This window comes from Mesorhizobium sp. CA12 (assembly GCF_020165255.1).
In the GTDB taxonomy this organism is placed as follows: domain Bacteria; phylum Pseudomonadota; class Alphaproteobacteria; order Rhizobiales; family Rhizobiaceae; genus Mesorhizobium.
In genome coordinates this window covers 165877-220475 of record NZ_JAIUHT010000009.1, presented here as the reverse complement: position 1 = coordinate 220475, position 54599 = coordinate 165877, and the positions used below count along the sequence as shown (strand labels likewise).

Sequence of the window (54599 nt, the reverse complement as noted above, 5' to 3'; positions counted from 1 at the left end):
GCAATGGGCACAGCCGAGACCGGCGCCGCCGCCTGGAAGTCCGATCTGGCGCTGGCGCTGCTTGCGGCCCTGCTCGCATTCGCTATCAATGCATGGGCCGGGTTTGGCCAACTGACCGATGCCGGCGGCGACAACGACAATCTGCTGCGCCTCGTCGAGGTCCGCGACCTGCTCGCCGGTCAGGGCTGGTTCGACCTGCACCAATACCGGATGGGGCTGGAAGGCGGCTTCGTCATGCACTGGTCGCGGCTGGTCGACGCGCCGATCGCCGCCATCGCATTTGCCGCCTCGGCGCTCACCGGCAGCAGGCCGCTCGGCGAGGACGTGGCGCAGGTGATGTGGCCGGCGCTGCTCTTCTGGTCGACCTTGTTCTTTACCGCCCGCGCCGCGCGCAGCTTCGGCGGTGGCGGCGCGGTGCTGCCCGCCATCCTGATCGGCGCCGCCGGCTATTATTTCATCGGCATCTACGATCCCGGCGCGCTCGATCACCACAACGCCCAGCTGATGCTGACCATGGGGAGCCTCGCTTTGCTGCTCGATGCGCCCTCCCGACGCTGGGCCGCATTCTTGTCCGGCCTCTGCGCGGCGCTGACGCTCGCCGTCGGCATGGAAACCGTGCCCTACGTCGCCACCATAGGTGTTTGCGTGGCGCTGCTGTTCGTCGCCGATCCAGGCGGCGAACGGGCGATCGCCCGGGATTTCGGCCTCGGCTTCGCCGGTGTCGCGGCGCTTGTCTTCGCCATCACCGTTCCGCCTTCCGCATGGGGCGTGGCGCAGTGCGACGCCTTCTCGGTCGCGCAGTTCGTCGTCGCGGCCATTGCCGGCGTGGGGCTTGCCGCTATCGCCTCCGTCGAGCCCGCCGCCGGCAGCTGGCCGCGCAGGCTGGGGTCGCTTGCCCTTCTGGGGGTCGTGCTCGGCGTGGTCGTAGCGGTGCTGTTCCCGCAATGCCTCTCCGCGCCTTATGCCTCCCTCGATCCACGCCTCAAGGAACTGTGGCTCGACCATATCGACGAGGCCCAGTCGCTGTTCGCGCTGCTTGTCCGCGATCCGGCGCGCGTGGCGGCGCGTTACGCCACGCCGCTGATCGCGATCGTCCTGATGGCACGGCACTTGCGCCGCGGCGGCTGGCGGCGGCAGGACAGCCTCGTTGCGGCACTGCTCGTCGTCGCCTTCGCGGTCGGCGCCTGGCAGGTGCGCGGCACCACCTTCTCGATCGCCTTTGCCGTCGTTCCGCTGTCGGCCTGGATCGCCAAATGGCGGGCGCGGGCCGAAACAAGCTCCTCGCTGGGCGTGGCGCTGCGCCTTGCGGCCGTCTGGCTGATCTCGATGAACCCGGTCTGGACAGGCGTCGCCGCGGCCGCCTCGGTCGCCTTGGAAAAAGACAAGCCCGTCGCCGACGGCGGCACCACGGACATGACTTGCCAGAAGAAGGCCAGTTTTGCGCCACTCGGCGGCATGGCCGATACCACCGTGCTGACGATCTCCAATCTCGGAGCGCCGGTCCTCGCTTATAGCGGCCATCGCGTTTTCGCCGGCCCCTATCACCGCAACGTCGCCGGCAATCTCCTGGCGCTGGACGCCTTTCTCGGCTCAGCCGATGACGCACGGGCAATCGTCGAGGCGCATCGCGTCGGCCTCGTCGCCATCTGCCGCGGCAATGTCGAGACCCTGATCCTGACCCGGAAGGCGCCGCAGGGTTTCCTTGCCGGCCTGCTGCGCGGCTCCGTGCCGGACTGGCTCGAGCCGATCGGCGAGAAAGGCAGCCCGATCGAGCTCTATCGCCTAAAGCAAGCTGGCTAAAGCAATTCCTGAAGGTGCGAAACGGCGTTTGCTGCGCAATTGCATTCCAGAAGAGACCGTTCGATACTTATATTAGCAATTATGCATAAACGAATATTGGAGGTTGGGCTGCCATTTCTTGTCCAAAGCTGAGCCGGCGACGTGCCAAGCAGCTTCTGGACGATGGAAAAATCGATTTTCCGATACTTTTCCTAAACGCTTTGCTGCCACTCTGGCCATAAATACCGACATCAGAACAGAGGCATGATGCAAACGACGTTTGGCACCGGCCAGCCAGGCAAGGAAAATACGGATCTAGCCTTCACGGATTCGTTGACCGGGCTCGGCAACCATCGTCGCTTCTTCGACAAGGTCGATCGCCTGATCAGCGACCGCGCCGACGATCCCGCGCCCTTTACCGTCGGCATCCTCGACCTCGACGGCTTCAAGCCGATCAACGACCTGTTCGGCCACAAGGCCGGCGACGACATCCTGATCCAGGTGGCGATGCGGCTGCGCGCTTCGATGGACGGCTATTCCACGGTCTGCCGCATCGGCGCCGACGAGTTCGCCTACCTCTATCCGATGGTGTTCTCGGAGGAGCAGGCGGCCGAGACGTCGCGCATGCTGATCGAGATATTGTCGGCGCCCTATGATGTCGGCGAGCGCACCGCAAGGCTTTCGGCCTCGGTCGGCTGCTCGCTGTTCTATTCCGGCGACGAGACCACCGAGATCCTTCTCAACAAGGCCGAGACCGCGCTCTATCACGCCAAGCGTTCGGGCCGCGGCCGCGTCGTCGTCTACACCCGCGAGATGGAAGAGGCGGCCAAGCGCGTCACCCGCATCGAGCAGGCGCTGCGCCGCGCCGTCTCGGCCGGCGAGGTCGAACCGCATTTCCAGCCGATCGTCGATTTGAGCAGCCGCCGCACCATCGGCTTCGAGACGCTGGCGCGCTGGACCGACCGCGACCTCGGCGTCGTGCCGCCATCCGTCTTCATCCCGATCGCCGAGGAACGCGGCATCATCGGCCCGCTGTCGCAGCTGGTGCTGCGCAAGGCGGCGGAGGCGGCGCGCAGCTGGCCGAAGGAGCTGTTCTTGTCCTTCAACCTGTCGCCCTCGCAGCTCGTCGACCAGAACACCGGCCTGCATATCCTGGCCATCCTCGACCGCACCGGCTTCGATCCGCGCCGGCTGGAGATCGAGATTACCGAGACTGGCCTGATGAACGATCCGGCCTCGGCCGAGAAGATCGTCGAGGACCTGCGCCGCGTCGGCATCCGCGTCTCGCTCGACGATTTCGGCACCGGCCAGTCGTCGCTCGGCCGCCTGCGCGAGTTCCATTTCGACAAGCTCAAGATCGACCGCGCCTTCGTCTCCTCCATCCTCGACGACCGGCCGTCGGAGCACATCATCCGCGCCATCCTCGCCATGTGCGAAGGGCTCGGCATGGATGTTGTCGCCGAAGGCATCGAGGACGAAGCGCAGGCCGACCGCCTCGTCCAGTTCGGCTGCGCTGGCGGGCAGGGCTATCTGTTCGGCAAGCCGGCCGATGCCGACGCCACGCTCGGCTATCTGCGAGATTCCTATCGCGGCGCGCTGCACGCAAAGGCGATCTGACTAGTTCCCCAGCACAGGGGATTTTGACCGATCGGCTCTGTTTGCGTTGATCGCATGCGCTGGAGATTGGCCGAAACGCCCATCGCGATCGTCATTCCAGGGCGGAGCAGGAGCGAAGCTCCGTCGCGAAGACCCTGGAATCCATGCCGTTACCTTCGCCAAGGATCGCAACGGAGCAGAATTTTTGCACCGTGGCGGCGCTTCCAAGTCACGGAATGGATTCTACGGTCTGCGCGCGTCGCTTCGCTCCTTGCTCCGCCATAGAATGACGAGGTTGGGGCGACTTCAACCAATCCCCGGCGTTGTGCTGATTTCACGGAAATGAACGGAAAATCTTGCACCAAGACAAACGGCAACCTTTCAAAATCCCTATGTCGGGGAACTAGAGCTTTCCGGCTGTTCGGAAGACCGGCCGCCGCCGCCTGCGGCGCGTCGATCATTTGTCGGACATAAGCTATCGAAACCGCCATTTCGTCCTTGCTCCCGGGCCCGGCGTGGCTAGGATGCGCGCCGGCAAAACGGGAGAACGGATCATGATGCCATCGGCGCGTTTCGCCGACCTCGACGGCGCCTCGGTGCTGATCACCGGCGGCGGTTCCGGCATTGGTGCTGCGCTCACCGAAGGCTTTATGCGGCAGGGCGCCAAGGTCGCTTTCATCGACATCGCCGACAAGCCAAGCACCGCCCTTGCCGACCGGCTGGAGAAGGAGCTCGGCCGACGCCCGCTCTACCTCAGCGCCGACCTGCGCGACATCGACGCGCTGCGCGCCGCCGCCGCGAAGGCGGCCGAGACGCATGGCGACGTCACGGTGCTGGTCAACAATGCCGCGCTCGACGAGCGTCACGCAGTGGAAGACGTCACCGTCGAGTTCTGGGACAACAACCTTGCGATCAACCTGCGCCCGCATTTCTTCACCGCCCAGGCCGTGGCGCCCGGCATGAAGCGGGCCGGCGGCGGCTCGATCATCAACTTCACCTCCACCTCCTATCTGATCAACCACCCCGATATGCCGGCCTACACCGCGGCCAAGGCGGGCATCCTCGGCCTGACCAAGGGCCTTGCCGGCAAGCTTGGGCAGGACCGCATTCGCGTCAACGCGGTGGCGCCAGGCTGGGTCATCACCGAACGGCAACGCAAGCTCTGGGTCACCGACGAGGCGCTCGCCGCCCATGTCGCCAAGCAGTGCATCAAGGATGTCATGCAGCCCGACGACATGGTCGGCACGGTGCTGTTCCTGGCGTCGGACGCCTCGCGCATGCTGACAGCCCAGATGCTGATCGTCGATGGAGGTTTCCTGTGAGCCCGGCACCAGCGGTCGCCGCGCTCGACTGGGGCACGACCAGGCTCAGGGCCTGGCTGCTCGACGGCTCGGGCAAGGTGCTTGCCGAGCGGCGCGGCGATGACGGGTTGATCACCGCCCGCGAAAAGGGCTTTTCGAACGTGTTGGAAGGCCATCTTGCCGCGATGGGCGCGCCGGACATGTTGCCGGTCATCATCTGCGGCATGGCCGGTTCTCGGCAGGGCTGGATCGAGGCGCCTTACGTCACCGTGCCGGCGCCGATCGGCGCGATCTTGCGCGGCGCCGCCCGCATCGCGGGCTCGCGCCGCGACATCCGCATCGTGCCCGGCCTCGCGCAGCGCCTGGCCGACGCGCCCGACGTCATGCGCGGCGAGGAAACCCAGCTTGCCGGCGCCGGTTTGCCGGCAAAGGGGCGCCACCTCGTCTGCATGCCCGGCACGCATTCGAAATGGGTCGCGGTCGCGGACGGCGCGGTCACGGGCTTCGGCACCTGGCCCACCGGCGAATTGTTCTCCGTGCTGGCCACGCACTCGATCCTGAAACACTCGCTGGGCGAGCATCCCGCTCCGGTTGCCGCGGGCAGCCCGTTCTTCCGTCAGTGGTGCGAGCGGGCTTTGGGCGAAGGCGGCGACGTCACCTCGAAACTGTTTGCCATCCGCGCCGCCGGGCTTCTGCAGGATCTGCAGCCCAATGATGCGGCGGCCTGCCTGTCCGGGCTTCTGATCGGCGGCGAGATCGCCTCGGCAAGGCGCCGCTATGGCGCCAGCGATGCGCCGGTGGCGCTGATCGCCTCCGGCGCGCTGGCCGAGCTTTATGGCACAGCGCTGAGCCTCGCCGGCCTTGCCTTTCGCAGCGTGGACGCCGATGAAGCGGTGCGCGCCGGCCTCGTCGAGGCCGCGCGCGAGAACGGCATGATTGGAGGCGCTTCATGAGCCAGACCGCACACTTCCCGAAACTGAAGCGCGGCCTTGTCGCCATCCTGCGCGGCCTGAAGCCGTCCGAGGCGGTGGCGATCGGCCGGGCGGTCCACGATGCCGGCATCGAGGCGATCGAAGTGCCGCTCAATTCGCCGGAGCCGTTCCTCTCCATCGCCGATCTGGTCAAGGCGCTGCCGAAAAGCGCGCTGATCGGCGCCGGCACGGTGCTGACGGCGACGGACGTCGATGCCTTGCACAAGGCCGGCGGCAAGTTGCTGGTCAGCCCCAACATCGATGCCGAGGTCATGGGCCGTGCCATGCAATACGGCATGGTGACGATGCCTGGCGTGTTCACGCCGACCGAAGCGTTCCAGGCGATCCGCCTCGGCGCCTCGGCGCTGAAATTCTTCCCGGCAAGCGTGCTTGGATCGAGCGGCATCGCGGCGATCCGCGCCGTGCTGCCGGCAACGACGCTTGTCGGCGCCGTCGGCGGCGTTTCCGACAAGGATTTCGCCGGCTACAAAGCGGTCGGCGTCAGTGTCTTCGGGCTGGGATCGAGCCTCTACAAGCCGGGCGCGAGCGTCGAGGACGTGGCGCAGCGCGCCCGCGCCGCGGTCGCCGCCTGGGATGAAGCTTTCGGAGTGGCGTGATGAATGGCGTTTCGGTTTTTTCCGACCATATCTGCGAGCTCGGCGAGGGCCCGAGCTACGATCCCGCCGCCGACACGCTGTTCTGGTTCGACATTATCAACGGCAAGCTTCTGGAAAAGCCGCTCGCCGGCGCGCTGAAAGTGCATGATCTAGGCGTCATGGCCAGCGCCATTGCGGTCATCGACGCCGACCGCCAGCTGATCGCCACCGAGGTCGGCCTGCAAGTCCGGGACGTCAAGACCGGCAAGCTGACGCTGCACACGCCGATCGAGGCCGACAATCCGCTGACGCGCTCCAACGATTCGCGGGTTCATCCCTGCGGCGCCTTGTGGACCGGCACGATGGGCAAGGACGAGCAGAAGGGCGCCGGGTCGATCTACTGGTTCTTCAAGGGCGAATTGCGCAGGCTGTTTTCGGGCATCACAGTCTCGAATTCCATCTGCTTCTCGGAGGACGGCAAAATCGCCTACTACACCGACACCGCGACCGGGCTTCTGATGCGCGTTGCCTGCGATCCGGCGACCGGCCTGCCGGCCGGCGAAGTGAAAGTGTTCGTCGATCATCGCTCCTCGAAAGGCTATATCGACGGTTCGGTCGTCGACCGCGACGGCGTGCTGTGGAATGCCGTCTGGGGCGGCAAGGCGGTTAAGGCCTATGCGCCAGACGGCACGCTGTTGCGCGAGATCGCCATGCCGGTGACGCAGGCCTCCTGCCCCGCTTTTGTCGGTTCAAAGGCCGACCGGCTGGCGGTGACCTCCGCCTGGAAAGGCAAGGACGAGAAGCAGCGCGCGCTCGACCCGCAGGCCGGCATGACCTTCCTGCTCGACATTCCAGTCAAGGGGCGCTTCGAGCCGCGCGTGCTGATCGCATAATTCCTCGACACAGGGGTTTTGAAAGCGTCCTGGTTGTCGGCAGGCAAGGTTTTCACCGTTCATTCCATGAAATCAGCGCAAACGCCGGAGATTGGCCGAGCCTCTCAACTCGTCATTCCAGGGCGAAGCAGCCGCGAAGCGGCGTCGCGGAGACCCTGGAATCCATTCCGTGACCTCGGCCGAAGGGCGCAGCGGAACAGAATTCTGCACCGCGAGCGGCGCCTCGATGTAACGGAATGGATCCTCGGGTCTGCGCGCGTCGCTTCGCTCCTTGCTCCGCCCGTGGATGACGATTGTGATGGGGTTTCGGCTAATCTCCGAGGCATGCCGCCCCAAGGCAAACATAGCCGGCGGTCAAATCCCCGTGCTGAGGAATTGGAGCAATCTTCGCCGTAGTGTTTCATCCGGAATTGCATCAAACAAGAGATGAGGTGGCCGGCTTACTGTCGCGCAATCGCCTCGGTTCGGTCGGTTTCCCGCAAGCCGGCCACTTCGGGCATGCGATGGTACGCGCCTGATTTCCCGGAGCTTTCGATGCCGCAGCCGACCTTGATCCTTGTCTACGAACCGGAAAAACCCTGTTTCGACCGGCTGGTCGCCCAGGGCTATCCAGCGGAGCGCGCCATCGAGATCTCGTCCTATCTGGCGCAGTCGACCGATCTTGCGCCGGAATTCAACCAGCTTGCCGAGGCTTGCGAAAGGCGCGGCCTCGCCTTCAGGCCTGTCGAGCTCGACAACGCGGCGCCGGTTCTGGCGGGGGCCGATCCGGCAACGACGCTGGTCTGGACGCTTACCGACGGTATCGCCTACTTCCGTGGCGGCGCAGCACCGGCGCTGGCGCGGCTAAAGGGGCTGCGCACCGTCGGCGCCGACGATTCGCTGTTCGCGCTCTGCCAGGACAAGCTGCGTTCCGGCGCCGTGCTCGGCGCGCTCGGCCTGCCGGCGCCGCAGGCCGGCCTTGCGCGCAACGGCACATGGCTGGTCGAGCCACCGGCCTCGCCCAAGGGCTGGTTCGTGAAACCCAACCGGCTCGGCGCCAAGATCGGCATTTGGCCGGATTCGCGCACCGCCGATCTCGGCCATGCGCTGGAGCTTAGCCGGCGTATTTTTTCGCATTACCGCGACGATGTCGTCGTCCAGCCCTATGTCGCCGGCCGCAACGTGCGGGCGAGCTTCCTCGGGCTCAAACAGGAAACCGGCACGGACGCGCTCGGCATCGTTTTTGTCGATTCCGGCGGCGATTTCCAGACCATGGCCGATTCGATGGCGCTCTATGGCGGGACCGGCCAGGCGGCGAAGGATGCCGGCACCTATGCCGAGCCGGAGCTCGAGGCCGTCGGCGCGAGTCAGCCGGAGGCGGACCGAAAAATCCGCGCCATCGCGCAGAAACTGATAAGCGGTCTCGGGCTGCGGGATGTCTTTTCCGTCGATTTCAGGGTCGAGGCCGACGACACCGTGCACCTCATCGAGTTCGAAGTCTGCCCCGGCCTGCCTTGCTTCGATTTCCGCGACTATTGCCGCAAGCAGTGGGGGATGAGCCTTGCGGACGCGATGGCGGAGACGGCCGCCATTAGGTTGATGTCGTGACCTCCAGAGTGGCCGAGATCTAACAACCTCGTCATTCCAGGGCGGAGAAAGGAGCGTAGCGACGCGCGCAGACCCTGGAATCCATGCCGTTGCCGCGGCCGAAGGGCGCAGCGGAGCAGAATTCTGGACCGCACCGGCGCCTCGAAGTCACGGAATGGATCCTCGGGTCTGCGCGCGTCGCTTCGCTCCTCGCTCCGCCCGTGGATGACGACAGCTGGGCGTTTTCGGCAATCTCCAATGTAAGCCGCGCAGCAACAGCCGATCTGCCTGCTCGCCGAACCTAGACGCCCTCGACCAGCACGATCTCGCCATCGGCGACTTTCTGGCGGATGGCGGCGGCGCGCTGGTATTCCGGCGAGTGGTAGCAGTCATGCGCGGTCGCCAGCGATTCGAACTCGATGATGACGTTGCGGGCGCGCCCCGGCCCTTCGGCCTTTTCGTGCTCGCCGCCGCGCGCCAGGAACTTCGCGCCGAAGCGGTCGAAGGCGAGCTTCGCGGCGGCAACATAGTCCTTGTAGCCCTCGGCGTCGCGCACATCGACACGGGCGATCCAATATCCCTTCGGCATTCTTTTTCTCCTGTTGTTTTTCGCGAAAGAGGGCCGGTCCTCAGGCGGATTGCATTTCGGCGAGTATCGCCTCGGCCGCAGCGCGCCGGTCCGGCGCGGCGACGATCGGCCGGCCGACGACAAGGTGGCTGGAGCCGTTGCGGATCGCCTGCGCCGGCGTCACCACGCGTTTCTGGTCGCCATGGGCGCTGCCGGCCGGCCGGATGCCCGGCGTCACCACCGCCAGATCGGGTCCGACGATGCGGCGCACCGCCTCGGCCTCCTCAGCCGAGCAGACGATGCCGCCCATGCCGGCATGCAGCGCCTGTTCGGAGCGCCTGAGCACCAGCGTGTGCGGGTCGTATTCATAGCCGGCGTCGATCACGTCCTGCTCGTCCATCGACGTCAGCACCGTCACGCCAAGCAGGCAGAGCTCGCTGCCCCTGGCCGCCTCGACAGCCGCTCTCATGGTTTTTGGATAGGCATGCAGCGTCAGCATCGTCATGCCCATCTTGACGATGTTCTCGACGCCCTTGGCGACCGTGTTGTCGATATCGAGCAGCTTCATGTCGAGGAACACTTTCGTGCCGCCACTGGCGAGCTCCCGCGCGAAGTCCAATCCGCCGGCGAAGGCGAGCTGGTAGCCGATCTTGTAGAAGGAAACAGCGCCTTCGAGCTCGCGCACCGCTCTCTCAGCCTCCTTCAGCGTCGGCAGGTCCAGCCCAACGATCAGCCTGTCCCGCATAGTGTCGGCCTCCGCGAAATTGATCACGCCTCGATCCGGGTGGACAGCATGCGCGAGGTTTCGATCAGTGTACGGCATAGGCGCTCCATCGATTGCTGTAGTCTGGCGTCCCTGAATTGTCCGTCCTCGGCGAATGCTTCGCCGGCCTCGGAGACCGAGCATTCGGGCGTGATCACCTCCATCTGGCAGCGCACCAGCACCGCGCGCAAATGGTTGATGCAACGTATGCCGGCGAACTTGCCCCCTGAGGACGAACAGAGCCCGACCGGCTTGCCGGCAAGCGGCCTGAACGTATGGCTGCCCTCGCGCCGTACCCGGCTCACCCAATCGATCGAGTTCTTGAGCAATGGCGGGATCGAGCCGTTATATTCGGGCGTCGCGATCAGCAGCCCGTCATGCGCGGCAATCTGCCGGCCGAGCTTGATGGCGTTTTCGGGGATGCCTTTTTCCTTTTCCAGGTCCTCGTCCATGATCGGCAGCGGATAGTCGCCGAGCGAGATGCGCGTCACCTCCGCGCCCTGCATGGCCAGTTCCTTCTGCGCCACATCGGCGGTCCGGCCGCTGAAGGCGCCGCTCCGGGCCGAGCCGGCGAAGACGAGAATTCGTGGGATCACTGCCATTGGCCACCCTTGTTCGGGGACAGGTACAGCCAAGGAGCATTCAAATCAACGAGGGGTGGCAGAAAACGTTCGAGGATTGGTCGCCACCTACCAACTTCGTCATCCACGGGCGAAGCAGCCGCGAAGCGGCGTCGCGAAGACCCGAGGATTCATTCCGTTACCCCAATCGCAGAGCGCAGCGGGGCAGAATTCTGGATCGTCGCAACGCTTCGAAGTCACGGAATGATCCTCGGGTCTGCGCCGCGTCGTTTCGCTCCTTGCTCCGCCCCTGGATGACGAAGTGACGGGCGTTTCGGCCAGTCGCCAGCACGCTGCCGCCACTGGCGATGCCCGAAACACTTTCGCAGGTAGAAACTAATGGCCTGCGCGCCGGTAGATCCACAGCTGCGTCGGCGGGATGTTGCGGAAGATGAAATCGAAATGCTCGACCGTGTAGTCGCCGCGCCCGGCTGGGATCGGCGACAGCGGGCCATAGGTCAGCTGCACGATCGGCCGTCCGGCGGGAATGCGGTCGAGCAGGCTTTCGATATAGGCGATGCGCTGGGCAACGGGGAAATTGAGCAGCGGCACGCCGGAGACGACCGAATCGAACACCATGTCGCGCTTGTCGCCGAGCGTGGCATTGAGATTGAAGGCGTCGCCCTCGATGACGTTGACGCCGGGATAGAGCCCGCGCAGATGACGCACGAAGTCGGTCGAATATTCGACCGCGTAGAGGTTTTCGGGCTTCACGCCCTGGGCCAGGATGGCGCGGGTGATCACACCTGTGCCGGGCCCGACTTCGAGCACCGGAAGGCCCGATCTCGGATTGACGATCGACGCCATCTTGCGGGCGGTGACGGAACTGGTGGGAACGATCGAGCCGACCGTTTTCGGCTTGTCGATCCAGCCTTTGAAGAACTTCAGCTCGTCGTCGAATTTTTCGGCCAGCGCTTTGCGCAACCCGGGACTACGTGCCATCACGAGCTCTCCTCAATGCTCAGCCTCCCGCTCCGCTACTTAGCAGGTGGGTGGGACAAGGCAAGGCGTCAAGCTGGCATAAGGTGTTGATGACGCTTGGGCACCGGATCGCCCCGATGCCGTGCGAAATGCGCGCCTGCGGCAATCAGTTTTCGCCGAACGACTCGAAGAAGTCCTTCATGCGCGCGAAAAAGCCGCTCGACTGGGGCGAATTGTCCTTCGAGGAGATCTGCTCGAACTCTTCCAGCAGTTCGCGCTGGCGACGCGTCAGGTTCTGCGGCGTCTCGACCGCCGTCTGGATGTAGAGGTCGCCGACATTGGGCTGGCGCAGCACCGGCATGCCCTTGCCCTTCAAGCGGAACTGGCGGCCGTTCTGCGTGCCTTCCGTCACCTTGACCTTGGTCTGGGTGCCATCGAGCGTAGTGACCTCGAAGGAGCCGCCAAGGGCTGCCGTCGTCATCGAGATCGGCACCTTGCAATAGAGGTCGGCGCCGTCGCGCTGGAAGAATTCGTGCGGCTTGACCGCCAGGAAGATGTAGAGGTCGCCGGGCGGTCCGCCGCGCAAGCCGGCCTCGCCCTCATTGGCCAGCCGGATGCGGGTGCCGTCCTCGATGCCGGCCGGGATGTTGACCGACAGCGAGCGTTCCTCGGTGACGCGGCCCTGGCCGGCGCATTTCGGGCAGGGGTCCTTGATCGTCTGGCCCCGGCCCTGACATTGCGGGCAGGTGCGCTCGATCGAGAAGAAGCCCTGCGTGGCGCGCACCTTGCCGTGGCCGTGGCACATCGAGCAGGTCACCGGCTGCGTGCCGGGCTTGGCGCCGCTGCCGGAGCATTCCGAGCAGGAGATCGAGGCCGGCACGCGGATCTGCGCCGTCTTGCCGGAAAAGGCTTCTTCCAGCGTGATCTCCATGTTGTAGCGCAGGTCGGCGCCGCGCTCGCGGCCGCCCGACGAACGGCGCTGGCGGCCGCCCATCATGTCGCCGAAAATATCCTCGAAGATGTCGGCGAAGCCGCCGGCGCCGAAACCGTGCGCGGCGCCGTTCATGCCGCCCTCGAAGGCGGCGTGGCCGAAACGGTCATAGGCGGCGCGCTTCTGCGGGTCCTTCAGCGTCTCGTAGGCTTCGTTGATCTCCTTGAACTTGTGCTCGCAGGCGTGGTCGCCGGGGTTGCGGTCGGGATGGAACTGCATGGCGAGCTTGCGGAAAGCGCTCTTGAGTTCCTTGTCGTCGGCGCCTTTTTGCACGCCCAGCGTTTCGTAGAAATCAGCTTTCATTTTTTCCCGCTGTCCGGATGCTCAATGTCTTCAAGCATTGTTGGCGACGTTTGCCGGCACGTTCTTGGATTTAGGAGCGATGTTTCCCGGATGCTAGTACTAAGCCGGGCCGCTCCGGGTTTTTCTGTCACTTTTTCGACTGGGGTTGCAAAAAAGCCCGGCCTTCCGCCGGGCTTTTCGCATGATCCGCCGTCAGCCGGCTCAGGCCGACTTCTTCTTCTCGTCGTCTTCGTCGATTTCCTCGAAGTCGGCATCGACCACGTCCGAATCCTTGGCGGCGTCCGCCTTGGCGTCGGCTTCGGCCGCTTCCTTCTGCGAGGCCTCGTACATGGCCTGGCCGAGCTTCATCGACACTTCGGCGAGCGACTGCGACTTGGCCTCGATGTCGGCCGGGTCGTCGCCCTCGGCTGCGGTCTTCAGCGCGGCTATCGCGTCCGAGATCGCGGTGCGGTCAGCCTCCGAGACCTTGTCGCCATAGTCCTTCAGCGACTTCTCGGACGAATGCACCAGCGCTTCGGCCTGGTTGCGGGCCTCGACGAGGGCACGGCGCTTCTTGTCCGCGTCGGCATTGGCCTCGGCGTCCTTCACCATCTTCTCGATGTCGGCGTCGGACAGACCGCCCGAAGCCTGGATGCGGATCTGGTGCTCCTTGCCGGTGCCCTTGTCCTTGGCCGAGACATTGACGATGCCGTTGGCGTCGATGTCGAACGTGACCTCGATCTGCGGCACGCCGCGCGGGGCCGGCGGAATGCCGACGAGGTCGAACTGACCGAGCATCTTGTTGTCGGCCGCCATCTCGCGCTCGCCCTGGAAGACGCGGATCGTCACCGCCGACTGCGAATCCTCGGCGGTCGAGAAAGTCTGGCTCTTCTTGGTCGGGATCGTGGTGTTGCGCTCGATCAGCCTGGTGAACACGCCACCCAGCGTCTCGATGCCCAGCGACAGCGGCGTCACGTCGAGCAGCAGCACGTCCTTGACGTCGCCCTGCAGCACGCCGGCCTGGATGGCGGCGCCAAGCGCCACGACCTCATCCGGGTTGACGCCCTTGTGCGGCTCCTTGCCGAAGAACTGCTTCACGATCTCCTGGATCTTGGGCATGCGGGTCATGCCGCCGACCAGGACCACCTCGTCGATCTCGCCCGCCTTCAGGCCGGCATCCTTGAGCGCCGCCTTGCAGGGGTCGATGGTGCGCTGCACGAGATCCTCGACCAGGCTTTCGAACTTCGCCCGGGTGAGCTTCATCGTCAGGTGCTTCGGGCCGCTGGCATCGGCGGTGATGAAGGGCAGGTTGATCTCGGTCTGCGTCGTCGACGACAGCTCGATCTTGGCCTTTTCCGCGGCCTCCTTGAGGCGCTGCAGCGCGAGCTTGTCGGCCTTGAGGTCGATGCCCTGCTCCTTCTTGAACTCGGCCGCCAGATACTCGACAAGACGCATATCGAAGTCCTCGCCGCCGAGGAAGGTGTCGCCATTGGTCGACTTCACCTCGAAGACGCCGTCGCCGATCTCCAGCACGGAAATATCGAAGGTGCCGCCACCAAGGTCATAGACGGCGATGGTCTTGCCGTCCTTCTTCTCCAGGCCATAGGCAAGTGCGGCGGCCGTCGGCTCATTGATGATGCGCAGCACCTCGAGGCCGGCGATCCTGCCGGCGTCCTTGGTCGCCTGGCGCTGGGCGTCGTTGAAATAGGCCGGAACGGTGATGACCGCCTTCTCGACCTTCTCGCCGAGATAGGCTTCCGCCGTCTCCTTCATCTTCTGCAGGATCATGGCCGAGATCTGGCTGGGCGACTGCTTCTTGCCGCCGGCCTCGACCCAGGCGTCGCCATTGTCGCCCTTGACGATCTTGTAGGGGACAAGCTTCTTGTCCTTCTCCGTCACCGGGTCGTCATAGCGGCGGCCGATCAGGCGCTTGACCGCGAAGATGGTGTTTTCCGGATTGGTGACCGCCTGGCGCTTGGCCGGCTGGCCGACGAGACGTTCGCCGTCGCTCGAAATGGCGACGATGGAAGGCGTCGTGCGCGCGCCTTCAGCATTCTCGATCACCTTGGGGTCCTTGCCATCCATGATGGCGATACACGAGTTGGTGGTGCCGAGATCGATACCGATAACTTTTGCCATTGTTCTAATCTCTCCTCTAAGCAGGCTCTCTGGACCCTTCAAAAGGCGTTCCGACGAAAGCCCCTGTTCACAAGAAATCCCGTCATGGTCCCCGCTTTTTAGGGCTGGACGGCTGGCGCGTATATAAGAACAGGCGACACAAGGCGCAAGCATCCTGCGCAAGCTGTCCATCGTCTCGGCAGCGACCCGCAAGACACCCGTCGCGCTCTGCGTCCGAGCCGGTCTGAGGTCGATCTATCTCACTGTTCCGGCTTGGTTTTTTTGAAACGGTGCCGCTTAGGGCGTGCAGATCTGCCGACCGCCAAGGTCAGGACCTGCTGTTTCGGGCGTGACTTTCGGTCGCGAAAGAGCGGAAAATCAGCATTGCGGCGACGCTTCGCGCATCCGGCGGCAAGCTGTGGGGAGCGCCTGGCGCTCGGGCAAAGCCCTGCCGGGCGCATAGCCCGGCAGGGGATTGCGGACTTCAAGCAATTCCACGAAAAGCCGCAGCGGTTTTCCGTTCGGAATTGCGTCAAACAGAACCTAGAGCCCGTTATCCTTCAGGATCTTGGCGGCGTTGTCCTTGGTGATCTTTTCCGTCGGCAGGGTGATGGTCTTCTCGACCTTCTCCCCTTTCAGGAACTTGATCGCCTGGCGCAGGCCCTCGGCGCCCGGCGTGACATAGGTGAAGGTCGCGGTCAGCTCGCCCTTGTTCACCATCTGCACGCCTTCATTGGGCAGGCCGTCGATGCCGATGAACTTGATGTCCTTCTCGCGCCCGACATCCTTGGCCGCGAGATAGGCGCCATAGGCCATCGGATCGTTGTGGCCGTAGACGACATCGATCTTCTCGTTGGTCTTCAGCGCGTTGGCCATGATGTTATAGGCTTGGTCCTGCTTCCAGTCGCCCGACTGCTGGTCGAGCAGGTACTTGATGCCCGGCTCCTTGTCGGTGAATTCATGGAAGCCGTCATGGCGGTCATGCGCCGGCTGCGTGCCCATGCCGCCCCAGATCTCGACGACGTTGCCGGCCGCCTTGCCCTTGCCGCCCAGGAGCTCGACGGCATATTCGCCAGCCGCCCGGCCGATCAGCTTGTTGTCGCCGCCGACGAACTGCGTGTAGTCCTTGGTTTCGACATTGCGGTCGAGCACGAAGACCGGGATCTTGGCGTCGATCGCCTGCTGCACCACGCCGGTCAGGCCGGCCGACTCCTTCGGCGAGACCAGCAGCGCGTCGACCTCCTGGCGGATCAGGTTCTCGACGTCGGCGACCTGCTTTTCGGTCTTGTCCTCGCCGTCGGTGATGATCAGTTCGACCTCCGGGTGCTTGGCGGCTTCCGCGATGATGTCCTTGTTGAACTGGGCGCGCCAGGGTTCGATGGTCGTCACCTGCGAGAAGCCGATCTTCCACTTCTTGTCCTGGGCAAAGGCATGGCTGCCGGAAAAGAGCGCGGTGGTCGTCACAAGCGCCGCCGCGAAGGTGGCGAGCTTCAGCATTTCACGTCGTTTCATGGTCCTGTTTCCTCCGGATTATAGAGACGAGGTCTCCTGTGACGGCCGCTTGGCTGCGGCCGTTTCCTTTTGCGCCGCCCGTCCGCCGGGCAGGCGCAGATAGCTGAGAAGATCGCCGGCGTTGCGCTCCTGCACGAGCACGGTGCCGATGATGATCGCCCCCTTCAGAACCAGTTGAAGGTTCGAATTGATGTTGTGCAGCTGCAAGATGTTTGACAGCAGACCGAAGATGAGCACGCCGCAGAAGGTGCCGACCAGGCTGCCGCGCCCGCCCATCAGGCTGGTGCCGCCGATGACCACGGCGGCGATGGCGTCGAGCTCCAGTCCGGCGCCGGCATCGGGCTTGCCTTGGCGGTATTGGGCCACGTAGAGCACCGCCGCGATGCCGGCGAGCAGGCCCGACACCGCATAGGTGGCTATCTTGACGCGCCCGGCGGCGATGCCGGAAAGCCGCGCCGCCTCCTCATTGCCGCCGATGGCGTAGACATAGCGGCCGAAGGGCGTGAAGCGCAGCACCGCGCCGTAGATCACGACCGCGCCGAGGAAGAACAGGCCCGGCATCGGCACGATGCCGAACACCAGCGAGCGCAGGATCTCGAAATCGGCGGTGGCGTTCGAGCCGGTATAGACCGGCAGCACCGCGTTGTTCTGGCCGGCGGTGAGCCTGGCGATGCCGAGCGCCGTCACCATCATCGCAAGTGTCACGATGAAGGGCTGCAGCCGGCCGGCGACGATGATGAAGCCGTTGATGGTGCCGAACAGAAGGCCGACGCAAGGCGCCACCAGCAGCACGCCGAGCACGCCGAACTTGGTCTCGACCTGCGGCAGCAGGTACCACAGCGAAAGGCAGCACAGCGCCACGCCGACGACGCCCGGAATGATCAGCCCGCGCGCCTTGTCCAGTCGCGCGTCGCGCCCGGCTTCCGCCCCGGCGCGGGATTTCTCGATGTTGAGCAGGATGAAGCGGGTGGCCAGCACGCCGAGGCAAAGCGCCGCCAGCGCGGTCGTCGGCACGCCGAGCGCCGCCGACGGCGTGACGCCCGGCACGGTGAGCAGCATGGCGCAGACGACCGAGCAGATCGCCATCAGCGAGCCGACCGAAAGATCGATGCCGCCGGTCAGGATCACCGCCGTCATGCCGGTGGCGATGAGGCCGGTGGTCGACACCTGGCGCAGCACGTCGAGCAGGTTGCCGTAGGACAGGAAGATGTTGTTGCCCTTGGAGCTGATCGGCGAGCCGAACACGCCGATCAGGAAGATGGCGATCAGCCCCCAGTACAGCTTGGTGCGGGAAACAAGGCTGATAAGGTTCATGCGGCTGGTCTCGCTGCCCGTCTTGGTGTGGCAAGTCTTGGCGCGGCAAGCCGCATGATCGCCTCCTCGCTGGCCTCGGCGCGGGACAGGATCCCGCGCTGGCGGCCCTCGGCCATGACCAGGATGCGGTCGGCCAGATGCAGAAGCTCGGGCAGTTCGGAGCTGATCACGGCAATCGCCAGCCCGTCGCCGGCCAGCTTGAAGACGAGGTCGTAGATTTCGCGCTTGGCGCCGACATCGATGCCGCGCGTCGGCTCGTCGAGCAGAAGCACGCGCGGCCGGGTCGCCAGCCACTTGCCGATCACCACCTTCTGCTGGTTGCCGCCGGACAGCGTGCCGGCGGCCTGCTCGATGCTTTCGCAGCGTATGCCGAGCGCGCCGACCGCGTCGCGTGCCAGGCCGCGCTCGCCCGAGCGCGAGCGCAGGCCGAAGCGCGCCAGCGCGCCGACCAGAGGCAGCGCGACATTGTCGGTGATCGAGGCTTGGAGATGCAGGCCTTGCGTCTTGCGATCCTCGGTCACCAAAGCAATGCCGAGCCGGCGGGCCTCGCGCGGCGAGCCGATCTCGACCGGCACGCCGTCGAGCCGAATCTCGCCGCCGGTGCGGCCGTCGCTGGAGCCGAAGATCGCCTCCAGGATCTCGGTGCGGCCGGAACCCAGCAGCCCACCAATGCCGAGGATCTCGCCGGCCGAAAGATCGAAGCTGACGCCGTCGATCATCGTGCGCCAGCCATGCCGGTCGGGCTTCGATAGCGACAGGTCCCTGACCGAGAGCACCGCTTCGCCGCCCGGGCCGCGCTCATGATCGGAGGAAGCGAGAAGGTCGCGCCCGACCATAGCGGAGATGATGGCGTCTTCGTCCAGCTTTGCCATGTCCCGCGTCAGCACGTGGCGTCCGTCGCGCAGCACCGTCACCCGGCTGGCCAGATGCATGACCTCGTCGATGCGATGCGAGATGTAGACGATCGCAACGCCGCTTGCCGCGAGCTGGCCGATGATGCGGAATAGTCTCTGGCACTCGGCCGGCGACAGCGCCGAGGTCGGCTCGTCCATGATCAGGATGCGCGCCGACTTCGACAGCGCCTTGGCGATCTCCACCAGTTGCTGCTCGCCAACCCTGAGCGTGCCGACACGCGCCTCGGGATCGAGCTCGATGCCGAGACGCTGCAGCAACGCGCTGGCAGTGCGGCTGCTCGCCTTGCGGTCGACGACCAGCCCGGCGATCAGCTTTTCGCGGCCGAGGAAGATGTTGTCGGCGACGCTGAGCTCGGGGACGAGGTTGAGCTCCTGGTGGATGATGGCGATGCCGGCGTCCTCGGCGTCGCGGACGCCGGTGAAGCGGACTGCCTGACCGTCGATCGCCACGGCGCCTTCGTAGTCGGTATAGACGCCCGACAGGATCTTCATCAGCGTCGACTTGCCGGCGCCGTTCTCGCCCATCAGCGCATGCACCTCGCCGGGCCTGAGGTCCAGGCTCACATCGGACAGCGCGGCGATGCCGCCGAACCGCTTGGAAATGCCGGTCGCGCTCAGGACGACGGTTGGACCGTCGGCGGCCGCATTGCCAGTCGTGGTGGAATCAACGCGCTGCATGGCAAAGGACGGCCTCCCTCCGTCGTCTTCGATTGTTTGAACGCTAATCTAAACGTTTCGAACGTGTCAAGCACATATCTGGTCACTAAGGATTGTTGCATTTCAATTCTTGCGAAAAATGCCGGATTTGCGTAGGTTTGGCCAAATAGGGGTGGCTAAACGTTTCGAAAATGACGGTGTCAGGGCGGAAAAAACAGCGGAAATCCACGGCGCCGACCATGCTGCATGTGGCTGAGGCGGCGCGTGTGTCCGTGGCCACCGTATCGGCAGTGCTCAACGGCACCGCCACCGTCAGTCCGGAGCTTACCCAGCGCATCGAGCAGGCGATCCGCGACATCGGCTACAAGCGCAACGCCATTGCCCGCAGCCTCAAGATGGGCACCACGCGGACCATCGGCCTGACCGTGCCGCATATCACCAACCCGTTCTTCACCGATGTCGTTTCGGTCATCCAGCAGGCGTTCGACCGCGCCGGCTATGCCGTGATGCTGTGCTGCACGGACGAGGACCTGAACACGCAGGACGACCAGATCCGGCTGCTGCTCGACCGCATGGTCGACGGGCTGATCGTAGCGCGCGTCGGCGACGGCGGCATCCTGAAGGGCATCGTCGGGGACGCCAACGTGCCGGTGGTGCTGCTCGACCGCCTCTGCGAAGGCGTCGACACCGATGCGGTGGTGCTGGACAACGAGCGCGCCGTGTTCGACGCCGTCACCTATCTGATCCATCTCGGCCATCGCCGCATCGGCTATATCACCGGCGCCTCCGACATATCCCCCATGCATGACCGCATGATCGGCTACCGCGAGGCGCTGCAGGTTGCCGGCCTGCCAGTGGCGGAGGAGCTCATACGCTCCGGCAATTTCCACGAGATCGACGGCTATAACGCCACAATGCAGCTGCTTTCGCTGCACGACCGGCCAAGCGCGATCTTCTCGGCCAACAATCCGATGGTGATCGGCACCATGAAGGCGATCCGCGACATCGGCCTCAGCTGCCCCGAAGACATTTCGGTCGCCTGCTTCGACGATTTTCCCTGGTCGGACGTGTTCGTGCCGCAGCTGACCACCGTGGCGCAGCCGGTGCAGGCGATCGGCGAGCAGGCGGCGAACCTCCTGCTCGACCGGCTGGCCGGCAACAGGGAGGCGCCGCCGCGGAAGCTCGTGCTGAAGGGCCGGCTGATGATCCGCAATTCCTGCCGGCCGCTGGGCGCGCTCGCGCAGAGCGTCAGCGCGTAAATCCGAAGGAGCTCTCGCCTAGCAGCTGCAGCCTCGGAAAGATGCCCCGGCCGCCGGCGACCACACGGGTGCCTTTGCCGATCACCGTCTTGGGGTCCGCTTTCAGCACCGTGCCGCCGGCCTCTTCGACCAGCAGCATGCCGGCCAGGCAATCCCAGGCGTTCATGTGCTCCTCGAGATAGCCGAGCAGCCGGCCGGCCGCCGCATAGGCAAGCATGAGCGCTCCGGAAGCATTGCGGTAGAAGACGCCGCCCTCGCCCATGATCAGGCCGATGAGAATGACGACATTCGTGGTCGAGGCGCGGTTGGAGAGCCCGGTGCCGACGGCGCCGTCGGAAAGCGACGCCGCATTGCTGGCCTTGATCGGCTTACCGTTAAGGAAGGCGCCGCCGCCGCGGCGGGCGTAGAACGTTTCGTCGGTCGAAGGTTCGTGGATAACGCCGACGATCGTCTCGCCATCCCTGGCACAGGCGATCACCACGCACCAGGCGGGAATCCCGCGCACGAAATTGGCGGTGCCGTCGATCGGGTCGATCACCCAGACATGACCGGTTGTTCCGGTCACCGCCGCGTGCTCCTCGCCGACGATGCCGTCTTGCGGATAGGCCTCGGCGATCGCGGCGCGGATGAACAGCTCGACCTCGCGGTCGGCCTCGGAAACCAGGTCCTGGTGGCCCTTGCTCTCGACGGCCAGGTTGTCGAGGTCGCGAAAATATTTCAGCCCCAGCTCGCCGGCGCGCCGCGCCAGGTCGATGGCAAAATGCATGCGGTCGTCGAGATCATGGGTCATGTGCAGGCTCGCGCGTTGGCGGGGAGCCTGCCCTTAACAGATGGGTATGTCAGAAGCCATGGCGCCGTCAGGCCGCCTTCGACATCGATTTGTGCACGTCAGCGAGGATCTCGAAGGAGCGCACGCGCGCCGCATGGTCGAAGCACTGCGCCGTCACCATCAATTCATCGGCGCCGGTGCGGCTTATGAAGGCGTCGATGCCTTGGCGCACCGTCTCCGGCGAGCCGACGACGGCGCAGGACAGCGCCTGGGCAAGCATGGTTTTCGCCGCAGGGTCGAGGTCGCGGTCGTAATTCTCGACCGGCGGCGGCAATTGGCCGGGCCGGCCGCTGCGCAGATTGACGAAGGCCTGCTGCAGCGAGCTGAACAGAAGCTTCGCCTCGGCGTCCGACGGCGCGGCGAAGACATTGAGGCCGAGCATGACATAAGGCTTGTCGAGTTGCGCCGACGGCTGGAAGCGCGTGCGATAGACCTCCAGCGCATGATCGAGCTCGGCCGGGGCGAAATGCGAGGCGAAGGCGTAAGGCAGGCCGAGAAGGGCTGCGAGCTGCGCGCCATAGAGGCTGGAGCCGAGGATCCAGACCGGCACGCTCTGGCCCTCGCCGGGCACGGCGCGGATGCGCTGGCCTTCCTCGGCCGGCTGGAAATAGCCCATCAGCTCGACGACGTCCTGCGGGAAATTGTCGGCGCTTTCGAGATTCCGCCGCAGCGCCCGCGCGGTCAGCATGTCGGTGCCCGGCGCGCGGCCGAGGCCGAGATCGATGCGGCCGGGGAAAAGTGCGGCCAGCGTGCCGAACTGCTCGGCGATCACCAGCGGCGCATGGTTGGGCAGCATGATGCCGCCGGCGCCGACGCGGATCGACTTCGTCCCGCCGGCAACATGCGCGATCACGACGGACGTCGCCGCGCTCGCAATGCCCGGCATGTTGTGGTGCTCGGCCAGCCAGTAGCGCCGGTAGCCCAGCCGCTCGGCATGGCGGGCAAGGTCGAGCGAATTGGCAAGCGACTGCGAGGCGGTGCTGCCTTGCGTGATCGGCGACAGGTCGAGAACCGAAAGGGCCGTCATTGGTCAGGTCTCCACGATGCGTTTTTCCCGCAGCCTCGCCTCGAAGGCGGCTGGGTCGGGAATGACGATGGCGAGCTGGTTCTCCAGCACGCCGGCGAGCTCAGCGGCGGTCGCGATCTCGCGCTGCTCGCTGCTACCGCCGGCATGATGTGTCGACAGCCGGTTGTTGCGCAGCGCATAGCGCCGGTCGGGCAAGGCGAGCGCGGCCACCAGCGTGGTCAGGAAATGCGAGCTCGGATGGGTCGACAGGAAATGGCTGCCGACCAGGTAGTCGACCTCATAGGCCTGGCTCATGTCGAAGCGGTAGAGCGTGCGCCAATCGCTGCCAATGCCTGCTTGCAGGCGAAGATCGTCGCCGGTCTCGACGATGCGGAAGGCCTCGTGCGGTGTCTGCTGCACCAGCCCGGGCTCAAGCAGCAGCGGCGCCGTCAGCGTCAGGCCGCCGAAGCCGACATCGGCAATATAGGTGCGGCCGCCGAGCTCGACGCGCAGCAGCATATGGCTGCGCGCGGTGACGGCATCGTCAGGCTGGCCCCACAACACGCGCGCCGCCAGCCCGCTGGTCGTGAAGCCGAGCGCCTTCAGCGCATGCATGAAGATGAGATTGTGCTCGAAGCAATAGCCGCCGCGGCCCTGGCCAAGAATCTTGTCCTGCAGCGAGGCGATGTCGAGCCCGACGGAAACGCCCATCAAGGCGTCGATGTTCTCGAACGGGATCGCCTGCGGGTGAGTTGCGTGCAGCGCCTGCAGCGTGGCGAGCGAAACGTCGGTCGGCCCGTCATAGCCGATGCGGGCGAAATAGCCATCGAGATCGAAGTCGCTCATTCAGGGGCAGGTCCGGCTTGACCGGCCCGATATAGGCACTGCCCGCCAACGCTGCAAATAACGGCCACGCTTTGCGATTGGGCCACATGCCAATGCATGTCGCCCGGAAGTGCGCAGCGGTTCTGGGACAACGACGAAACAAGGCCCCTGGAGCGCGACGTCTGAAATCCATTTCAGCGCGACGTGCTTTAGGCCGGTTTGTGATTGTTTTCGGCCGACTCTTCCTCGATGGCCATGGACTGCTGCGCCGCCAGGAAGTTGCCGACATGGCTCAGGCCCTCGAAATGGTCGCAGAAGACCTTGATGACGACCAGCAACGGCACCGCCATCAGCGCGCCGACGAAGCCCCACAGCCAGGACCAGAAGGCGATGGCGATGAAGATCGCCACCGCATTGATCTCAAGGCGCCGCCCGACCACCGTCGGCGTCACGAACTGGCCTTCGATGATGTCGCACAGCACCACGAAGGCCGGCGCCAAGAGCGCATAGGCGATCGTGTCGAAGCTGATCAGCGCGATGACGGCGACAATCACGACCGTCATCAGCGCGCCGACATAGGGCAAGAAATTCAGCAATGCCGCCATCGCCCCCCAGACGAGCGGGTTGGGCATGCCGAGCCCCCACAAGCCCAGCCCGATCACCGTCCCGAGACTTACATTGATGATGGAGACCGTGAGCAGATAGTGCGAAATCTCGCGCTCAACGTCATAGACGATGCGCAGCGCCCGCTTCTTCTGCGTCATGCTGGCGAAGGATTGGACGATCTTCTCGTAGAACAGCGTGCCGGAGGCGAGCAGGAACAGCGACAGCACGAACACGATGGTGATCGCGGTGCCTGCTTCCAGGATGTTGCTGGCCGCCGTGGACAGGATGCCGGAAGGCGCTACCGCGACCTGCTGAAGGCCGGGTTCCTGAGACGTCTCCGTCAGCGCCTCCAACTGATGTGCGAGGTCCATCATTCGTTCGAGCGGCCGCTTGAACGGGGCCAGCCGCTCTGTGAGCTGCTGACCGATCGAATAGCTGTTGTTGATGAGGTCGATGACCGGACCGCTGAGCAGATAGCCTGCGGCGGCGAAGACGAAGATCGAAAGCAGCACCAGCAGCGTCGCCGAGACAACCTCAGGGATGCCGTGCTTGCGCAGCAAACGCACGATCGGCGTCAGCGTCAGCGCCAGCAGGAAGGCGAGTATCACCGGCATGAAGAAGGCGCGCGCGAAGTACAGCGCCGCCGCCGTCATCAGAATGAAGATCCCGATCACCAGCGACCGCGTCAAGCGCATGTCCGCCCGGGCGCTGGCACGCGGATCAGGGCTTTCGGCAACGCTCGCGCCCGAAACGATCGGCTCGGCTTTCATCGGTTCCCCTTGCAAGCCCACCACCCAAACAATGAATGCATGGCAGGCTTTTGGGCGAAACGCGGGAGTTCCGGGCAAGGTTCCATGAGCCGGCTGTCCGCGGCATCGCACATGCGGTCGCGCTATTACATGACGTGTAATTGAGCCGCTGCGCCGGCCAGGCCTAATACGGGGCAGGCTTTTGCGACGACAGAGCAGAAGGCTGGCGCGGCGACGACTTCGTCCGCGCGATCACATCCGATTTTGCAAGAGGACGTTACAATGCAAAGGTTCAACCTCCAGACGATCGGCTCGGCACCCGAAAAATCCAGGCCTGCGCTCAAGGCGTTGGAAGAGAAGTTCGGCTTTCTTCCGAACGTCATGGCGACTATGGCCAACAGTCCGGTGCTTCTCAACGGATTCGTCGCCACCTTCGGCAGTTTTCACGGCGGCAGCTTCGATGAAATCGAAAAGCAGGTCCTGCTGCTTACCAATGCGGTGACGATCAAGTGCCCCTGGACCGTTGCCGCGCATTCGACATTCGCCATCGAAGACGGCATCGACGAGGGCGAAGTCCAAGCGATCCGAAAGGGCAGGCTGCCAGCCAACCCGAAATACGCGGCGCTCTCGGCGTTGACGAAGACGTTGATCGAAAAAAAGGGAAACGTCACCGATGCCGACATCGATGCGTTCACCGCGGCGGGTTACTCGAAAGCCCAAGTTCTGGAGGTGGTGACCGGCGTCGGCGTTTCGACCATGGCGGCAACCACGACCAACATGGCCGGTACGCCGATCGAGGAGCGCTTCCGGGCGCAGGCATGGTCTCCGCTCGCGGTGGCAGCCTGACCCGCATAAAAACCGAGACCTGGAGCGCGACGCACTTCAGCGTGATTGGCGGCGCATGGATCGGCACGATCCTTGCGCCGCCAAAACTTGAGCCGGATTGAAGCGTATCGCAGCGGCGGTGCCCGAGGATTGCTCACCATGAACCCGTCGAATATCAGGACAGGCATGACGCCCGATCTGGGTGTGCTCTTGCGCCACTGGCGCGATTTGCGCGGCACAAGCCAGCTCGATCTGTCGCTTGATACCGGCATCTCCCAACGACAGATCAGCTTCATCGAAAACGGACGCAGCGTGCCCAACCGCGAAACCCTGATGGCTATCGCCCGGGGGCTCGATGTGCCTTTACGCGAGCGTAACACATTGCTGCTCGCCGCGGGCTATGCGCCGATGTTTTCCGAAAGCGCGTGGGATTCGGTGGAAATGAAAAGCGTTACCGACGCCCTGACGCGCATCCTGCGGCAGCACGAGCCCTTTCCAGCAGTCGTGATGGATCGCTACTGGAACGTGCTCATGGCCAATGAATCCGCGCCGCGCTTCTTCGGCTGCTTCATCGACATGTCCGCCCGCCAGGGACCGCGCAACATGTTGCATCTGATGTTCGATCCGCAAGGCATGCGTCCGTTCATCGCCAATTGGCCCGATGTCGCCAGGAGCTTGTTCGAGCGTGTCTATCGCGAATCCATCGGCCGCGTTGTCGACGAGAAGACGAAGGCCCTGCTGGCGGAATTGCTCGCCTATCCGGATGTTGAAAACGAATGGAAAAACCCGGTGGCACTGGGCTTCACGCCAGTCATTCCGCTGGGGTTCGTCAGGGAAGGCAGGGTTCTCAACTACTTTTCGATGGTCACCACGGTCGGGACGCCGCAAACCGTCGCTGCCCAGGAACTGCGTGTCGAGTGCATGTTCCCGGCCGACGAGGCAACTGAGGCGCTTCATGCCGAAATGATGGCCGTCGGCGCCGGGCATCCAGCGGCCTAGCATCTGGAGACCGGCGTCGACTGCCGCTCAATCGACCGGCGCCGCGACGGCGGGCGCGGTTTTGGCCGTCTCCTTGCGCACGACCGGTGCCACCCTGGTGCCGTAAAGCTCGATTGCCTTCATGATCTTGGCGTGCGGCATGGTGCCGATCGCCATCTGCAGCAGGAAGCGGTCGTTGCCGAAGATCTTGTGCTGGGCGACGATCTTTTCCGCCACGGCCTCAGGATTGCCGACGAAGAGGGCCCCACTGGGACCCCGCGCGTGATCGAAATGCGCGCGCGAGGTCGGGCCCCAGCCGCGCTCGCGGCCGATGCGGTTCATCACCTCGGCCTGCGGTCCGTAGAAATCGTCGGCCGCCTGTTCGGTCGTCTCGGCGATGAAGCCGTGCACGTTGATGCTGGTGGCGAGGCTGGCCGGATCGTTGCCACCGCGCCGCGCCGCCTCGCGATAGATATCGAACAACGGCGCGAAACGCGCCGGCTCGCCGCCGATGATGGCCAGCGCCAGCGGCAGGCCGAGCACGCCGGCGCGCGCGGCGGATTGCGGCGTACCGCCGATGGCGATCCAGACCGGCAGCTTTTCCTGCAACGGACGCGGATAGACGCCGCGGCCGTTGATCGGCGCGCGCAGCTTGCCCTGCCACGTCACTGTCACCTGGTCGCGGATAGCGAGCAAGAGGTCGAGCTTCTCGGCGAACAGCTCGTCATAGTCCTCGAGATTGTAGCCGAACAGCGGGAAGGATTCGATGAAGGAGCCGCGTCCGGCCATGATCTCGGCGCGGCCGCCGGACAGAAGGTCAAGCGTCGCGAATTGCTGGAAGACGCGCACCGGATCGTCGGAGGAAAGCACCGTGACCGCGCTGGTCAGACGGATGCGCTTCGTGCGCTCGGCCGCCGCGGCCAGCGCCACCACCGGCGCCGAGGCGGCATAGTCTGGACGGTGATGCTCGCCGAGGCCGAACACGTCGAGGCCGACCTGGTCGGCCAGCTCGATTTCCTCGACGAGGTCGCGCAGCCGCTCATGCGGGCCGATCGCGCCGGGGCCCGGCTCCGGGCTGACATCGGCGAAAGTGTAGAGACCGAGTTCCATCTGGTTGCGTCCTCAATGTCCATGTCGGCATTTGTTGTCGGCGCTAGAGGTAACCATCCGCCGTTCTGCCCGCCAGACGCGCGATCTGTGAACAGTGAATCGCGCTGCCGGGCCGTATCCCTGCGGCAACAAGCCCGGATTTTTCATGGCTGCCATACCGTTTTGGCGCTTGAACTTACCGCTTTCACGCGTATGTAAGCGTCGCGAATAGACTGCAGGGAAGTACACTTGGCTATCTACAGGGAAAAAGACATTTTCGAGCGGCGCAATGCCGCGAACGAGGCAAAGAAGGCGCTGCTCGAGCGCTTCAAGGCAAAGCCGGCGGCGGATGATCCGACAGTGCTGGCTCGCCAGGCCGAACGCAAGGCGATCCTTGAGGCCCGCGCCATCCGCGAGGCGGAAAAGGCAAGGCTGAAGCAGGAAAAGCTGGCACGCGAAGCGGCCGAGAAGGCCGAGCGCGAGGCGATTGCCGAAGCGGCGCGTCTCGCGGCGGAAGCGGCGGCGGCCGAAGAGGCCAAGCGCCGCGAGGCCGAGGAATCCGAGCGCATCGCTTTCGAGCTTGCCGATGAGGCCGCGCGCAAGGCCAAGCGTGACGCACGCTACGCCGCGCGCAAGGCACGTGTCGGCCGTACGCCTCCGGGCTTCTCCGCCCGCTAGGTTTGGATTCGTTGGAAATTAAGTCAGGGTCGCCGAAAGCGGCCCTGAACGCGTTTGTGCTACGGATAGCGAACTAGGCGACCAGTTTCAGCCCGACGATGCCGCAGACGATCAGGCCGATACAGGCGAGCCGGACGATCGTCGCCGGCTCGCCGAGCAGCCAGATGCCGAGCAGCGCCGTGCCGACGGTGCCGATGCCGGTCCACACCGCATAGGCCGTGCCGACAGGCAGCGTCTTCAGCGCCAGCCCGAGCAGGCCGAGGCTGACTATCATCGAGGCAATGGTGAGAAGGGTCGGCAGCGGCTTGGAGAAGCCGGCGGTATATTTGAGGCCGATGGCCCAGCCGATCTCGAACAGGCCGGCGAAGAAAAGAAAAATCCAGGACATCGAAGATACTCCGTCGTTCCAGCATCGCCTGAGATGCTTGGCGGCGGGTCGTCCCGGCCGATTTTCGGGGAAGCGAGGTCGTCTCGCCCTTTGATATGGCGTAGCCTCGATCAACAAAACACCGGCAGCATTGTCATGCCGCCGGTTCAAAGTCAGCATTGAGCCGGGTCGACCGAATTCGGCCGCTTACTTTTCCTTGATACGCAACGCCTTGACCGGCGGCGCCTTCGGAGCCGGGGCCGCGGCGGGCTTCTTGGCGTCCTTCTTCGGCTTGCGGGCTTCCTTGCCCGCCTTCATCGCACCTTTAGCCATGATTCGCTCCTCCGATTGTGGACGTGCGAGTGAAACAAGAGAAATGCCCGGCTGCAAGAGGCTGTGCCGCTTTGCGAAGCCGGTCGACCGGCTGTCAACCGATTTCCGGGCACAGCGCGGTTCGAAACCTCGCAGGGGCTGGTGCATTGTCTGTGAGGCGGGCCGCTAGGCTCGGGCGCGGGGCAGCTCGGAGATCGGATGGCAGGACATAGCGGGTCGAGACGGGTGATCTACGCCGCGCTCGCCGGCAATTTGGCGATCGCGGCGACCAAATTCGCGGCGGCCGCCCTCACCGGTTCGTCCGCCATGCTGTCAGAAGGCGTGCATTCGCTGGTCGACACCGGCAACGGCGCGCTGCTCCTCCACGGCATGCGCCGCGCCGCACGGCCGCCCGACCGCACCCATCCGCTCGGCCACGGACGCGAGCTCTATTTCTGGAGCTTTATCGTGGCGCTTCTGGTGTTCGCGCTCGGCGCCGGCGTCTCATTCTATGAAGGCGTCATCCACATCATGGCGCCCGAGCCGTTCGTCGACGCCAAGGTCAACTACATCGTGCTTGCCCTTTCCTTCGTCTTCGAAGGCAGCTCATGGCTGTTAGCGCTGAAGGAGTTCCGGCAGCAGAAGGGCAAGCAGGGCTGGCTGCAGGCCGTGCAATCGAGCAAGGATCCCAGCGTCTATACGGTGCTGTTCGAGGACAGCGCCGCGCTGCTCGGGCTGGCAGTCGCTTTCGCCGGCATCCTGTCGGCCCAGCTTCTGGAAATCCCCGAGCTCGACGGCCTCGGCTCGATCGGCATCGCCATCATCCTCGGCGCGACCGCCATCTTCCTGGCGCGCGAGAGCAAAGGGCTGCTGCTGGGCGAACCTGCCTCATCCGAAGTGCAGAAGAAGGTGCTGGCGATCGTCCAGGACGATCCGGCGGTGCAGCGCGCGAACGGAATCCTGAGCGTCCATATCGGGCCGGAGGAAATCGTCGCGGGCTTGAGCATCGAATTCGAGGATCATCTCAGCGCGCCCGATATCGAGGCCTGCGTCGAGCGCCTGGAAGCCAGGCTCAAGAAGGAAATGCCGCAAATATCGAGGCTCTTCGTCAAGCCGCAGGCAACTGGCACATGGGAGCGGCGGCGCAAGGCCATGGCCGAGGCCTCGGAGGAGGGATAGATTTTGACAGCGCGAACTTGTCAGGAGGAAGGCCTATGAAGATCGACGGCGGATGCCATTGCGGCGCGATCGCCTATGAGGCGGAGGTCGATCCGGAAAAGACCTCGATCTGCCACTGCACCGACTGCCAGCAGCTGACCGGCACAGCTTTTCGCGTGACGGTTCCGGCGCCGGAAAGCGACTACCGTATTACCCGCGGCGCGCCGAAGGTCTATATCAAGACCGGGTCGAGCGGCGCCAGGCGGGCGCAGGGCTTTTGCGGCGAGTGCGGATCGCATCTTTACGCGACGTCGGTGGGAGACGGCCCGAAAATCTACGGCATCAGGGTCGGCACGGCGCGTCAGCGCGAGGAACTCGTCCCGAAAAAACAGGTCTGGCACCGCTCGGCGTTGCACTGGCTGCCGGAATTCGAAGGCATGACGACCATCGAGGAGCAGTAGCATGTCGGATCGGCCCGCTGGCGGAAGCCTCGGCGATTGGCTGACTGTTTCGCGCCTTCGTCATCCTCGGGCATGACCCGAAGATCCATGCCGTGACCGATGTGAGGGGCTCGGCGGAGCAAAATTCCTAGCCGTCTCAAATGCGTTAGCTTCATGGCATGCATTCCAGGGTCTGCGCGCGTCGCTTCGCTCCTTGCCCCGCCTTGGAATGACGAAGTGATCGGCGTTCCAGCTAATCTCCAAGGAATGCGACCTCGCCATCGAAGGAAGAATCGATCGTTCCAACGTTGGCGTCGAGCGACTACTCGTCGCCCTCGACGACGCGCAGCCTGAGCTGTCCCGTCTTGGAGTCCGCCACCCGCGCGCCGGCGTCGGCCTTTGGCGCTGCGCTTCGCGCGGCCTCGGTCTCGCCTTCCGCGAATTCCAGCGCCTCGATCTTCTGGCCGCGCTTGGTCACCTTCGACGTCGACACCAGGATGTCGTCGATGTCGCGCGCCGCCTGGCCGAAATGTGTCTGCAGCCGACGTACCCGCTCGTCGACCCGCGCCACATCCTCCATCAGGCGGATGACCTCGCCCTGGATCAGATGCGCCTGCTCGCGCATGCGCGCGTCCTTGAGGATCGCCTGGATCACCTGGATCGACAGCATCAGCAGCGAGGGCGAGACGATGACGACGCGGGCGCGATGCGCCTTCTGCACCACCGCCTCGAAATTCTCATGGATCTCGGCGAACACCGATTCCGACGGCACGAACATGAAGGCGGTGTCCTGTGTCTCGCCCTGGATCAGGTATTTTTCGGCGATATCGCGGATATGCACCTCGATGTCGCGACGGAAAGCCTGGGCCGCCACCTTCTGCATGGTCTCGCCCTCGGCCGCGCGGATGGCGTTCCACGCCTCCAGCGGAAACTTGGCGTCGATGGCGAGTGACGGCGCGCCGTTGGGCATCCGCACCAGGCAATCGGGCCGGCTGCCGTTGGAGAGACTGGCCTGGAACTCGTAGGCGCCGTGCGGCAGGCCGTCGGCGACGATCGCTTCCATCCGCGACTGGCCGAAGGCGCCACGCGTCTGCTTGTTGGAGAGGATAGCCTGCAGCTGCACGACCTGGCCGGCCAAGGACTGGATATTGCCTTGCGCGGTGTCGATCACCGCCAGCCGCTCCTGCAGCTTGGCCAGGCTCTCATGCGTCGACCTGGTCTGCTCGGCCATGGTCTGGCCGAGGCGCCCGGTCATGGCGTCAAGCCGTTGTCCAAGCGACTGGGTGAGCTCGGCCTGCCGCGCCCCGAACACCTCGGCGATCGCCCCCATGCGCCCCTGCATCTCGGCCTGCGCCTGCATGATGTCGGCCATCCTCGCCTCGGCATCGCGGGCATGGTCGGCGGCTTCGGCAGCCGCCGCCGCGCGTGCCCCGGCCGCGCGCCACAAGGCGACGACGAGCGCCACAGACAGCGCAAGCAGAAGGATCGCGCCGAAAGCCAGCGCCTGGCCAAGCGTCACGGTCGTGGCGCCAAGCCGCGCGATGGGCTCGGAAAGGACGGAGGTCATGTCGTTCATTTGGGCAGCATAACCGATTCGGCCTCCTGGCACAGATCAAAACGTGAACAGGTCAAAGATGCCCCGGTTGACGCTTTTCAAGCGAGGTCTTAGGTGAGACGCCATGTCGATCAAGCCGCTCATCATCCTTCCCGATCCCGTCCTGCGCCAGGTTTCCAAGCCGGTCGAGCGCGTCGATGCCGATTTGCGCAAGCTCGCCGACGACATGCTGGAGACCATGTATGACGCGCCGGGCATCGGCCTCGCGGCGATCCAGGTCGGCGAGCCGCGGCGGCTGCTGGTCATAGACCTTGCCAAGGAAGGCGAGGAGCCTCAGCCGCATGTCTTCATCAATCCGGAAGTGCTCGAAAGTTCCGACCAGCGGTCCGTCTATGAGGAAGGCTGCCTGTCGATCCCCGACTATTACGCCGAGGTCGAGCGCCCGGCTTCGGTGCGGGTGAAGTATCTCGACCGCGACGGCAAGCTGCAGGAGATGCAGGCGGAAGGCCTGATGGCCACCTGCCTGCAGCACGAGATAGACCATCTCAACGGCGTTTTGTTTATCGACCACATCTCGAAGCTCAAGCGCGACATGGTGGTGCGGAAGTTCAAGAAGCTCGCCAAGGACAAGGCGCCGGGCAAGATAGTGGGCTAGGCGACGCCTTTCCGCGCCTGAAAGAACCCTGGATCATGATATCAGTCGAAGGTTTCGATGGGCGACACCCCGATCAGCAACATTCCTGAACCTGGCCCAAAGCCACAAGTCTCCACATGGGATGCGATCCGCAGCGCATTTGTGTCTGAAGACGCGATCAGCGACGAATTTGCCGATATGATGAATGAGATCGAGGCTCAGAGGAAGCGCGATTTCGGCCGCGATTTCGACGATTGATCGAGATTCGCGAAAGCAAGCGCCAAAGCGGGCGGTAGGAAAAGGAGCACATCCGTCATGCCGCTTCGCGTCATCTTCATGGGCACGCCGGATTTTTCCGTGCCGACCTTGCGCGCCATCGCCGAGGCCGGCCATGAGATCGCGGCCGTCTACACCCAGCCGCCGCGCGCCGCCGGCCGGCGCGGGCTGGAGCTGACGCCCTCGCCGGTGCAGCGCGAGGCCGAGCGGCTGGCGCTCGACGTTCGGACGCCGACGTCGCTGAAAAGCGAGGCCGAGCAGCAGGCTTTTGCCGCCTTGCAGGCCGATGTCGCGGTGGTCGTCGCCTACGGCCTGCTGCTGCCGAAAGCCGTTCTGGACGCGCCAAGGCTGGGCTGCCTCAACGGCCATGCCTCGCTTTTGCCACGCTGGCGTGGTGCTGCTCCGATCCAGCGCGCCATCATGGCCGGCGATAGCGAGACCGGCATGATGGTCATGAAGATGGAAGAGGGTCTGGACACCGGGCCGGTGGCAATGGTTGAAAAAGTCGCCATCGCGCCCGACATGACAGCCGGCGAATTGCATGACCGACTGATGATTCAAGGCGCCTCGCTGATGGTTGAGGCGCTCGCGCAGTTGGGGATAAATTGTCTGACATTTACCCAACAGGCAACGGCAGGGGTGACCTACGCCCGAAAGATCGATAAATCGGAGACACGCGTAGACTGGACGCGGCCTTCTGGCGAAGTCCACAATCACATTCGCGGCCTCTCGCCCTTTCCGGGCGCGTGGTGCGAGGTCGACATTGGCGGCCGCATGGAGCGGCTGAAACTGCTTCGTTCGACGCTCTCGGATGGCGTCGGCGAGTCGGGAGGAATTCTCGATGACCGGCTGACGGTCGCCTGCGGGACAGGCGCGGTCAGGCTGGTCGAAGTTCAACGGGCGGGCGGAAAGCCTGCCACTGCGCAGGAGTTTTTGCGCGGAGCCAAGATCGAAAAAGGAACGAAACTCACATGAGCATGATGTCGATACGCGCGGCGACGCCGCGGGATCGCGAGGCGATCCGCCTCGTCGAAGAACATGCCTTTGGCCAGCAGGCAGAAGCCGGCCTGGTCGACGCGCTTGTCACTGGCGGCGATGCCGTCGTCGAGCTGGTTGCAGAGGAAGACGGGCAGGTCGTCGGCCATATTCTTTTTTCGCGACTGTTCGTTCAGAACGGCACCAAGCAGTTCGCCGCCGTCGCGCTGGCGCCGCTGGCGGTCGAGCCGTCGTTCCACGGCACCGGCATCGGCGGCGCGCTGATCCGCGAGGCGCATGTCCGCCTCAAGGAAGCCGGCGAGATGCTGGCCGTGGTGCTGGGCGATCCGGTCTATTACGGCCGCTTCGGGTACGCCCATGCGCGCGCCGCAGGATTCGAGAGCGAGTATCAGGGCGAGGCGCTGCAGGCGCTGGCCTGGGGCGACGCGCCCGAGACCGGCAGGCTGGTCTACGCTTCCGCCTTTACCGCTTTAGCCGCCTAGGCGAGCGGCAAGCGCCGCAGGACATGCCGCGTTTTCGGCTCGATATCGAATATGACGGCAGCCAATTCGCCGGCTGGCAGCATCAGGCCGACCAGCCCTCGGTGCAGCAGGCGATCGAGCAGGCGATCGAGAAGTTCTGCGGCGAAGAGGTAAGAATACGTGCCGCCGGCCGCACCGATGCCGGCGTGCACGCCACCGCGCAGGTCGCCCATGTCGACCTGGCCAAAGCGTGGTCGGGCGACAAGGTGCGCGACGCCGTCAACGCGCATCTGCATGCGGCCGGCACGCGTGTCGCCATTCTGAAGGCTGCCGTCGTCGCCGACGGTTTCGACGCGCGGTTTTCCGCCACCGGCCGGCATTATCTTTATCGCATCCTCAACCGCCGGGCGCCGGCGGCGCTGGAAAAGGGCAAGGTCTGGTGGGTGCCGAAGCGGCTCGACGCCGAGGCCATGCATGAGGCTGCCAAGGTGCTGCTCGGAAAGCATGACTTCACCACCTTCCGCTCAACCCAGTGCCAGGCCGAAAGCCCGGTCCGCACGCTTGATCGCCTCGACGTCAGCCGCGATGGAGACTTCATCGAGCTGCGCAGCTCGGCGCGCTCTTTTCTGCACAACCAGGTTCGCTCGATGGTCGGCTCGCTGAAGCGCGTCGGCGACGGCTCCTGGAGCGCCGCCGATCTCAAGGCGGCGCTCGAAGCGCGCGACCGCGCCGCCTGCGGCCAGGTAGCGCCGCCGGACGGGTTGCTTCTTGTCGGGGTGGATTACCCGGAAGGCGTCTGAACGCGGTCTCGATCAGGCGCCTCACGGTTTCTTCTGCGAGTGGGTCTCATGTCGCTTGCGCGCCCGTTGGGCCATTTCCGCAGGCGAAATGACTTTGCCAGGGTTTGTCTTCAACGCATCATAGGTCGGTGCGACTTCCTCGCGGAGCCAGCGCTCCACCGCGGCGTCGCGCTCCTGAAGGGCGCGAAGCCCAGCGCGGAATGACTTCGCTGCTGGTCGCATAGGTATCCGAGCGGACGAGTTGATCGATGAAGGCGGCTTGCTCCGCCGGCTGAAGATGCATCTTTCGGTGTCGGGCAGGATCAACCCGTCGTGCCGTCCGGTATGTCGATGCCGAGCAGCGCCTGCAGGCCGAACAGGACCAGCAGCGAGGCAACGAACATGCCGATGAACACGGCCGTGCCCACCGCGGCGCCTTTGCCGATGGTTGTGTTGGTCATGCGCCAGGTCAGCACCATCGACAGGGCGAACAGCGCCAGCGACACCAGGCTGCTGACCTCGCTGGCGGAAGGCAGGAGCAGCCTGAGCAGCGCCGAGGGCAGCATCAGCCAGGCGATGATTGCCGACGCCCAGTTGGACGCGACGACATAGTGGACGAAGCGGCCGCCGATGCCGGCGCGCGGCGCCACCAGCGCAAGCACGACCAGCGGCAGCACCCAGGAGCCGATATCGACGGTCGCCAGCCTTACCAGCATGACGAGGCGCCCAGCGAAGGCATCGGGGTCGCCGACCTCATTGGCTATCCCGACCCAGCCGACGATCAGCGCCGGCGCCGCCACGACGATGGCAAAGAAGGAATTCCAGAAACCGTCGGCCGAAAGGTCGAGCAGGCGCAGGCCATCAGCCTTGCCGAACATCAGGCGCCAGGCACCGGCCAGCGAAGCATAGGTTTCGTCTGACGAAAGCATGGTCACGAAAGGCCTTGTCCGAACCAGTCTTCGATAAAGCGTTCGTAGATTTGCGTCAGCGTCTCGAGGTCGGCAAGCGCGACGCGCTCGTCCACCATATGCATGGTCTTGCCGACCAGCCCGAACTCGACCACCGGGCAATAATCCTTGATGAAGCGCGCGTCCGAAGTGCCGCCGGAGGTGGAGAGCGCCGGCCTCTTGCCGACCACCGCCTTGACCGAACCGCTCAGCGTATCGATCAGCTTGTCGTCGCGGGTGAGGAAGACATGGCTCGGCCGGTCGCGCCAGACAAGCTCGTAGTCGACCGGCGCCTTCTTGCCCGGCCGGTATTTCTTGCGCCCAGCGGCCTGGTCGAGCCGGTTGTGGATCTCGGCCTGGACCGATTCGGCGTCCCAGGTGTCGTTGAAGCGGATGTTGAAAATGGCTGTCGCCTTCGCCGGGATAACGTTGGTCGCCGCATTGCCGACATCGATCGACGTCACTTCGAGGTTGGTCGGCTGGAAATCCTTCGTGCCCTTGTCGAACACCGGATGGAGCAGCGCGTCGACCAGGCTCATCAGGCCACGCACCGGATTGTCGGCAAGCTGCGGATAGGCGGCATGGCCCTGGCGTCCGTTGACGGTCACGCTGCCCGACAGCGAGCCGCGCCGGCCTATCTTGATCATGTCGCCGAGCGCATCGGGATTGGTCGGCTCGCCGACGATCGAGGCGTCCCACTTCTCGCCCTTGGCCGCTGCCCAGTCGAGCAGCTTGGTGGTGCCGTTGATGGCCGGACCTTCCTCGTCGCCGGTGATCAGCAGCGACACCGAGCCTTTCGGGCCGCCATTCTGCGCGACATGGCGCGCAACCGCGGCGATAAAGCAGGCGATGCCGCCCTTCATGTCGACGGCGCCGCGGCCGTACATCTCGCCATTGGCGATTTCGGCGGAGAAGGGCGGATGCGTCCAGGCCGCCTCGTCGCCCACCGGCACCACATCGGTATGGCCGGCAAACATCAGATGCGGGCCGTTGCCTGAGCGCCGCGCATAGAGATTTTCGATGTCCGGCGTGCCGTCTTCCGAGAAGATTGGACGCTCGACCGAAAAGCCGAGCGGCTTCAGCATATCTTGCAGCGCGGCAAGCGCGCCACCCTCGGCGGGCGTCACGGACGGGCAGCGGATCAGGGCGGCAAGATTCGCGGCGGGATCGGTAGGCAATGTCATGGGCAAAGCGATAGTCGAAAGCGTTTGTCGTGTCACGGTGGCAGATGATCGCCGCTCATGTCGCCGACAATATGGTTTTCATGACGGGTAAATGCATGTCGCCCGCAAGTGTGCAGCGGTTCTGGGAGAGCGACATGCATAATAGTAAGATGCCGGCCAAGCGAGGACGAGCGCATGGCCCGTGAAACGAAGACGATCGCAATAGCCGGCGCCGGCAGCATCGGCTGCTATGTCGGCGGCTGCCTGGCGCTCGCCGGACGCAAGGTCGCCTTCCTCGGCCGCGGCCGTGTCGTCGCGGCCATGCGCGAAAGCGGGCTGCGCGTCAGCGATCTTGATGGCCGTGAATGCCGCATCGAAGCGCAAGCGATTTCGGCCTCCGACGATCCGGCAGCAGCGCTCCCCGATGCGGATGTCATCCTGGTGACGGTGAAGAGCGGCGCAACCGAGGAGATGGCCGGGCTGGTCGCCGCCCACGGACGCGCTGATGCCGTGGTGGTCAGCCTGCAGAACGGCGTCGACAACGCGGACAGGCTGCGCGCCGCGCTTCCTGGACGGCGGGTGCTGACCGGCATGGTGATGTTCAACGTCGTCCTGTCGCCCGATGGCGAGGCGCCATTGCGTGCGCATCGCGCCAGCCAGGGCGAGGTGATGATCGACCACGGCGTCGACGGCCTTGTCGATCTGCTCGACGTCGATGGGCTTGCCGTCGAAGCGCGCGCCGACATGAAGGCGGTGCAGTGGGGCAAATTGCTGATGAACCTCAACAATGCCCTCGTCGCGCTTTCCGACCTGCCGCTGGCGAAGCAATTGGCCGACCGAAGCTGGCGCGTCATCCTGGCCGGCCAGATCGATGAAGCGCTCGCCGCGATGTGGGCGGCGGGCATAGCACCTGCGCGCATCACCGGCCTGCCGCCGTCGCTGCTGCCGAAAGTGCTGCGGCTGCCCGACTGGCTGTTCGGGCTTCTGGCGCGTCGCATGCTTGCGATCGACCCTCAGGCGCGCTCGTCGATGTGGGACGACCTGAAACGCGGCCGCCCGACCGAGATCGACGAATTGCAGGGCGCTGTCATTCGCCTGGCCAGGCAAACGGGCATACCGACGCCGGTCAACGAACGCGTCACGACGCTGGTGCGTCAGGCGGAAGCGGAAAAGCGCGGTCCGCCCGGCCTCGGGCCGGAAGCGGTCGGCGGCGGTCCTCGATGAGCGTGATCTTCTGCCAGATCTTGCGCGACAGGTTGGAGCTCAGATTCTCGATATCGTTGACGGCATTGACGACGACATCGTCATTGACCGATTGCGCGAACAGCGCCGCGACCTTGCCGGCGATCGACAGCATTTCGGAGCAATAGTCGAGATAGCGCGCCAGGTCGGCCGCATCGGTGATGCGGGCGGGCGAGTGCGAGGTTGGCTTGAAATCGGCCGACAAGGTCGCCGGATCCTTGGTCAATTGATGCATGTCGATGACATGGATCAGCGAGCGCAGCCCGTGCAGCTGCCGGAAAACCTTCTTGCGCTTGATCCGCTCCTCGGTGCGGATCAGCGCCAGCAGCCCCAACGCGGCGAGGATGACCGTGTTGATCGTCGCCTCGATGCCTTGCATCGACTGCACGGCATCGTCGGCGCCCGAAATGCGGTCGAGCGGCAGGATGGTGCCGACGAACAGGAACATCGCCACGCCGGCGACGAAGGCCGCGACGATAACGCCGCGCAGCCACCAGATCGGCGCTTCCAGTTCCTTGGCGGCCTTGGCGAGGTCGCGCGACAGCGACACCAGTTCGGCGGCAACGGCGCGCAGGCCCCTTTCCGGGAAACGCTCCGCGACGCGCTCCTCCAGCCTTTGCGCAGTCTCGATGATCCGCGTCGGATCGAGCGTGCGATAGCGCATGCGACCTCAGCTATCGCCCGGCGCGTTGGTGCGCCTGCCGTAGCGGTTCGGTCCGGGATCGCTGCGGAAACAGGCCAGGATGATGAGCAGGATGGGACCGATGATGAGCGAGATCAGCGCAAAATAGGTCGGCTTGCCGAAATCATGGAAGCGCTTCGCCGTCACCGCGAACGTGGCCCAGGCCGAGATCAGCAGCACGCCCCAGCATATCATGGCCCAGTTCTGGCTGGCGGTCGTGTTCAGCTCCACCCGCGCGAACTGGTAGAACGGGAAAAACTGGACAAGGACCAGCAAAATCCCGGCCAGCGCATAGGCGACCGGGCTCAGCCGCCCCGAAAGGCTGAAGAACAGCCAGAGGAATTGCGATCGTTCAGCCAATGGCTTCCGCTCCGTCGTGGAGGATCAATCGCGCAGCAATTCGTTGATCGAGGTCTTCGACCGGGTCTTGGCGTCGACGCGCTTGACGATGACGGCGCAGTAGAGGCTCGGGCCCGGCTCGCCATTGGGCAGCGGCTTGCCGGGCAGCGATCCGGCGACGACGACCGAGTTCGGCGGCACCTCGCCGTAAAAAACCTCGCCGGTGGCACGGTCGACGATCTTGGTCGACTGGCCGATGAACACGCCCATGCCGAGCACCGAGCCTTCGCGAACGATGCAGCCTTCGACCACTTCGGAGCGCGCGCCGATAAAGCAATTGTCCTCGATGATGGTCGGGCCGGCCTGCATCGGCTCCAGCACGCCGCCGATGCCGACGCCGCCGGAAAGATGCACGTTCTTGCCGATCTGGGCGCAGGAGCCGACCGAAGCCCAGGTGTCGACCATGGTGCCGGTATCGACATAGGCCCCGACATTGACGAAGGACGGCATCAGCACGGCGCCCGGCGCGACATAGGCCGACCGGCGCACGATCGAGGACGGCACGGCGCGGAAGCCTGCCTTCTCGAAGTCGACGGCGCTCCAGCCGTCGAACTTGGACGGCACCTTGTCCCACCACACCGCCTGGCCGGGACCGCCCTTGATGATCTCCATCGGGTTCAGCCGGAAGGAGAGCAGCACCGCCTTCTTCAGCCACTGGTTGACGTGCCACTTGCCGTCGCCCTGCCGTTCGGCGACGCGGGCGACGCCGCGGTCGAGCAGGTCGAGCGCCGACTGGATGGCGTCGCGCGTCTCGCCGCGCGTCGCGGTCGAAATCGCGTCGCGCTCCTCGAAGGCCTTCTCGATGGTTCTTTCGAGGCTCGCCAGATCGGGCTTCGACATGATTTCGCTCCATTACCAAGCTGTTAAGGGGCCACGCCTTAACCTGTTTAAAAGTCGCGCGGACCCTATGTTAAGGCTCAATGGGGGTCAATCGCGCCTGCGGCACGGGACGGCGCAAGTGAAGGAATTGGACGGGTGGATTCGATGACTCCCATGGAAAAGGCAGGGTGGACGCCGCTGCCGCATTCGGACGAGGATCTGGAGCGCTCGAAAGGCGTGCCGGATACCCCGCAGACGCGGGCCGAGACCTACCGGCTGGCCTGGAACGATCCCGAGTTCATGACGCGTCGCGAATTGCGCGCCGTGCGGCTGCAGCTCGAGCTTCTGAAGCCGGAAATGATCCTGGCCGAACGCGGCATTCATTCGACCGTCATCCTGTTCGGCGGCGCCCGCCTGCCGGAACCCGGCGGCGAGGCCTGGGCGGCCAAGAACGAGACGCAGAAGAAGAACCTCGAGGCGAACAGCAAATATTACGAAGAAGCGCGCAGATTCGCGCGTCTGTGCTCGCAGCAGTCGGCCACCTCCTATTATCGTGAATATGTCGTCGTCACCGGCGGCGGGCCCGGCGTCATGGAGGCAGGCAACCGCGGCGCCGACGATGTCGGCGCGCCGTCGATCGGGCTGAACATCGTATTGCCGCACGAGCAGGCGCCCAACGCCTATGTCACGCCGGAGCTGTGCTTCAACTTCCATTACTTCGCCATCCGCAAGATGCATTTCGTCATGCGCGCCAAGGCGGTCGCGGTGTTTCCGGGCGGCTTCGGCACGATGGACGAGTTCTTCGAGACGCTGACGCTCATCCAGACGGGACGCATGGAGCGCGTCCCGGTCATCCTGTTCGGCAAGGCGTTCTGGCAAAGGGCGATCGATCTCGATTTCCTCGCCGAGCAGGGCACGATCTCGCCCGGCGACCAGGACATCATCGATTTCGTCGATACGGCCGAAGAGGCCTGGGAGATCATCCGCCGCTTCTACAAGCTTTAAGGGCGGCAAAACAAACCTGCCGGCCTGCCTACACCGGCAGCTCGACCAACCAGCCATTCGAGTGCGCGAAACGCACAATCGCCGCCCGTGAGTGCAGCGCGAGCTTCTCGGTTGCCCTGGTGCGGTAGGTCTCGATCGTCTTTATGCTGAGGTTGAGCCGGGACGAGATTTCCTTGTTGCTGTAGCCGAGCGCCACCAGCTGGATGACCGACCGTTCCCGTTCGCTGAGATTGCCGGGATCGCCCTGGGTGGTGCCGCGCGGGCTCAATATACGCGCGGCGAGCGCCGGATCGACATAGTTGTCGCCGGCCAATACGCAGCGGATGGCCTGCAGCAGGTCCGTCGCCGTCGACCGCTTGACCACGAAGCCGCGGCCGCCGGCCGCAAGCACCTGGCGCAGGCAGCCTGGGTCCTCATGCGCCGTCAGCGCTATGCAGCTGACCTCGGGAAAGCGTTCGCCAAGCCGTTCGATCAGCGTGACCCCGTTGACGCCCGGAAGCGATATGTCGACCACGGCGACATCGGGTAGCGTCTTGCCGATCCCTTCAAGGGCATCCTCGGCATTTCCGGCCAGTCCGACGATCGTCAGATCGTCCTGGCTGTCGATCATCGCGCCGACTCCGGACAGGATGATCGGATGGTCATCGACCACGAATATGCGCCTGCAGCACACCTTAACCTCCATCAGTCTGCCAAAGGCCCTGTCACGCGGAAAGGGTCCTCTTGTCCTTGATGGTCTAGGCAACTGGCCCGCCTGGCGCGGGACGCCCGTCTGTTCTGGCCGCCTGAACGGCCGCAACGGGTAAGCCATCCCCCGCCTAACCCAATGAAGCCGGACTGTAAGCCACCGCTAATGTCCGGGATGTGCAGCGCTTCACGTAACCCCACCTGACACCGAAGATGCCGTTTCAGACCTGTTCGCGTCTTGTCGGCCGGACCGTCGATCAGCCGGCCAGAGGCACATCGGCGTAAATGGTGGTCCCCTTGCCCCTGGCGGTTTCAACCGACAATTTGCCACCGACCAGCGCCAGCCGCTCCCTCATTCCGGCAAGGCCCAAATGGCCCGGACCCGGTTCGGCGCTGGCGTCGAAGCCGCGGCCGTCATCCTCGATCGTCAGGCGTATCCGATCGTCCTGGATGTGCGCCGTGACGCTTACGCGGCCCGGCGCGGCATGCTTGCCGATATTGGTGAGCGCTTCCTGCGCAATGCGGTACAAAGTGAGCGCGATCTCGGCAGGCGGCGGGCTCGACAGGGCTTCAAGATCCATCTCGCATGCAATGCCAAGTTGACCGCAAAGCATGATGGCCAGGTCCTCGACCGAAGCTCTGAGGCCTTGGTGATCGAGGTCCGCGGGTCGCAGGCTCCAGGCGGCGTCATGCACCCTGGCGCTCAGCTGGTCGATAAGCATCGCGGCGCGCTCGAGGCGGACGTCCATCTCCGGCGAGCCGGCGCGAACGATGTGCAATTCGAGCGCGACGCTGGCGAGCAGCTGGCCAAGATCGTCATGCAGCTCGCGCGACAGGCGCAGGCGCTGCTCTTCCTGCACGGCAACCAGATGCCGCGCCAGACCACGGCGCTTTCCCGAGCTTTCACCTTTGCCGGTGTCGATGCCACCCTCCACCGTCAACGCCGCGCCCGCGAGAAGAGGCGCAAGGGTTGATGCTGTGCGCAATATACACCCGGCATACGCCTTTATGCCTGTCAGTTTTTTCCTGATTGCTTCAACTTTTCCTGACACGGGGGTCAGCAGAAAAACCGGCCGCACCTGCCGATCAGCCCGAATTCATGGGCGCTATTTCCGCGTGCATCCTTAGGGCGTCCTCCCGGTCATCTTGAGCTGGCCGGGAAGCTCAACACCAACCAAGGAGAACGTCATGAGAAAGATCATCCTGGCCGCGGCCGTGCTGTCGGCTCTGACCGGTTCGGCATCCGCATTTTCGGTCGGTAGCGGCAACGGCAACGGCAACGGCAATGTCGGCGTCGGCAACGGCAATGGGAACGGCAACGCCAACACCGGCGCCTTCAACGGCAACTTCAACGGCAACGGCAATTTCGGCTTCGGCAACGGCAACGGGAACGGCAACGCCAATATGGGCGCCTTCAACGGCAACTATAACGGCAACCTCAATGCCGGCGCCGCCAACGGCAACGGCAACGGCAACGGCAATTTCGGCCTCGGCAACGGCAACCTGAACGGCAACGGGAACTGGGGCATCGGAAACGGAAGCGCCAACGGCAACGGCAACGCCGGTGTCGGCAACGGCAACGGAAACGGCAACGGGAACCACTAGTCCCCGCCCAACCGCCGGCGTCGCCAAGCTTCAGCTTGGAAAGACGCTGATGGCTCTGGGACCGTCGAGCCAAGCGCCCGTCCCCCGCGCAAGGCTACCGCGACATGTCGCCGGCGGTCCCAGTCCTTTTCGCCCAATCCTTTTTGCAACAGATCCCAATTTCAAAAGCTAAGCCATGGAAGGAGCTCGCAGATGAAACGCTACGTCATACCGGCGCTATGCCTGGGGTTGTTGAGCGCAACCGCGGCGAAGGCTGACACCACGACGGGCAGCCAGGCCTTCGGCATGTCGGCCGTCCAGGGAGCGATCGGCAAATACGGCCAATCCATCGGCGCGAACGTCAGGGGCATGAACCCGCTCGGCAATTTCGGCGGCAATGTCGGCTACAAGAACAGCGGTACGGGCAATGTCGGCGCCTTCAACAGCGGCACCGGCAATGTCGGCGCTTTCAACGGCAACAACAACACCTCGCCGACAAGCGGCAACGGCAACATTGGCGCCTTCAACGGCAACTCCAACACCGGCCAATATAACGGCAACAGCAACATCGGTGCCGGCAATGGCAACTTCAACGGCGGCAACTTCAACGGAAACGGCAATGTCGGCGCCTTCAACGGCAACTCCAACGGCCGGGGAAACCGCTGATGACCGGCTTGAGCTCATCCACCCGGCCTCGCAGGCGCCGGGTGGCGGCGAGGCTGCTTGACGGCAACGGCCTCGCGCTGGGCACGCTGCTTGCCGCGTTCCTGGCCGCCGACGGCTCGACACTGGTCAGGATTGCCGACCTTCCAATCGGGGCCGGTATCGCCAACGGTCTTGGCAATACCGGAAATTTCAACGGCAACGGAAATTCCGGCAACTTCAACGGCAATGGCAACAGCGGCAATTTCAACGGCAACGGCAATGCCGGAAGTTTCAGCGGCAACTTCAATGGCGGCAGCTTCAACGGCAACGCCAATTGCGGCAATGGCCATGGCAACGGCTATGCGTCGGACGGCAAAGGCAACGGTAAGGGCGCCGGCGGTGCTCCGGCCTGGTGCCGGTATCTGAAGGACTTGAATGGCCGGCTGGGACTGCCGCCCGGCACGATTCCGGACTTCGACTAGAGCAATTCCGGGAAAAGTGCGCAGCGGTCTTCCGCCCGGAATTGCGTTTCGCCGTTTCCGTGAAACGGCCCTAGGTCTTCGGTACAAGGTCGCAGGCCTAGTCTAGGCCAGATATTCACCGCCCATTTCCGAAATCAGCGCAAACGCCGGCGAATGGCTGAAGTCGCCCGAACCTCGTCATTCCAGGGCGGAGCAGCCGCGAAGCGGCGTCGCGGAGACCCTGGAATCCATTCCGTGACCCTGATCAAAGAGTGCAGCGGAGCAGAATTCTGCTCCGCGGCAGCGCTCATACGTCACGGAATGGATCCTCGGGTCTGCGCGCGTCGCTTCGCTCCTTGCTCCGCCCGTGGATGACGATCGCGATGGGCGTTTCGGCCAATCGCCGAGGCATGCCTAGGCAAACACCGTTCAAGCCACGACGTCGACGATCGCGGTCAGGAAACCGGCGAGGTCGTCGGTGACGAAATCGACGTCGTCCTCGTTTGCGGGGTCGCGTTCCCATATCTCCGAGAAGGTCGGCTCGAAATTGCGCGGCACCACCAGCACGGTCGTCATGCCGAGCGTTTTCGGCACGGCCAGATTGCGCGCCAGATCCTCGAACATCACCGCATTGTGCCCGGTCACCGAGTGCAATTCGGCAAAACGCTCATAGGTCTGGCGCTCCGGCTTGGGGCTCAGCCCCGCCGCGACGATGTCGAAGATGGCGTCGAAATGTTCCAGTATGCCGAGCTGGCGCGCGGTGCGTTCGGCGTGCCTGCGGTCGCCATTGGTGAAGATGAACTTGCGCCCGGGAAGCTGGCGGATCGCTGCGCCCAGCACCGGATCCGGCACCAGCCGCGAATAGTCGATGTCGTGCACCTTCTCGAGGAAATCGTCGGGATCGATGCCGTGCCGCTTCATCAGCCCGTTCAGCGTCGTGCCGTATTCCAGGTAGAGCTCCTTCTGCAGCTTGCGCGCGTCGTCGCGCGAAAGCGTCAGCAGCTCGCCGACATAGGCGGTCATCTTCACGTCGATCTGCGCGAACAGGTTCGAGTGATGCGGATAGAGCGTGTTGTCGAGGTCGAACACCCAGTCCGTGACATGGGCGAAGCGGGCGGGATCGGGTGTCGTTGTCATGGATTTCTTATGGCATGCCGGCGCTGGATTTATCCACAACTTATGCGCGTCACGAAATGTGAAAATGGCGCCTCGCTTCAAATTTTAAAAGTCCTGGAAAGGTCGCCTTTAGCGCTTGCTGGCACACAAGCTGACCGTTGGGAGCAAGTCATGAGTCGCATATTTTTGAGGGCCGCTGCCGTGGCATTCGCTTCGGTCGCTGCCTCGCTGTTGTTGACGCTGATTGTGATGCCGGCAATGGGTTTTCCGATGAGCCGCACGGTCTGGCTGGCGTCGACGGTTTGCCCGCTCGTGCTCGCCTGGGCTGCCAGCGCCAGCAGCTTCTGGCAGAGCGATCGGCTGCAGAATGCTCATCGCGAGCTTGCCCGGGCTCACGCGCAGCTCGCGGCGGCGCACAGGCGCCTGTCGGAAAAGGCAAGCCGGGACGACATGACCGGCATGCTCAACCGCGAGACCTTCTTTGCCGCGCTCGACGGTTCGCGGCGCAAGAGCGATCGCGGCGCGCTGCTCATCATCGACGCCGATCACTTCAAGAGGATCAATGACAGTTATGGTCATCTGACCGGAGACGAAGCGCTGCTTTTGATCGCCGGCGCCATCGAACGCGGCATTCGCAGCGGCGATCTGCTCGGCCGCATCGGCGGCGAGGAATTCGCGGCTTTCCTGGTTGGGGCCAGCGAACCGGAAGCCAAGCATATCGCCGAACGCATCCGCCGCGAGGTCGAGCTGATCCGTTTCCGCCCGGTCGACGAGCGGACCGTGCCGCTCACGGTTTCGATCGGCGGGGTCTGCTGCGGCGAGAGCGCGACCATTTCGGATTTGATGCGCGCCGCCGACCGCAGGCTTTACGAAGCCAAGAACCGCGGCCGCAATCTTTCGATCCTCGACCGCGAATTGCCCGAGGCGGCATGAAGCCTCGCCGCAGGCGTTAGGAATGCCCTAACCATGTCCATATTCAACCGCGCTAAACTTCCTGGTGTAACGCCGTTTTCACCTGGGTCTGGCACGGAATTGGGCTCCCAGGCGGCATATGTGCCGTTGAGGAACGGCATGCGTGGATCGAGGCCCCTGTCGAGAGACGTGTCATGAGCAGGTTCATGAGAAAAATGTCGCGCCGCGCGATCGTGCAGGCGCTGATCGCGCTTCCCGCCCTGTCGCTGTTCCGCAGCCAGCAACCCCTGGTCGATGCCGATGACATCGTCGAGATCAATGGCTGGATCCTGCGGCGAAGCGACCTCGCATGATCTTCGACAGCTACGAGGCCTACATGCAGGCCGGCTTCAAACCCAAGGCCTGCATCCTCGGCTCCGGCCCGGCCGGCACGACGATCGCCAGGAAGCTCGGCTCAGCCGACATCCCGGTGGTCGTGCTGGAGGCGGGTTCGCGCGAATTCAGCGATGAGTCGCAGGATTTCTACCGCGGCAAGACGGTTGGCGATTTCTATTTCGACCTCGACATCACCAGGCTGCGCTTCATGGGCGGCTCGTCCAATCACTGGGCCGGCTGGTGCCGCGTGCTCGACAAACAGGACTTCGAGCCCAAGGCATGGGCGCCGGACACCGGCTGGCCGATCGGCCGCGCCGACATCGAGCCCTATCTTGGCGAAGTTCACGATATCCTCGAGCTGCCCGATTTCCGTCCCGACGTCCCGGTTTCGGACGACATCCGCTGGGTGCAGTTGATCAAGAGCCCGGCGGTTCGCTTCGGCGAGAAATATGCCGACGAGCTCGACAAGAGCAGGAACATCGCCGTCGTGCTCAATACCTACGCGACCGAGCTCACCGGCGACGGCAAGCGCGTCACCGGCGCGAAGCTCTGGTCGAACGGCCAGGATGCCGGCACCTTCGCGGCGGACTATTTCGTCACCTGCACCGGCGGGCTGGAGAACTCGCGGCTGCTGTTGTGGTCGAATGAGCGCTCGAATGGCGGCGTGGTGCCGAATGCGGCGGCGCTCGGCCGCTACTGGATGGAGCATCCGACCTTCCAGGGCGGCAATGCCATCCTCGCCAATTATTCGGAGTTCGAGGTCGACGCCTCGAAAGAAGCCTTCTTCTCGCCGACGCTTGCCGCGATGGAGCGGCTGCATATCATGAATTTCGGTATCCGCCTGATCGAGTCGCCGTATCCCAATGTCAAGAAATTGATCGCCGATCTCGCCTGTACGGCGCCCAATATGGCGGAATGGATGTCTTCCCAGCTGGACCAGAGACTGCACTGCGCCGCGCAGCTTTACGTCGCCTGGGAACAGGCGCCGCTTGCCTCGAACCAGATCGCGCTGTCAAAGACCGATGTCGACCACGCCGGCGTGCCGCGCATCGAACTGCGCTGGAAGAAGTCGCCGCTCGAGCGCCGCACGCTGCTTGAGGGCCTCAGGCTTTTCGGCACGACCATGGCGCAGAAGAATCTCGGCCGCGTCCGCATCGACGACTGGATCAGCAATGGCGGCGATTATCCGACCAATGAGGAAACGGCCGGCCACCACCATATGGGCGGCACCCGCATGGGCACCGACGTCTTGAAGAGCGTCGTCGACGCCAATTGCAAGGTGCATGGCATCGACAATCTCTATGTCGGCGGCTCGTCGGTGTTCTGCACCTCCGGCCAGTGCAACCCGACGACGACCATCACCGCGCTCGCCTGCCGCCTCGGCGAGCATCTCGGCAAGCTGATCGTCGTCTGATCTCGACCGTGCTGCGCATTCATCAATGCGGCACACGCCCTGCAGAGCGAGCAACTGGCCAGGATCAAGGCCGAGCCTGACAAGGCATAGCCAGAGGATCAATGCAGGATTTTGAAAAATTGCCGTTTGTCGACGGGCACGATTTTCACCGTTTCTTTCAGTGACGCTGACGATTGGCGGAAGCCTTCCAACCTCGTCATTCCAGGGCGGAGCAGCCGCGAAGCGGCGTCGCGGAGACCCTGGAATACATTCCGTGGCTCTGATCAAAGAGTGCAGCTGAGCAGAATTCTGCACCGCGGCAGCGCTCATGCGACACGGAATGGATCCTCGGGTCTGCGCGCGTCGCTTCGCTCCTTGCTCCGCCCGTGGATGACGACGGGGTGCGCGTTTCGGCTAACCGCCAAGGCATGGCATCTGCCAACGCAAACATAGCCAAGCGGTCAAAATCCCTGGGGAACTAATTGCAAAAGGCACAAAGCGGCCCAGCCGCCTGTCGGCAGCTGAACCGCGCTGAATGTCGGTTGGGCGAAAACCGACCTCAGATTGTTGACGGGTCGAGCGCCGGCTGGCCCTTGAACCGCGCCACGATGCCGGCGAGGTCGCCATGGGCGAAAGCATCGCGCAGCGCATCGAAGGACGGCAGCACGAAATAGGCACGCTGGAACTTGTCGATCTCATAGCCGGTGCGCATCACCGTCTCGAGGTCGAACGGCACATGGTGCGCGTCCTTGCTCTCGACCGCGAATTGCAGCTCGGTGAAGGACGACATCAGCCCGGCGCCGAAAGCTTTCAACGGCTGGCCGGCTTCCTGGATGAGGCCATATTCGGCGCTGTACCAGTAGAGCCTCGTGATCATCTCGTCGCCGCCGAGCGCAATCAGATCTTCCGCCTTCCGGCCATACATCTGCATGAAATCGGCGAACACCGGCTGGGTCAGGATCGGCACATGGCCGAAGAAGTCGTGGAACATGTCCGGCTCGACGATGTAGTCGAGCTCTTTCTTCGTCCGCAGCCAATTGGTCACCGGGAAGCGCCGATTGGCGAGATGATCGAAGAAGGGGCCGGCCGGAATGAGGCCCGGCACCGCAACGATCTGCCAACCCGTCAGCCTGGCGAGCTTTTCGCTCACCTCGTCGAAATCCGGAATCCTGTCGAGCAGCCCGAGCGCCGCGACGCCGTCGAGATACGAACGGTGCGCGAGCTTCCGCGTCAGCTTCGTCTGGCGATCGCAAAGCGTGCGCCACACCGCCTGTTCCTCGGCGGAGTAGCCGTAGCCCTGCGCCACGGTGAAATCGCTGCGGCAGACCGAATAGTCGCCCCGCAGGCCCTGCGCCGCGCATTCGGCGGCATAATCGGCAACGCTGATCGTCATCATATCCTCCTCAAGATCGTGATCCGCGGATCGTGAAGGGGAGTTTAGAAGCGACCGCTGAGGCAAATCAGCTTTGTTTATGGCACGCCAGCGGATTTGGAGGTAAAAGCACTCAGTTCAACGCGAGCCTGAGAAAAAATGCCTCAATTCGACGATTTCGAGATAAGGATGCTCGACATCCTGCAGCGCGACGGCCGCAAGCCCGTCTCGGAGCTGGCGCAAGAGATCGGCCTGTCGACCACGCCTTGCGCGCGCCGCTTCGAGGCCCTGCAGGAAGCCGGTATCATCAAGGGCTTTGCCGCCGTGCTCAGCCGCCGCGCCGTGGGCCTGACCGTCGAGGTGTTCATCCAGGTGCGGCTGGTCAGCCACAGCGATGGCTCGCCCGAAAGCTTCATCGCCGCCGTGCAGCGCATGGACGAGGTCTCGTCCTGCTGGACGATGACAGGCGACTACGATTTTCTGCTGCATGTCTTGGTGCCGTCGGTGGACGACTTGAACGCCTTCGTCATGCACCGGCTGATGCGTCTGCCCGGCGTGCGCGACGTCCATACGCAACTGGTGCTGCAGAACATCAAGGGACCCGGCCACGTGCCGCTCAGCCATCTGCGGCGCTGATCCGGTCAAATCTGGCGAAAAGCTGCGTGGAAACTGCTGAACCGCGCCAAGGCGGCTTCGGCATCTGTCATTAGCACAAGCGGACCAATATGGAGGTCCGCCTTGAACATCGTGCTTATCAATCCGCCGCACACCGCCATCGGCAGCCGTGTGCCCGACGACCACCTGCCGCCGCTCGGTCTTTTGGCCATCGGCGGGCCGCTGATCGATTCCGGCCATCAGGTACGCCTGGTCGACGCCGAGTTCGGTCCGATGCCACTTGCGGCGGTGGTGGACGAGGCGCTGCGCGACGATCCGGATTTCGTGCTGATCGGCCATTCCGGCTCGACCTCGGCACATCCGACGGCCTTGAAGATCGCCGAGATGATCAAGGCCCGCGCGCCGGGTGTCGTCGTCATCTATGGCGGCGTCTTCCCGACCTATCATTGGCGCGACATTCTCGCCGCGACCGACGTCTTCGACTTCATCGTGCGCGGCGAAGGCGAGGCGACCGCGACGGCGCTGGTCGAGGCAATCGAGATGCGCCAGCCGGTGGCGAGCGTCGCCGGCATCGCCTATCGCGACGATTTCGGCCGTCCTGTCGCGACGCAGGCGGCGATGACCATAGCCGACCTCGATGCCTGGCGCGTCGGCTGGGAGCTGATCGATCACCGCCGCTACTCCTATTGGGGCGGCAAGCGGGCCGTGGTCATGCAGTTCTCGCGCGGCTGCCCGCATCTGTGCAACTATTGCGGCCAGCGCGGTTTCTGGACCCGCTGGCGCCACCGCGACCCGGTCAAATTCGCCAGGGAGATCGCCTGGCTGCATCGCGAGCACGGCGTCGAGCTGATCAATCTGGCCGACGAGAACCCGACTTCCTCGAAAAAGGCCTGGCGCGCCTTTCTCGACGCCATGATCGCCGAGAACGTGCCGGTGCTGATCGTCGGCTCGACCCGCGCCGACGATATCGTGCGCGATGCCGATATCCTGCATCTTTATCGCAGGGCCGGCGTCATCCGCTGGCTGCTCGGCATGGAGAACACCGACGAGGCGACGCTGTCGCTGATCCGCAAGGGCGGCAGCACGAAGTCCGACCGCGAGGCGATCCGGCTGCTGCGCCAGAACGGCATCCTGTCGATGGCGACCTGGGTCGCCGGCTTCGAGGACGAGACCTTGCGCGATCTCTGGCGCGGCTTTCGCCAGCTCATCGCCTACGATCCGGACCAGATCCAGGCGCTCTATGTCACACCGCATCGCTGGACGCCGTTCTTCCGCATCGCCAAGGATCGCAAGGTGATCCAGAAGGACGTACGCCTGTGGGATTACAAGCACCAGGTTCTGCACATGACCAGGCTGAAACCCTGGATGCTGTTCTTCGCCGTCAAGCTGATCGAGGTGGCGGTGCAGTCGCGGCCGAAGGCGCTGGCGCGCATCCTGTTCCACCCCGATCCCGAGCAGCGCCATTCGATGCGCTGGTACACCAGGATGGGACGTCGCGTCTGGTTCCGCGAGGTCTGGGGGTTTTTCGTCCGCGACGGCCGCGTCATGGACGGGCCGACATTAGCCGAATTCTGGGGCGCGCCGCAGGACGCCGAGGAGGAATCGATGATCGTCGGGCGCCAGCCACGCAAATCCGTCGCGCCGATCATTGAAGATCGAGGCGCGCCGGCGGCAACAAAGTTAGCCGGCTGACATGGCGGTTCACCATTGCATGGAAACGGTGAACTTGCCTTTCTTACGGAACGATCAGCGTGCCGGCGCCGTGCTCGGTGAACAGCTCGAGCAGCACCGAATGCGGCGTCTTGCCGTTGAGGATGACGACGCCTTCGACGCCGCGCTCGATCGCCTCGATGCAGGTCTCGACCTTCGGGATCATGCCGCCCGAAACCGTGCCGTCCTTGATCAGCGCCCTGGCCTCGGCGACCGTCAGCTCGTCGATCAGCTTCTTGTTCTTGTCGAGCACGCCCGGCACGTCGGTGAGGAAGAGCAGGCGCGAGGCGCGGCAGGCGCCGGCGATGGCGCCGGCAAAGGTGTCGGCATTGATGTTGTAGGTGTGGCCGTCGCGGCCGGGCGCCACCGGCGCCAGCACCGGAATCATTTCCGAGCGCGCCAGAAGGTCGAGCAGCGTGCGGTCGACCTCGACCGGCTCGCCGACGAAGCCGAGATCGAGCACCCGCTCGATGTTGGAATCCGGATCGACCATGGTCTTGCGCGCCTTTTCGGCGAACACCATGTTGCCGTCCTTGCCGCAGAGCCCGATCGCCCACTCGCCCTCGGCGTTGATCAGCGCCACGATCTCCTTGTTGATCGAGCCCGCCAGCACCATCTCGACGATCTCGACCGTCTTCTGGTCGGTGACGCGCAGGCCGCCCTCGAACTTGGATTCGATGCCCATCTTGGTGAGCATCGCGCCGATCTGCGGCCCGCCGCCATGCACGACGATCGGGTTGACGCCGGACTGTTTCAACAGCGCGATGTCGCGGGCGAACGCCTTGCCGAGCTCGGTATCGCCCATGGCATGCCCGCCATATTTCACCACCACCGTCTTGTTCTCGTAGCGCTGCATATAAGGCAGCGCGCGAGAGAGCAGCGCGGCCTGCATTTCGGCGGTGGCGGCGATGTCCGTCATCGGTGTCGATCCCAGCTAGCGTGAAAGGCGGCCTCTTAGCCGGAATTGCCGCAGGTCGCAAACGGCTTTGCGGTCACAATAACGATATCTGCCAGTTCCCCAGACAGGGATTTTGACCGGCCGGCCAACTTTGCGTTGGCAAGCAGCATGCCTTGGAGACTCGCCGAAACGGCCCTGCCTCGTCATCCACGGGCGGAGCAAGGAGCGAAGCGACGCGCGCTGCTTCGCCCTGGAATGACGAGGTTGGAGAGGCTTCGGCCAATCTCCAACGCCTGCGCTGGTTTCACCGACACAATGACGAAATCTGCTAGCTCCCAGCACAGTAATTTTGGCCGGGGCAGGCCGTGTTGGTGTTGGCAGGCGGCATGCCTTGGAGATTGGCCGAAACGGCCCAACCTCGTCATCCACGGGCGGAGCAAGGAGCGAAGCGACGCGCGCAGACCCGAGGATCCATTCCGTAACGTCCGAGCGCCGCCGCGGTGCAGAATTCTCCTCCGCTGCACTTTTGACTAAGGTCACGGAATGGATTCCAGGGTCTTCGCGACGCCGCTGCGCGGCTGCTCCGCCCTGGAATGACGAGGTTGGGAGGCTTCAGCCCGCCGCTTCAGCCGTCCTGAAAGCTTCTCCATCGAGCCGCGTAGGATCGGCCCGCGGCCGCTGGTGGACGACGCTTCCGCCACCGTTGCAATTAAATCGCAATCTTCTAATTTGCCGCCATGGGGCCTCAGGATATCAGCAAGCTGATCGTTCGGACTTCGATGAAGGACCGGGCTGCGTTCGATCTGCTCTACAAGCAGACCAGCGCGAAACTTTTCGGCGTCTGCCTTCGTGTCTTGCGGGACCGGGGTGATGCGGAAGAAGCGCTGCAGGAGGTCTTCGTCAAAATCTGGACGAAGGCGGATCGTTTCGCGGTTTCCGATCTGAGCCCGATTTCCTGGCTGGTGGCCGTTGCGCGCAATCATGCGATCGATCGCATCCGGTCGCGGCGCAGTCCTTCTGCCAACATCGATACGGCCCTCGACGTCGCCGATCCGGCGCCGGGACCCGAGGCCATGGCTGTGGCGGGCGGCGAGACCGAACGCATCTACCATTGCCTCGACGAACTGGAGCAAGACCGGGCGGCGGCCGTCCGGGGCGCCTATCTGGGCGGCGAGAGCTATGCCGAGTTGGCGGAGCGCTTCAAGGTTCCGCTGAACACGATGCGGACTTGGCTGCGGCGAAGCCTGCTGAAACTGAGAGAATGCCTGGAAAGATGACGCTGGCAGAGGACAACGGACCGGAACGTGGAGGCGACGATCTGCTCGCCGCCGAATATGTTCTCGGCGTCCTGGCAGCCGACGAGCGCCAGATCGCTTCCCGTCGCATCGAT

At 64.3% G+C, this 54599-nt stretch carries 56 protein-coding genes and 2 pseudogenes (1 of these 58 running past the window's edge); 30 read left to right on the top strand and 28 right to left on the bottom strand.

Annotation, left to right across the window (positions count from 1 at the left end):
- Positions 1–3 precede the first annotated feature (3 nt).
- The 7 genes from LB520_RS17185 to LB520_RS17155 all read left to right on the top strand — a co-directional run bounded on the left by LB520_RS17185 (position 4) and on the right by LB520_RS17155 (position 8723).
- On the top strand, positions 4–1800 hold the full coding sequence (locus LB520_RS17185; RefSeq protein WP_224638263.1) for a GtrA family protein: 1797 nt from the start codon (positions 4–6) through the stop codon (positions 1798–1800).
- Between the two features lie 246 nt (positions 1801–2046).
- Entirely contained in the window at positions 2047–3396 is a 1350-nt protein-coding gene (locus LB520_RS17180; RefSeq protein WP_140635945.1) for a putative bifunctional diguanylate cyclase/phosphodiesterase, read from the top strand.
- 533 nt (positions 3397–3929) lie between these two features.
- Entirely contained in the window at positions 3930–4697 is a 768-nt protein-coding gene (locus tag LB520_RS17175; RefSeq protein ID WP_224638262.1) for an SDR family NAD(P)-dependent oxidoreductase, read from the top strand.
- The gene (locus tag LB520_RS17170; RefSeq protein WP_224638261.1) at positions 4694–5629 is read left to right on the top strand and encodes a 2-dehydro-3-deoxygalactonokinase; all 936 of its coding nucleotides are present in this window, start codon (positions 4694–4696) and stop codon (positions 5627–5629) included. The genes LB520_RS17175 and LB520_RS17170 overlap by 4 nt, the downstream gene beginning before the upstream one ends.
- Positions 5626–6264 (top strand): 2-dehydro-3-deoxy-6-phosphogalactonate aldolase, encoded by a 639-nt coding sequence (locus tag LB520_RS17165; protein WP_224638260.1) that lies wholly within the window; start codon positions 5626–5628, stop codon positions 6262–6264. Before LB520_RS17170 ends, LB520_RS17165 begins: the two co-directional genes overlap by 4 nt.
- Positions 6264–7136 (top strand): SMP-30/gluconolactonase/LRE family protein, encoded by an 873-nt coding sequence (locus tag LB520_RS17160; protein ID WP_224638259.1) that lies wholly within the window; start codon positions 6264–6266, stop codon positions 7134–7136. The genes LB520_RS17165 and LB520_RS17160 overlap by 1 nt, the downstream gene beginning before the upstream one ends.
- Before the next feature lie 534 nt (positions 7137–7670).
- Positions 7671–8723: a D-alanine:D-lactate ligase-like protein gene (locus tag LB520_RS17155; RefSeq protein WP_224638258.1), complete on the top strand. Its 1053-nt coding sequence runs from the start codon at positions 7671–7673 to the stop codon at positions 8721–8723.
- 280 nt (positions 8724–9003) lie between these two features.
- Here the strand turns inward: LB520_RS17155 and LB520_RS17150 are convergent, their stop codons facing one another.
- The 9 genes from LB520_RS17150 to LB520_RS17110 all read right to left on the bottom strand — a co-directional run bounded on the left by LB520_RS17150 (position 9004) and on the right by LB520_RS17110 (position 19383).
- Positions 9004–9291 (bottom strand): DUF1330 domain-containing protein, encoded by a 288-nt coding sequence (locus LB520_RS17150; RefSeq protein ID WP_140725241.1) that lies wholly within the window; start codon positions 9289–9291, stop codon positions 9004–9006.
- A gap of 40 nt (positions 9292–9331) precedes the next feature.
- Positions 9332–10015 (bottom strand): orotidine-5'-phosphate decarboxylase, encoded by a 684-nt coding sequence (pyrF, locus tag LB520_RS17145; protein WP_224532197.1) that lies wholly within the window; start codon positions 10013–10015, stop codon positions 9332–9334.
- 23 nt (positions 10016–10038) lie between these two features.
- The gene (locus tag LB520_RS17140) at positions 10039–10635 is read right to left on the bottom strand and encodes an NADPH-dependent FMN reductase (RefSeq protein ID WP_140700581.1); all 597 of its coding nucleotides are present in this window, start codon (positions 10633–10635) and stop codon (positions 10039–10041) included.
- 354 nt (positions 10636–10989) lie between these two features.
- A complete protein-coding gene (pmtA, locus tag LB520_RS17135) occupies positions 10990–11595 on the bottom strand; it encodes a phospholipid N-methyltransferase PmtA (RefSeq protein ID WP_224630046.1) in 606 nt (201 codons plus the stop codon).
- A gap of 145 nt (positions 11596–11740) precedes the next feature.
- The gene (gene dnaJ / locus LB520_RS17130; protein WP_095769451.1) at positions 11741–12868 is read right to left on the bottom strand and encodes a molecular chaperone DnaJ; all 1128 of its coding nucleotides are present in this window, start codon (positions 12866–12868) and stop codon (positions 11741–11743) included.
- 201 nt (positions 12869–13069) lie between these two features.
- The gene (gene dnaK, locus LB520_RS17125; RefSeq protein ID WP_140845306.1) at positions 13070–14986 is read right to left on the bottom strand and encodes a molecular chaperone DnaK; all 1917 of its coding nucleotides are present in this window, start codon (positions 14984–14986) and stop codon (positions 13070–13072) included.
- A gap of 522 nt (positions 14987–15508) precedes the next feature.
- Positions 15509–16477, bottom strand: a complete 969-nt coding sequence (locus tag LB520_RS17120) for a substrate-binding domain-containing protein (RefSeq protein WP_224638257.1) — start codon at positions 16475–16477, stop codon at positions 15509–15511.
- An 18-nt stretch (positions 16478–16495) separates the two neighbouring features.
- Positions 16496–17791, bottom strand: a complete 1296-nt coding sequence (locus tag LB520_RS17115) for an ABC transporter permease (protein ID WP_224532183.1) — start codon at positions 17789–17791, stop codon at positions 16496–16498.
- Complete coding sequence (locus LB520_RS17110) at positions 17788–19383, bottom strand: sugar ABC transporter ATP-binding protein (RefSeq protein ID WP_224638256.1); 1596 nt, start codon at positions 19381–19383, stop codon at positions 17788–17790. Before LB520_RS17110 ends, LB520_RS17115 begins: the two co-directional genes overlap by 4 nt.
- 218 nt (positions 19384–19601) lie before the next feature.
- Between LB520_RS17110 and LB520_RS17105 the strand changes: the two genes are divergently transcribed.
- Positions 19602–20621, top strand: a complete 1020-nt coding sequence (locus LB520_RS17105) for a LacI family DNA-binding transcriptional regulator (protein WP_224638255.1) — start codon at positions 19602–19604, stop codon at positions 20619–20621.
- Here LB520_RS17105 and LB520_RS17100 read toward each other — a convergent pair.
- The 4 genes from LB520_RS17100 to LB520_RS17085 all read right to left on the bottom strand — a co-directional run bounded on the left by LB520_RS17100 (position 20611) and on the right by LB520_RS17085 (position 24657).
- Positions 20611–21411, bottom strand: coding sequence for an inositol monophosphatase family protein (locus LB520_RS17100; protein ID WP_140845309.1), 801 nt, complete (start codon positions 21409–21411; stop codon positions 20611–20613). The two genes, LB520_RS17105 and LB520_RS17100, sit on opposite strands and share 11 nt — an antisense overlap.
- Before the next feature lie 67 nt (positions 21412–21478).
- Entirely contained in the window at positions 21479–22477 is a 999-nt protein-coding gene (locus tag LB520_RS17095; protein WP_224548866.1) for an LLM class flavin-dependent oxidoreductase, read from the bottom strand.
- A gap of 3 nt (positions 22478–22480) precedes the next feature.
- Entirely contained in the window at positions 22481–23302 is an 822-nt protein-coding gene (locus tag LB520_RS17090) for an arylamine N-acetyltransferase family protein (protein ID WP_224638254.1), read from the bottom strand.
- Positions 23303–23490: 188 nt separating this feature from the next.
- Positions 23491–24657, bottom strand: a complete 1167-nt coding sequence (locus LB520_RS17085; protein WP_224638253.1) for an AI-2E family transporter — start codon at positions 24655–24657, stop codon at positions 23491–23493.
- A 261-nt stretch (positions 24658–24918) separates the two neighbouring features.
- On the opposite strand from LB520_RS17085, the gene LB520_RS17080 reads away from it, so the two are divergent.
- Together LB520_RS17080 and LB520_RS17075 are read left to right on the top strand one after the other, a co-directional pair.
- Positions 24919–25482: a carboxymuconolactone decarboxylase family protein gene (locus tag LB520_RS17080; RefSeq protein WP_095769461.1), complete on the top strand. Its 564-nt coding sequence runs from the start codon at positions 24919–24921 to the stop codon at positions 25480–25482.
- A 138-nt stretch (positions 25483–25620) separates the two neighbouring features.
- Positions 25621–26460, top strand: a complete 840-nt coding sequence (locus LB520_RS17075; RefSeq protein ID WP_224638252.1) for a helix-turn-helix domain-containing protein — start codon at positions 25621–25623, stop codon at positions 26458–26460.
- A gap of 27 nt (positions 26461–26487) precedes the next feature.
- On the opposite strand, the gene LB520_RS17070 is transcribed toward LB520_RS17075, so the two are convergent.
- Positions 26488–27549 carry an LLM class flavin-dependent oxidoreductase gene (locus LB520_RS17070; protein WP_224638251.1) on the bottom strand — a complete coding sequence of 354 codons (1062 nt, stop codon included), beginning with the start codon at positions 27547–27549 and terminating at the stop codon, positions 26488–26490.
- A 228-nt stretch (positions 27550–27777) separates the two neighbouring features.
- Between LB520_RS17070 and LB520_RS17065 the strand changes: the two genes are divergently transcribed.
- On the top strand, positions 27778–28206 hold the full coding sequence (locus LB520_RS17065; RefSeq protein WP_095769468.1) for a DUF6481 family protein: 429 nt from the start codon (positions 27778–27780) through the stop codon (positions 28204–28206).
- A gap of 73 nt (positions 28207–28279) precedes the next feature.
- Here the strand turns inward: LB520_RS17065 and sugE are convergent, their stop codons facing one another.
- On the bottom strand, positions 28280–28594 hold the full coding sequence (sugE, locus tag LB520_RS17060) for a quaternary ammonium compound efflux SMR transporter SugE (protein ID WP_095769469.1): 315 nt from the start codon (positions 28592–28594) through the stop codon (positions 28280–28282).
- A gap of 186 nt (positions 28595–28780) precedes the next feature.
- Entirely contained in the window at positions 28781–28906 is a 126-nt protein-coding gene (locus LB520_RS29150; RefSeq protein WP_095769470.1) for a hypothetical protein, read from the bottom strand.
- Between the two features lie 198 nt (positions 28907–29104).
- Here LB520_RS29150 and LB520_RS17055 point away from each other — a divergent pair, with 198 nt between their 5' ends.
- Together LB520_RS17055 and LB520_RS17050 are read left to right on the top strand one after the other, a co-directional pair.
- Positions 29105–30064 carry a cation diffusion facilitator family transporter gene (locus tag LB520_RS17055; protein WP_095769471.1) on the top strand — a complete coding sequence of 320 codons (960 nt, stop codon included), beginning with the start codon at positions 29105–29107 and terminating at the stop codon, positions 30062–30064.
- A gap of 35 nt (positions 30065–30099) precedes the next feature.
- Positions 30100–30504: a GFA family protein gene (locus LB520_RS17050; RefSeq protein WP_224609050.1), complete on the top strand. Its 405-nt coding sequence runs from the start codon at positions 30100–30102 to the stop codon at positions 30502–30504.
- 301 nt (positions 30505–30805) lie between these two features.
- On the opposite strand, the gene LB520_RS17045 is transcribed toward LB520_RS17050, so the two are convergent.
- Positions 30806–32059, bottom strand: a complete 1254-nt coding sequence (locus LB520_RS17045; protein ID WP_224638250.1) for a DNA recombination protein RmuC — start codon at positions 32057–32059, stop codon at positions 30806–30808.
- Between the two features lie 103 nt (positions 32060–32162).
- On the opposite strand from LB520_RS17045, the gene def reads away from it, so the two are divergent.
- The 5 genes and pseudogenes from def (at position 32163) to truA (ending at position 35205) form a co-directional block, all read left to right on the top strand.
- Positions 32163–32693, top strand: coding sequence for a peptide deformylase (def, locus tag LB520_RS17040; protein ID WP_224638249.1), 531 nt, complete (start codon positions 32163–32165; stop codon positions 32691–32693).
- Between the two features lie 108 nt (positions 32694–32801).
- A pseudogene (locus LB520_RS17035) lies at positions 32802–32930 on the top strand (plasmid stabilization protein); the annotation flags it as partial.
- 57 nt (positions 32931–32987) lie between these two features.
- The gene (gene fmt, locus LB520_RS17030; protein ID WP_224638248.1) at positions 32988–33923 is read left to right on the top strand and encodes a methionyl-tRNA formyltransferase; all 936 of its coding nucleotides are present in this window, start codon (positions 32988–32990) and stop codon (positions 33921–33923) included.
- On the top strand, positions 33920–34426 hold the full coding sequence (locus LB520_RS17025; protein WP_095769476.1) for a GNAT family N-acetyltransferase: 507 nt from the start codon (positions 33920–33922) through the stop codon (positions 34424–34426). Before fmt ends, LB520_RS17025 begins: the two co-directional genes overlap by 4 nt.
- Before the next feature lie 23 nt (positions 34427–34449).
- Positions 34450–35205, top strand: a complete 756-nt coding sequence (truA, locus tag LB520_RS17020) for a tRNA pseudouridine(38-40) synthase TruA (RefSeq protein WP_224638247.1) — start codon at positions 34450–34452, stop codon at positions 35203–35205.
- 21 nt (positions 35206–35226) lie between these two features.
- Here the strand turns inward: truA and LB520_RS17015 are convergent.
- The 3 genes and pseudogenes from LB520_RS17015 to dapE form a co-directional block, all read right to left on the bottom strand.
- Positions 35227–35488 (bottom strand): annotated as a pseudogene (locus LB520_RS17015) (type II toxin-antitoxin system ParD family antitoxin).
- Between the two features lie 19 nt (positions 35489–35507).
- Positions 35508–36113 (bottom strand): transporter, encoded by a 606-nt coding sequence (locus tag LB520_RS17010; protein ID WP_224638282.1) that lies wholly within the window; start codon positions 36111–36113, stop codon positions 35508–35510.
- 2 nt (positions 36114–36115) lie between these two features.
- Entirely contained in the window at positions 36116–37315 is a 1200-nt protein-coding gene (gene dapE, locus LB520_RS17005; protein WP_224638246.1) for a succinyl-diaminopimelate desuccinylase, read from the bottom strand.
- Positions 37316–37489: 174 nt separating this feature from the next.
- Here dapE and LB520_RS17000 point away from each other — a divergent pair, with 174 nt between their 5' ends.
- The gene (locus LB520_RS17000) at positions 37490–38518 is read left to right on the top strand and encodes a 2-dehydropantoate 2-reductase (protein ID WP_224638245.1); all 1029 of its coding nucleotides are present in this window, start codon (positions 37490–37492) and stop codon (positions 38516–38518) included.
- Here LB520_RS17000 and LB520_RS16995 read toward each other — a convergent pair.
- The 3 genes from LB520_RS16995 to dapD are packed head-to-tail and all read right to left on the bottom strand — an operon-like array spanning position 38433 to position 40457.
- Positions 38433–39200 (bottom strand): hypothetical protein, encoded by a 768-nt coding sequence (locus tag LB520_RS16995; RefSeq protein WP_224638244.1) that lies wholly within the window; start codon positions 39198–39200, stop codon positions 38433–38435. The genes LB520_RS17000 and LB520_RS16995 overlap by 86 nt on opposite strands.
- 6 nt (positions 39201–39206) lie before the next feature.
- The gene (locus LB520_RS16990) at positions 39207–39578 is read right to left on the bottom strand and encodes a DUF805 domain-containing protein (RefSeq protein ID WP_140635861.1); all 372 of its coding nucleotides are present in this window, start codon (positions 39576–39578) and stop codon (positions 39207–39209) included.
- A 24-nt stretch (positions 39579–39602) separates the two neighbouring features.
- Positions 39603–40457, bottom strand: coding sequence for a 2,3,4,5-tetrahydropyridine-2,6-dicarboxylate N-succinyltransferase (dapD, locus tag LB520_RS16985; protein WP_224638243.1), 855 nt, complete (start codon positions 40455–40457; stop codon positions 39603–39605).
- Positions 40458–40601: 144 nt separating this feature from the next.
- Here dapD and LB520_RS16980 point away from each other — a divergent pair, with 144 nt between their 5' ends.
- Positions 40602–41441, top strand: coding sequence for an LOG family protein (locus LB520_RS16980; RefSeq protein WP_224638242.1), 840 nt, complete (start codon positions 40602–40604; stop codon positions 41439–41441).
- 28 nt (positions 41442–41469) lie between these two features.
- Here LB520_RS16980 and LB520_RS16975 read toward each other — a convergent pair whose 3' ends face one another.
- Both LB520_RS16975 and LB520_RS16970 read right to left on the bottom strand, forming a co-directional pair.
- A complete protein-coding gene (locus LB520_RS16975) occupies positions 41470–42093 on the bottom strand; it encodes a response regulator transcription factor (RefSeq protein WP_318012100.1) in 624 nt (207 codons plus the stop codon).
- A gap of 292 nt (positions 42094–42385) precedes the next feature.
- A complete protein-coding gene (locus LB520_RS16970) occupies positions 42386–43063 on the bottom strand; it encodes a sensor histidine kinase (RefSeq protein WP_224638281.1) in 678 nt (225 codons plus the stop codon).
- A gap of 253 nt (positions 43064–43316) precedes the next feature.
- Between LB520_RS16970 and LB520_RS16965 the strand changes: the two genes are divergently transcribed.
- The 3 genes from LB520_RS16965 (at position 43317) to LB520_RS16955 (ending at position 44839) form a co-directional block, all read left to right on the top strand.
- Entirely contained in the window at positions 43317–43733 is a 417-nt protein-coding gene (locus LB520_RS16965) for a hypothetical protein (RefSeq protein ID WP_176477154.1), read from the top strand.
- Positions 43734–43925: 192 nt separating this feature from the next.
- Positions 43926–44378 carry a hypothetical protein gene (locus tag LB520_RS16960; protein ID WP_224638240.1) on the top strand — a complete coding sequence of 151 codons (453 nt, stop codon included), beginning with the start codon at positions 43926–43928 and terminating at the stop codon, positions 44376–44378.
- Positions 44378–44839, top strand: a complete 462-nt coding sequence (locus tag LB520_RS16955) for a hypothetical protein (RefSeq protein ID WP_224638239.1) — start codon at positions 44378–44380, stop codon at positions 44837–44839. Before LB520_RS16960 ends, LB520_RS16955 begins: the two co-directional genes overlap by 1 nt.
- Positions 44840–45247: 408 nt before the next feature.
- Here LB520_RS16955 and LB520_RS16950 read toward each other — a convergent pair whose 3' ends face one another.
- Entirely contained in the window at positions 45248–45955 is a 708-nt protein-coding gene (locus LB520_RS16950) for a pyrimidine 5'-nucleotidase (protein WP_095769490.1), read from the bottom strand.
- A gap of 150 nt (positions 45956–46105) precedes the next feature.
- On the opposite strand from LB520_RS16950, the gene LB520_RS16945 reads away from it, so the two are divergent.
- From LB520_RS16945 to LB520_RS16935, 3 genes are all read left to right on the top strand, one after another.
- Positions 46106–46867, top strand: coding sequence for a GGDEF domain-containing protein (locus LB520_RS16945; RefSeq protein WP_095769491.1), 762 nt, complete (start codon positions 46106–46108; stop codon positions 46865–46867).
- Between the two features lie 173 nt (positions 46868–47040).
- Entirely contained in the window at positions 47041–47199 is a 159-nt protein-coding gene (locus tag LB520_RS16940) for a hypothetical protein (protein WP_224638238.1), read from the top strand.
- Positions 47196–48635 (top strand): GMC oxidoreductase, encoded by a 1440-nt coding sequence (locus LB520_RS16935; RefSeq protein WP_224638237.1) that lies wholly within the window; start codon positions 47196–47198, stop codon positions 48633–48635. Before LB520_RS16940 ends, LB520_RS16935 begins: the two co-directional genes overlap by 4 nt.
- A gap of 538 nt (positions 48636–49173) precedes the next feature.
- Here LB520_RS16935 and phhA read toward each other — a convergent pair.
- Entirely contained in the window at positions 49174–50010 is an 837-nt protein-coding gene (gene phhA / locus LB520_RS16930) for a phenylalanine 4-monooxygenase (RefSeq protein ID WP_224638236.1), read from the bottom strand.
- 135 nt (positions 50011–50145) lie between these two features.
- On the opposite strand from phhA, the gene LB520_RS16925 reads away from it, so the two are divergent.
- Together LB520_RS16925 and bchE are read left to right on the top strand one after the other, a co-directional pair.
- A complete protein-coding gene (locus tag LB520_RS16925; protein ID WP_095769494.1) occupies positions 50146–50622 on the top strand; it encodes an Lrp/AsnC family transcriptional regulator in 477 nt (158 codons plus the stop codon).
- A gap of 102 nt (positions 50623–50724) precedes the next feature.
- On the top strand, positions 50725–52293 hold the full coding sequence (gene bchE, locus LB520_RS16920; RefSeq protein WP_224638235.1) for a magnesium-protoporphyrin IX monomethyl ester anaerobic oxidative cyclase: 1569 nt from the start codon (positions 50725–50727) through the stop codon (positions 52291–52293).
- Between the two features lie 43 nt (positions 52294–52336).
- Here bchE and argB read toward each other — a convergent pair whose 3' ends face one another.
- Positions 52337–53230 carry an acetylglutamate kinase gene (argB, locus tag LB520_RS16915; protein ID WP_095769496.1) on the bottom strand — a complete coding sequence of 298 codons (894 nt, stop codon included), beginning with the start codon at positions 53228–53230 and terminating at the stop codon, positions 52337–52339.
- A gap of 716 nt (positions 53231–53946) precedes the next feature.
- Between argB and LB520_RS16910 the strand changes: the two genes are divergently transcribed.
- Together LB520_RS16910 and LB520_RS16905 are read left to right on the top strand one after the other, a co-directional pair.
- A complete protein-coding gene (locus LB520_RS16910) occupies positions 53947–54486 on the top strand; it encodes a sigma-70 family RNA polymerase sigma factor (protein WP_224633899.1) in 540 nt (179 codons plus the stop codon).
- Positions 54483–54599, top strand: the 5' end (the start) of a protein-coding gene (locus LB520_RS16905; RefSeq protein WP_224638234.1) for an anti-sigma factor domain-containing protein. The gene runs 600 nt beyond the window's last position; 117 of the gene's 717 nt are visible here — the first part of the coding sequence; its start codon is at positions 54483–54485; its stop codon lies off the right edge, out of view. Before LB520_RS16910 ends, LB520_RS16905 begins: the two co-directional genes overlap by 4 nt.

Bases quoted from the DNA above. Each gene is read 5' to 3' on its own strand.
- LB520_RS17120 (WP_224638257.1), bottom strand. From the start codon at position 16,477: ATGAAACGACGTGAAATGCTGAAGCTCGCCACCTTCGCGGCGGCGCTT.
- LB520_RS17185 (WP_224638263.1), top strand. From the start codon at position 4: ATGGGCACAGCCGAGACCGGCGCCGCCGCCTGGAAGTCCGATCTGGCG.
- pmtA (WP_224630046.1), bottom strand. From the start codon at position 11,595: ATGGCACGTAGTCCCGGGTTGCGCAAAGCGCTGGCCGAAAAATTCGAC.
- LB520_RS29150 (WP_095769470.1), bottom strand. From the start codon at position 28,906: ATGGCTAAAGGTGCGATGAAGGCGGGCAAGGAAGCCCGCAAGCCGAAG.
- LB520_RS16940 (WP_224638238.1), top strand. From the start codon at position 47,041: ATGAGCAGGTTCATGAGAAAAATGTCGCGCCGCGCGATCGTGCAGGCG.
- LB520_RS17055 (WP_095769471.1), top strand. From the start codon at position 29,105: ATGGCAGGACATAGCGGGTCGAGACGGGTGATCTACGCCGCGCTCGCC.
- LB520_RS16910 (WP_224633899.1), top strand. From the start codon at position 53,947: ATGGGGCCTCAGGATATCAGCAAGCTGATCGTTCGGACTTCGATGAAG.
- LB520_RS17140 (WP_140700581.1), bottom strand. From the start codon at position 10,635: ATGGCAGTGATCCCACGAATTCTCGTCTTCGCCGGCTCGGCCCGGAGC.
- LB520_RS16950 (WP_095769490.1), bottom strand. From the start codon at position 45,955: ATGACAACGACACCCGATCCCGCCCGCTTCGCCCATGTCACGGACTGG.
- LB520_RS17175 (WP_224638262.1), top strand. From the start codon at position 3,930: ATGATGCCATCGGCGCGTTTCGCCGACCTCGACGGCGCCTCGGTGCTG.
- LB520_RS17000 (WP_224638245.1), top strand. From the start codon at position 37,490: ATGGCCCGTGAAACGAAGACGATCGCAATAGCCGGCGCCGGCAGCATC.
- argB (WP_095769496.1), bottom strand. From the start codon at position 53,230: ATGACGGACATCGCCGCCACCGCCGAAATGCAGGCCGCGCTGCTCTCT.
- LB520_RS17115 (WP_224532183.1), bottom strand. From the start codon at position 17,791: ATGAACCTTATCAGCCTTGTTTCCCGCACCAAGCTGTACTGGGGGCTG.
- LB520_RS17110 (WP_224638256.1), bottom strand. From the start codon at position 19,383: ATGCAGCGCGTTGATTCCACCACGACTGGCAATGCGGCCGCCGACGGT.
- LB520_RS17100 (WP_140845309.1), bottom strand. From the start codon at position 21,411: ATGACCCATGATCTCGACGACCGCATGCATTTTGCCATCGACCTGGCG.
- LB520_RS16955 (WP_224638239.1), top strand. From the start codon at position 44,378: ATGACCGGCTTGAGCTCATCCACCCGGCCTCGCAGGCGCCGGGTGGCG.
- LB520_RS17160 (WP_224638259.1), top strand. From the start codon at position 6,264: ATGAATGGCGTTTCGGTTTTTTCCGACCATATCTGCGAGCTCGGCGAG.
- LB520_RS17085 (WP_224638253.1), bottom strand. From the start codon at position 24,657: ATGAAAGCCGAGCCGATCGTTTCGGGCGCGAGCGTTGCCGAAAGCCCT.
- LB520_RS17025 (WP_095769476.1), top strand. From the start codon at position 33,920: ATGAGCATGATGTCGATACGCGCGGCGACGCCGCGGGATCGCGAGGCG.
- dnaK (WP_140845306.1), bottom strand. From the start codon at position 14,986: ATGGCAAAAGTTATCGGTATCGATCTCGGCACCACCAACTCGTGTATC.
- def (WP_224638249.1), top strand. From the start codon at position 32,163: ATGTCGATCAAGCCGCTCATCATCCTTCCCGATCCCGTCCTGCGCCAG.
- fmt (WP_224638248.1), top strand. From the start codon at position 32,988: ATGCCGCTTCGCGTCATCTTCATGGGCACGCCGGATTTTTCCGTGCCG.
- LB520_RS16965 (WP_176477154.1), top strand. From the start codon at position 43,317: ATGAGAAAGATCATCCTGGCCGCGGCCGTGCTGTCGGCTCTGACCGGT.
- LB520_RS16995 (WP_224638244.1), bottom strand. From the start codon at position 39,200: ATGCGCTATCGCACGCTCGATCCGACGCGGATCATCGAGACTGCGCAA.
- LB520_RS16960 (WP_224638240.1), top strand. From the start codon at position 43,926: ATGAAACGCTACGTCATACCGGCGCTATGCCTGGGGTTGTTGAGCGCA.
- phhA (WP_224638236.1), bottom strand. From the start codon at position 50,010: ATGATGACGATCAGCGTTGCCGATTATGCCGCCGAATGCGCGGCGCAG.
- LB520_RS17080 (WP_095769461.1), top strand. From the start codon at position 24,919: ATGCAAAGGTTCAACCTCCAGACGATCGGCTCGGCACCCGAAAAATCC.
- LB520_RS17155 (WP_224638258.1), top strand. From the start codon at position 7,671: ATGCCGCAGCCGACCTTGATCCTTGTCTACGAACCGGAAAAACCCTGT.
- LB520_RS17050 (WP_224609050.1), top strand. From the start codon at position 30,100: ATGAAGATCGACGGCGGATGCCATTGCGGCGCGATCGCCTATGAGGCG.
- LB520_RS17070 (WP_224638251.1), bottom strand. From the start codon at position 27,549: ATGGAACTCGGTCTCTACACTTTCGCCGATGTCAGCCCGGAGCCGGGC.
- LB520_RS17095 (WP_224548866.1), bottom strand. From the start codon at position 22,477: ATGACGGCCCTTTCGGTTCTCGACCTGTCGCCGATCACGCAAGGCAGC.
- LB520_RS16945 (WP_095769491.1), top strand. From the start codon at position 46,106: ATGAGTCGCATATTTTTGAGGGCCGCTGCCGTGGCATTCGCTTCGGTC.
- LB520_RS16925 (WP_095769494.1), top strand. From the start codon at position 50,146: ATGCCTCAATTCGACGATTTCGAGATAAGGATGCTCGACATCCTGCAG.
- LB520_RS17105 (WP_224638255.1), top strand. From the start codon at position 19,602: ATGCTGCATGTGGCTGAGGCGGCGCGTGTGTCCGTGGCCACCGTATCG.
- dapD (WP_224638243.1), bottom strand. From the start codon at position 40,457: ATGTCGAAGCCCGATCTGGCGAGCCTCGAAAGAACCATCGAGAAGGCC.
- sugE (WP_095769469.1), bottom strand. From the start codon at position 28,594: ATGTCCTGGATTTTTCTTTTCTTCGCCGGCCTGTTCGAGATCGGCTGG.
- LB520_RS17075 (WP_224638252.1), top strand. From the start codon at position 25,621: ATGAACCCGTCGAATATCAGGACAGGCATGACGCCCGATCTGGGTGTG.
- LB520_RS17165 (WP_224638260.1), top strand. From the start codon at position 5,626: ATGAGCCAGACCGCACACTTCCCGAAACTGAAGCGCGGCCTTGTCGCC.
- LB520_RS17010 (WP_224638282.1), bottom strand. From the start codon at position 36,113: ATGCTTTCGTCAGACGAAACCTATGCTTCGCTGGCCGGTGCCTGGCGC.
- dnaJ (WP_095769451.1), bottom strand. From the start codon at position 12,868: ATGAAAGCTGATTTCTACGAAACGCTGGGCGTGCAAAAAGGCGCCGAC.
- pyrF (WP_224532197.1), bottom strand. From the start codon at position 10,015: ATGCGGGACAGGCTGATCGTTGGGCTGGACCTGCCGACGCTGAAGGAG.
- LB520_RS17090 (WP_224638254.1), bottom strand. From the start codon at position 23,302: ATGAGCGACTTCGATCTCGATGGCTATTTCGCCCGCATCGGCTATGAC.
- LB520_RS16980 (WP_224638242.1), top strand. From the start codon at position 40,602: ATGACTCCCATGGAAAAGGCAGGGTGGACGCCGCTGCCGCATTCGGAC.
- truA (WP_224638247.1), top strand. From the start codon at position 34,450: ATGCCGCGTTTTCGGCTCGATATCGAATATGACGGCAGCCAATTCGCC.
- LB520_RS17180 (WP_140635945.1), top strand. From the start codon at position 2,047: ATGCAAACGACGTTTGGCACCGGCCAGCCAGGCAAGGAAAATACGGAT.
- LB520_RS17045 (WP_224638250.1), bottom strand. From the start codon at position 32,059: ATGAACGACATGACCTCCGTCCTTTCCGAGCCCATCGCGCGGCTTGGC.
- dapE (WP_224638246.1), bottom strand. From the start codon at position 37,315: ATGACATTGCCTACCGATCCCGCCGCGAATCTTGCCGCCCTGATCCGC.
- LB520_RS17150 (WP_140725241.1), bottom strand. From the start codon at position 9,291: ATGCCGAAGGGATATTGGATCGCCCGTGTCGATGTGCGCGACGCCGAG.
- LB520_RS16935 (WP_224638237.1), top strand. From the start codon at position 47,196: ATGATCTTCGACAGCTACGAGGCCTACATGCAGGCCGGCTTCAAACCC.